Annotated in this window: 60 protein-coding genes and 1 pseudogene (2 of these 61 running past the window's edge); 40 read left to right on the top strand and 21 right to left on the bottom strand. The window is 67.1% G+C overall.

From position 1 onward, the window contains the following. Positions 1-169 carry the 3' end of a PAS domain-containing protein gene (locus HTY51_RS15225; protein WP_174253514.1) on the top strand. The gene continues 2,768 nt to the left of window position 1, outside the view, so only the last 169 of its 2,937 coding nucleotides appear in the window; its start codon lies off the left edge, out of view; its stop codon occupies positions 167-169. Here HTY51_RS15225 and HTY51_RS15220 read toward each other — a convergent pair whose 3' ends face one another. The 3 genes from HTY51_RS15220 to HTY51_RS15210 all read right to left on the bottom strand — a co-directional run bounded on the left by HTY51_RS15220 (position 170) and on the right by HTY51_RS15210 (position 2,840). Then, positions 170-898 carry an LrgB family protein gene (locus HTY51_RS15220; RefSeq protein WP_174253513.1) on the bottom strand — a complete coding sequence of 243 codons (729 nt, stop codon included), beginning with the start codon at positions 896-898 and terminating at the stop codon, positions 170-172. A 4-nt stretch (positions 899-902) separates the two neighbouring features. Then, complete coding sequence (locus HTY51_RS15215; protein WP_174253512.1) at positions 903-1,256, bottom strand: CidA/LrgA family protein; 354 nt, start codon at positions 1,254-1,256, stop codon at positions 903-905. An 81-nt stretch (positions 1,257-1,337) separates the two neighbouring features. Then, a complete protein-coding gene (locus HTY51_RS15210; protein WP_174253511.1) occupies positions 1,338-2,840 on the bottom strand; it encodes an FAD-linked oxidase C-terminal domain-containing protein in 1,503 nt (500 codons plus the stop codon). Positions 2,841-2,932: 92 nt separating this feature from the next. On the opposite strand from HTY51_RS15210, the gene asd reads away from it, so the two are divergent. Together asd and HTY51_RS15200 are read left to right on the top strand one after the other, a co-directional pair. After that, complete coding sequence (gene asd / locus HTY51_RS15205; RefSeq protein ID WP_174253510.1) at positions 2,933-3,781, top strand: archaetidylserine decarboxylase; 849 nt, start codon at positions 2,933-2,935, stop codon at positions 3,779-3,781. Between the two features lie 16 nt (positions 3,782-3,797). Next, a complete protein-coding gene (locus tag HTY51_RS15200; protein ID WP_174253509.1) occupies positions 3,798-4,952 on the top strand; it encodes an aminotransferase class V-fold PLP-dependent enzyme in 1,155 nt (384 codons plus the stop codon). Positions 4,953-5,024: 72 nt separating this feature from the next. Here HTY51_RS15200 and purU read toward each other — a convergent pair whose 3' ends face one another. Next, positions 5,025-5,873, bottom strand: a complete 849-nt coding sequence (purU, locus tag HTY51_RS15195) for a formyltetrahydrofolate deformylase (protein ID WP_174253508.1) — start codon at positions 5,871-5,873, stop codon at positions 5,025-5,027. Between the two features lie 112 nt (positions 5,874-5,985). Beyond that, positions 5,986-6,312, bottom strand: coding sequence for a divalent-cation tolerance protein CutA (gene cutA, locus HTY51_RS15190; protein ID WP_174253507.1), 327 nt, complete (start codon positions 6,310-6,312; stop codon positions 5,986-5,988). A 49-nt stretch (positions 6,313-6,361) separates the two neighbouring features. Between cutA and HTY51_RS15185 the strand changes: the two genes are divergently transcribed. Further along, entirely contained in the window at positions 6,362-7,417 is a 1,056-nt protein-coding gene (locus tag HTY51_RS15185; RefSeq protein ID WP_174253506.1) for an AbrB family transcriptional regulator, read from the top strand. On the opposite strand, the gene HTY51_RS15180 is transcribed toward HTY51_RS15185, so the two are convergent. The 4 genes from HTY51_RS15180 to HTY51_RS15165 form a co-directional block, all read right to left on the bottom strand. Then, a complete protein-coding gene (locus HTY51_RS15180) occupies positions 7,414-8,577 on the bottom strand; it encodes an ABC transporter substrate-binding protein (RefSeq protein WP_174253505.1) in 1,164 nt (387 codons plus the stop codon). The two genes, HTY51_RS15185 and HTY51_RS15180, sit on opposite strands and share 4 nt — an antisense overlap. A gap of 143 nt (positions 8,578-8,720) precedes the next feature. Continuing rightward, positions 8,721-9,002 (bottom strand): DUF3567 domain-containing protein, encoded by a 282-nt coding sequence (locus HTY51_RS15175; RefSeq protein ID WP_174253504.1) that lies wholly within the window; start codon positions 9,000-9,002, stop codon positions 8,721-8,723. A gap of 73 nt (positions 9,003-9,075) precedes the next feature. Beyond that, on the bottom strand, positions 9,076-9,867 hold the full coding sequence (locus HTY51_RS15170) for a DUF3108 domain-containing protein (protein WP_174253503.1): 792 nt from the start codon (positions 9,865-9,867) through the stop codon (positions 9,076-9,078). Between the two features lie 241 nt (positions 9,868-10,108). Continuing rightward, the gene (locus HTY51_RS15165; protein ID WP_174253502.1) at positions 10,109-10,888 is read right to left on the bottom strand and encodes an IclR family transcriptional regulator; all 780 of its coding nucleotides are present in this window, start codon (positions 10,886-10,888) and stop codon (positions 10,109-10,111) included. A gap of 70 nt (positions 10,889-10,958) precedes the next feature. Here HTY51_RS15165 and HTY51_RS15160 point away from each other — a divergent pair, with 70 nt between their 5' ends. After that, entirely contained in the window at positions 10,959-11,969 is a 1,011-nt protein-coding gene (locus tag HTY51_RS15160) for a fumarylacetoacetate hydrolase family protein (RefSeq protein ID WP_174253501.1), read from the top strand. A gap of 11 nt (positions 11,970-11,980) precedes the next feature. Here HTY51_RS15160 and HTY51_RS15155 read toward each other — a convergent pair whose 3' ends face one another. After that, a complete protein-coding gene (locus tag HTY51_RS15155; RefSeq protein ID WP_371733840.1) occupies positions 11,981-12,898 on the bottom strand; it encodes a LysR family transcriptional regulator in 918 nt (305 codons plus the stop codon). A 105-nt stretch (positions 12,899-13,003) separates the two neighbouring features. Between HTY51_RS15155 and HTY51_RS15150 the strand changes: the two genes are divergently transcribed. Further along, positions 13,004-14,170, top strand: a complete 1,167-nt coding sequence (locus HTY51_RS15150; RefSeq protein ID WP_174253500.1) for a mandelate racemase/muconate lactonizing enzyme family protein — start codon at positions 13,004-13,006, stop codon at positions 14,168-14,170. A 36-nt stretch (positions 14,171-14,206) separates the two neighbouring features. Here the strand turns inward: HTY51_RS15150 and HTY51_RS15145 are convergent, their stop codons facing one another. Both HTY51_RS15145 and HTY51_RS15140 read right to left on the bottom strand, forming a co-directional pair. Next, the gene (locus HTY51_RS15145) at positions 14,207-14,644 is read right to left on the bottom strand and encodes a hypothetical protein (RefSeq protein ID WP_174253499.1); all 438 of its coding nucleotides are present in this window, start codon (positions 14,642-14,644) and stop codon (positions 14,207-14,209) included. Between the two features lie 45 nt (positions 14,645-14,689). Continuing rightward, positions 14,690-15,061 carry a TraR/DksA family transcriptional regulator gene (locus HTY51_RS15140; RefSeq protein WP_174253498.1) on the bottom strand — a complete coding sequence of 124 codons (372 nt, stop codon included), beginning with the start codon at positions 15,059-15,061 and terminating at the stop codon, positions 14,690-14,692. 117 nt (positions 15,062-15,178) lie between these two features. On the opposite strand from HTY51_RS15140, the gene HTY51_RS15135 reads away from it, so the two are divergent. The 7 genes from HTY51_RS15135 (at position 15,179) to HTY51_RS15105 (ending at position 21,547) form a co-directional block, all read left to right on the top strand. After that, complete coding sequence (locus HTY51_RS15135) at positions 15,179-15,535, top strand: DUF2946 family protein (RefSeq protein WP_174253497.1); 357 nt, start codon at positions 15,179-15,181, stop codon at positions 15,533-15,535. 134 nt (positions 15,536-15,669) lie between these two features. Then, positions 15,670-16,230, top strand: coding sequence for an SCO family protein (locus tag HTY51_RS15130; RefSeq protein ID WP_174254308.1), 561 nt, complete (start codon positions 15,670-15,672; stop codon positions 16,228-16,230). Positions 16,231-16,276: 46 nt separating this feature from the next. Further along, entirely contained in the window at positions 16,277-16,696 is a 420-nt protein-coding gene (locus tag HTY51_RS15125; RefSeq protein ID WP_174253496.1) for a DsrE family protein, read from the top strand. A 44-nt stretch (positions 16,697-16,740) separates the two neighbouring features. Further along, the gene (locus HTY51_RS15120) at positions 16,741-17,211 is read left to right on the top strand and encodes a copper chaperone PCu(A)C (RefSeq protein WP_174253495.1); all 471 of its coding nucleotides are present in this window, start codon (positions 16,741-16,743) and stop codon (positions 17,209-17,211) included. A 31-nt stretch (positions 17,212-17,242) separates the two neighbouring features. Beyond that, positions 17,243-17,677: a DUF2946 family protein gene (locus tag HTY51_RS18850; RefSeq protein WP_174253494.1), complete on the top strand. Its 435-nt coding sequence runs from the start codon at positions 17,243-17,245 to the stop codon at positions 17,675-17,677. 206 nt (positions 17,678-17,883) lie between these two features. Continuing rightward, entirely contained in the window at positions 17,884-20,013 is a 2,130-nt protein-coding gene (locus HTY51_RS15110; protein WP_174253493.1) for a TonB-dependent siderophore receptor, read from the top strand. A 13-nt stretch (positions 20,014-20,026) separates the two neighbouring features. Next, a complete protein-coding gene (locus HTY51_RS15105; protein WP_174253492.1) occupies positions 20,027-21,547 on the top strand; it encodes a PepSY domain-containing protein in 1,521 nt (506 codons plus the stop codon). 215 nt (positions 21,548-21,762) lie between these two features. On the opposite strand, the gene HTY51_RS15100 is transcribed toward HTY51_RS15105, so the two are convergent. After that, complete coding sequence (locus HTY51_RS15100; protein ID WP_174253491.1) at positions 21,763-22,434, bottom strand: FadR/GntR family transcriptional regulator; 672 nt, start codon at positions 22,432-22,434, stop codon at positions 21,763-21,765. Positions 22,435-22,619: 185 nt separating this feature from the next. Between HTY51_RS15100 and HTY51_RS15095 the strand changes: the two genes are divergently transcribed. The 6 genes from HTY51_RS15095 to HTY51_RS15070 all read left to right on the top strand — a co-directional run bounded on the left by HTY51_RS15095 (position 22,620) and on the right by HTY51_RS15070 (position 29,411). Then, positions 22,620-23,501 carry a fumarylacetoacetate hydrolase family protein gene (locus HTY51_RS15095; protein WP_254606901.1) on the top strand — a complete coding sequence of 294 codons (882 nt, stop codon included), beginning with the start codon at positions 22,620-22,622 and terminating at the stop codon, positions 23,499-23,501. Between the two features lie 42 nt (positions 23,502-23,543). Next, on the top strand, positions 23,544-24,521 hold the full coding sequence (locus HTY51_RS15090; protein ID WP_174253490.1) for a tripartite tricarboxylate transporter substrate binding protein: 978 nt from the start codon (positions 23,544-23,546) through the stop codon (positions 24,519-24,521). Between the two features lie 82 nt (positions 24,522-24,603). After that, the gene (locus HTY51_RS15085) at positions 24,604-27,198 is read left to right on the top strand and encodes an EAL domain-containing protein (protein WP_254606900.1); all 2,595 of its coding nucleotides are present in this window, start codon (positions 24,604-24,606) and stop codon (positions 27,196-27,198) included. Between the two features lie 36 nt (positions 27,199-27,234). Further along, a complete protein-coding gene (locus HTY51_RS15080) occupies positions 27,235-27,798 on the top strand; it encodes a PhaM family polyhydroxyalkanoate granule multifunctional regulatory protein (protein WP_174253489.1) in 564 nt (187 codons plus the stop codon). Between the two features lie 7 nt (positions 27,799-27,805). After that, a complete protein-coding gene (locus HTY51_RS15075) occupies positions 27,806-29,059 on the top strand; it encodes an FIST N-terminal domain-containing protein (RefSeq protein WP_174253488.1) in 1,254 nt (417 codons plus the stop codon). 37 nt (positions 29,060-29,096) lie between these two features. Further along, the gene (locus HTY51_RS15070) at positions 29,097-29,411 is read left to right on the top strand and encodes a hypothetical protein (protein ID WP_174253487.1); all 315 of its coding nucleotides are present in this window, start codon (positions 29,097-29,099) and stop codon (positions 29,409-29,411) included. A 30-nt stretch (positions 29,412-29,441) separates the two neighbouring features. Here HTY51_RS15070 and HTY51_RS18655 read toward each other — a convergent pair. The 4 genes and pseudogenes from HTY51_RS18655 to HTY51_RS15055 form a co-directional block, all read right to left on the bottom strand. After that, positions 29,442-29,579: pseudogene (locus tag HTY51_RS18655) on the bottom strand (XRE family transcriptional regulator); the annotation flags it as partial. Between the two features lie 41 nt (positions 29,580-29,620). Next, positions 29,621-30,055: a hypothetical protein gene (locus HTY51_RS15065; RefSeq protein ID WP_174253486.1), complete on the bottom strand. Its 435-nt coding sequence runs from the start codon at positions 30,053-30,055 to the stop codon at positions 29,621-29,623. 10 nt (positions 30,056-30,065) lie between these two features. Continuing rightward, the gene (locus HTY51_RS15060; protein ID WP_174253485.1) at positions 30,066-31,340 is read right to left on the bottom strand and encodes an NAD(P)/FAD-dependent oxidoreductase; all 1,275 of its coding nucleotides are present in this window, start codon (positions 31,338-31,340) and stop codon (positions 30,066-30,068) included. 114 nt (positions 31,341-31,454) lie between these two features. Further along, positions 31,455-32,186, bottom strand: a complete 732-nt coding sequence (locus tag HTY51_RS15055) for a helix-turn-helix transcriptional regulator (protein WP_174253484.1) — start codon at positions 32,184-32,186, stop codon at positions 31,455-31,457. A gap of 137 nt (positions 32,187-32,323) precedes the next feature. On the opposite strand from HTY51_RS15055, the gene HTY51_RS15050 reads away from it, so the two are divergent. From HTY51_RS15050 to HTY51_RS15035, 4 genes are all read left to right on the top strand, one after another. Next, positions 32,324-33,082 carry a hypothetical protein gene (locus tag HTY51_RS15050; RefSeq protein ID WP_174253483.1) on the top strand — a complete coding sequence of 253 codons (759 nt, stop codon included), beginning with the start codon at positions 32,324-32,326 and terminating at the stop codon, positions 33,080-33,082. Between the two features lie 15 nt (positions 33,083-33,097). Beyond that, positions 33,098-35,062, top strand: coding sequence for an MFS transporter (locus HTY51_RS15045; RefSeq protein WP_174253482.1), 1,965 nt, complete (start codon positions 33,098-33,100; stop codon positions 35,060-35,062). 204 nt (positions 35,063-35,266) lie between these two features. Continuing rightward, positions 35,267-36,586 carry a hypothetical protein gene (locus HTY51_RS15040; protein ID WP_174253481.1) on the top strand — a complete coding sequence of 440 codons (1,320 nt, stop codon included), beginning with the start codon at positions 35,267-35,269 and terminating at the stop codon, positions 36,584-36,586. Between the two features lie 92 nt (positions 36,587-36,678). Further along, positions 36,679-37,221, top strand: coding sequence for a flavin reductase family protein (locus tag HTY51_RS15035; RefSeq protein ID WP_174253480.1), 543 nt, complete (start codon positions 36,679-36,681; stop codon positions 37,219-37,221). On the opposite strand, the gene phnN is transcribed toward HTY51_RS15035, so the two are convergent. The 3 genes from phnN to phnF are packed head-to-tail and all read right to left on the bottom strand — an operon-like array spanning position 37,218 to position 39,248. Further along, positions 37,218-37,793 carry a phosphonate metabolism protein/1,5-bisphosphokinase (PRPP-forming) PhnN gene (phnN, locus tag HTY51_RS15030; protein WP_174253479.1) on the bottom strand — a complete coding sequence of 192 codons (576 nt, stop codon included), beginning with the start codon at positions 37,791-37,793 and terminating at the stop codon, positions 37,218-37,220. The genes HTY51_RS15035 and phnN overlap by 4 nt on opposite strands. Next, on the bottom strand, positions 37,790-38,497 hold the full coding sequence (locus HTY51_RS15025; protein ID WP_174253478.1) for a DUF1045 domain-containing protein: 708 nt from the start codon (positions 38,495-38,497) through the stop codon (positions 37,790-37,792). The genes phnN and HTY51_RS15025 overlap by 4 nt, the downstream gene beginning before the upstream one ends. After that, positions 38,487-39,248, bottom strand: a complete 762-nt coding sequence (phnF, locus tag HTY51_RS15020; RefSeq protein WP_174253477.1) for a phosphonate metabolism transcriptional regulator PhnF — start codon at positions 39,246-39,248, stop codon at positions 38,487-38,489. The genes HTY51_RS15025 and phnF overlap by 11 nt, the downstream gene beginning before the upstream one ends. A 74-nt stretch (positions 39,249-39,322) precedes the next feature. On the opposite strand from phnF, the gene phnG reads away from it, so the two are divergent. The 17 genes from phnG (at position 39,323) to HTY51_RS14935 (ending at position 53,827) form a co-directional block, all read left to right on the top strand. Beyond that, positions 39,323-39,835, top strand: coding sequence for a phosphonate C-P lyase system protein PhnG (gene phnG, locus HTY51_RS15015; protein ID WP_174253476.1), 513 nt, complete (start codon positions 39,323-39,325; stop codon positions 39,833-39,835). Further along, entirely contained in the window at positions 39,832-40,458 is a 627-nt protein-coding gene (gene phnH / locus HTY51_RS15010) for a phosphonate C-P lyase system protein PhnH (RefSeq protein ID WP_174253475.1), read from the top strand. The genes phnG and phnH overlap by 4 nt, the downstream gene beginning before the upstream one ends. Before the next feature lies 1 nt (position 40,459). Next, positions 40,460-41,560 carry a carbon-phosphorus lyase complex subunit PhnI gene (locus HTY51_RS15005; protein WP_174253474.1) on the top strand — a complete coding sequence of 367 codons (1,101 nt, stop codon included), beginning with the start codon at positions 40,460-40,462 and terminating at the stop codon, positions 41,558-41,560. Further along, positions 41,557-42,432, top strand: coding sequence for an alpha-D-ribose 1-methylphosphonate 5-phosphate C-P-lyase PhnJ (locus HTY51_RS15000; RefSeq protein WP_174253473.1), 876 nt, complete (start codon positions 41,557-41,559; stop codon positions 42,430-42,432). Before HTY51_RS15005 ends, HTY51_RS15000 begins: the two co-directional genes overlap by 4 nt. Then, a complete protein-coding gene (locus HTY51_RS14995; RefSeq protein ID WP_174253472.1) occupies positions 42,429-42,878 on the top strand; it encodes a GNAT family N-acetyltransferase in 450 nt (149 codons plus the stop codon). The genes HTY51_RS15000 and HTY51_RS14995 overlap by 4 nt, the downstream gene beginning before the upstream one ends. Positions 42,879-43,094: 216 nt before the next feature. Further along, positions 43,095-43,877 (top strand): phosphonate C-P lyase system protein PhnK, encoded by a 783-nt coding sequence (phnK, locus tag HTY51_RS14990; protein ID WP_174253471.1) that lies wholly within the window; start codon positions 43,095-43,097, stop codon positions 43,875-43,877. After that, positions 43,874-44,590: a phosphonate C-P lyase system protein PhnL gene (phnL, locus tag HTY51_RS14985; protein WP_174253470.1), complete on the top strand. Its 717-nt coding sequence runs from the start codon at positions 43,874-43,876 to the stop codon at positions 44,588-44,590. Before phnK ends, phnL begins: the two co-directional genes overlap by 4 nt. Continuing rightward, the gene (locus tag HTY51_RS14980; protein ID WP_174253469.1) at positions 44,587-45,744 is read left to right on the top strand and encodes an alpha-D-ribose 1-methylphosphonate 5-triphosphate diphosphatase; all 1,158 of its coding nucleotides are present in this window, start codon (positions 44,587-44,589) and stop codon (positions 45,742-45,744) included. Before phnL ends, HTY51_RS14980 begins: the two co-directional genes overlap by 4 nt. A 102-nt stretch (positions 45,745-45,846) precedes the next feature. Beyond that, complete coding sequence (gene phnC, locus HTY51_RS14975) at positions 45,847-46,701, top strand: phosphonate ABC transporter ATP-binding protein (RefSeq protein ID WP_174253468.1); 855 nt, start codon at positions 45,847-45,849, stop codon at positions 46,699-46,701. Between the two features lie 31 nt (positions 46,702-46,732). Further along, positions 46,733-47,689, top strand: coding sequence for a phosphonate ABC transporter substrate-binding protein (gene phnD / locus HTY51_RS14970; protein ID WP_174253467.1), 957 nt, complete (start codon positions 46,733-46,735; stop codon positions 47,687-47,689). Continuing rightward, the gene (phnE, locus tag HTY51_RS14965; protein ID WP_174253466.1) at positions 47,686-48,477 is read left to right on the top strand and encodes a phosphonate ABC transporter, permease protein PhnE; all 792 of its coding nucleotides are present in this window, start codon (positions 47,686-47,688) and stop codon (positions 48,475-48,477) included. The genes phnD and phnE overlap by 4 nt, the downstream gene beginning before the upstream one ends. Positions 48,478-48,484: 7 nt before the next feature. After that, entirely contained in the window at positions 48,485-49,045 is a 561-nt protein-coding gene (locus tag HTY51_RS14960) for a phosphonate degradation HD-domain oxygenase (protein ID WP_174253465.1), read from the top strand. Between the two features lie 166 nt (positions 49,046-49,211). Beyond that, entirely contained in the window at positions 49,212-49,673 is a 462-nt protein-coding gene (locus HTY51_RS14955; RefSeq protein ID WP_174253464.1) for a YiaA/YiaB family inner membrane protein, read from the top strand. Positions 49,674-49,699: 26 nt separating this feature from the next. Beyond that, positions 49,700-50,155, top strand: a complete 456-nt coding sequence (locus tag HTY51_RS14950) for a hypothetical protein (protein WP_174253463.1) — start codon at positions 49,700-49,702, stop codon at positions 50,153-50,155. Positions 50,156-50,166: 11 nt separating this feature from the next. Then, positions 50,167-50,970, top strand: a complete 804-nt coding sequence (locus HTY51_RS14945; RefSeq protein ID WP_174253462.1) for a DUF2145 domain-containing protein — start codon at positions 50,167-50,169, stop codon at positions 50,968-50,970. Between the two features lie 57 nt (positions 50,971-51,027). Beyond that, on the top strand, positions 51,028-52,737 hold the full coding sequence (locus tag HTY51_RS14940; protein WP_174253461.1) for a DUF4153 domain-containing protein: 1,710 nt from the start codon (positions 51,028-51,030) through the stop codon (positions 52,735-52,737). Between the two features lie 49 nt (positions 52,738-52,786). After that, entirely contained in the window at positions 52,787-53,827 is a 1,041-nt protein-coding gene (locus HTY51_RS14935) for an HD-GYP domain-containing protein (protein WP_174253460.1), read from the top strand. 7 nt (positions 53,828-53,834) lie between these two features. Here the strand turns inward: HTY51_RS14935 and HTY51_RS14930 are convergent, their stop codons facing one another. After that, a protein-coding gene (locus HTY51_RS14930) for an ATP-binding protein (RefSeq protein ID WP_174253459.1) crosses the window boundary here: on the bottom strand, positions 53,835-54,013 show its 3' portion. The gene runs 2,239 nt beyond the window's last position; only the last 179 of its 2,418 coding nucleotides appear in the window; its start codon lies off the right edge, out of view; its stop codon occupies positions 53,835-53,837.

The raw sequence follows: 54,013 nt of genomic DNA, 5'->3' as shown, positions 1-54,013 counted from the left end.
CCTGGAGGACCGGAGCGTCGCGGTCACCACCAGCATCGGCGTGGCGGTCCAGGCCGGCGACGTACCGGTGGTGCCGCGTGAACTGATGCGCCGCGCCGACGAGCAGCTGTATGCCGCCAAGGGCCTGGGGCGCAACCGCTACAGCCTGGAGAAAGGCGAGGCTGCCTGATCAGCCCCAGAGCCGGAACACCAGCGGGATCAGCAACGAGGCCAGCACCACCTGCAGGCCCAGGGCCAGGCCCGCGTAGGCGCCGGCATCGGCATTGACCTGCAGTGCGCGCGCCGCGCCCAGGCCGTGCGAGGTGGTGCCCAGGGCAAAACCGCGCGCCATCCAGCCGGCTTGCGTGGTGGAAATGCGCAGCAGGTCGAACAGGTACTTGCCGCTCAGGGCGCCGATGATGCCGGTGAGCACGGCGAATACCGCGGCCAGCGCGGGGATTCCGCCGATCTTTTCGGCCACGCCCATGGCCACCGGCGCCGTGACCGACTTGGTGGTCATGGACAGCACCACGTCGGCGGGCAGGCCGAAGGTCAGGCCCAGCGCCCAGGCTGAGCCGGCCGCGGCTGCGCCGCCGATGAGGGCCGCCAGCAGCAGCGGGGCCCAGCGCGCGCGCAATTCCACGCGGCGCTGCCACAGCGGCCAGGCCAGCGCCACCACGGCAGGCCCGAGCAGGAAGTGGATGAACTGTGCCCCCGAGAAATAGGTGGGGTAGGGGATGCCGGTGAGCAGCAGCACGCCGGCGATGACCACCACGGTCCACAGCACCGGGTTGGCCCAGGGCGCCTGCTGGCGTGCGGTGTAGAAGGCATGCGCCAGCACGTAGACCGCCATGGTGGCCGTCAGGCCGAACAGCGGCGTGCTGGAGAGGTAGACCCAGAGCTGGACGAAGTTCTGCATGAGCTTACTTCTGCCGGGCCTGCTGTTTCATCAGCGCGCGCAGCACCAGGGCGGTGACGGCCAGGCCGATCCAGGTCGAGAGCACGATGACGGCGAGCATGCGTCCGCCGTATTCGCCGATCAGGCCCAGGTGCGTCATCACGCCCACGCCCACCGGCACGAAGAGCAGGGAGAGGTGGGCCAGCAGGAAGTCGGCACAGGCGGCCACCGGTGTGCGCACGGCCTCGAAGTTCAGGGCGGCCAGCAGCAGCACCAGGCCCACGACCGGGCCGGGAAAGGGCAGGCGCAGGCCGTGCGAGAGCAGTTCCCCGGCGGATTGCAGGACCAGCAGCCAGGCAAATCCGCGCAGGGCTTGCATCAGACCTCCGCCGGGCCGTTCCCAAGGAGGTCGATTCCCCCTCGGGGGGACGCGACCACAGGGAGCTTGGGGGCTGACATCCTAGAAGCGCGGCAGGTCGGGGTGGCTGATCTTGCCGCCGCGCACCAGCATCTTGCCGTACTCGGCGCAACGGTTGTGGGTGGGGATGACCTTGCCGGGATTGAGCGTGCCCTGCGGATCGAAGGCGCGCTTGAGGGCCAGCATCTGCGCGTTTTCCTCGGTGCTGAACTGCACGCACATGGAGTTGAGCTTCTCCACGCCCACGCCGTGCTCGCCGGTCACTGTGCCGCCCATGGCCACGCTGGTTTCCAGGATGTCGGCGCCGAAGAGTTCGCAGCGGTGCAGCTGGTCCGCGTCATTCGCATCGAAGAGGATCAGCGGGTGCAGGTTGCCGTCGCCGGCGTGGAAGACGTTGAGGCAGCGCAGCGCGTATTTCTGCTCCATCTCCTGGATGGCCAGCAGGATGTCGGCCAGGCGCTTGCGCGGGATGGTCGAGTCCATGCACATATAGTCTGGCGCCAGGCGGCCGCTGGCCGGGAAGGCATTCTTGCGCCCGCTCCAGTAGCGCAGGCGCTCGGCCTCGTCGCGGCTGACCGCAATGGCCGTGGCGCCAGCCTTGCGCAGCACCTCGCTCATGCGGCCGATTTCCTCTTCCACCTCTTCGGGTGTGCCGTCGCTCTCGCACAGCAGGATGGCGGCGGCGTTCAGGTCGTAACCCGCGTGCACAAAATCTTCCACCGCTGCCGTCATGGGCTGGTCCATCATCTCCAGCCCGGCCGGAATGATGCCCGCGGCAATCACCGCGGCCACCGCGTCGCCAGCCTTGCGCACGTCGTCGAAGCTCGCCATGATGCAGCGTGCCAGCTGCGGCTTGGGCACCAAGCGCACGGTGACTTCCACCGTCACGGCCAGCATGCCTTCGCTGCCGATGAAAACGCTGAGCAGGTCGTAACCTGGCACGTCCAGCGCCTCGGAGCCGAATTCGATGGGCTCGCCCGCCACCGTGTAACCACGCACTTTCAGCACGTTGTGCACGGTCAGGCCGTACTTGAGGCAGTGCACACCGCCCGAGTTCTCGGCCACGTTGCCGCCGATGGTGCAGGCGATCTGGCTGGACGGATCGGGCGCGTAATAGAGCTTGTAGGGCGCGGCGGCCTCGCTGATGGCCAGATTGCGCACGCCGGCCTGGACCACGGCCGTGCGGCTGACCGGGTCGATCTTCAGGATCTGGTTGAACTTGGCCAGCGAGAGCGTCACGCCCATGGCGTGGGGCATGGCGCCACCCGACAGGCCGGTGCCGGCGCCGCGCGCCACCACCGGCACGCCCAGGGCGTGGCAGGCCTTGAGCACGCCCTGCACCTGGGCCTCGGTCTCGGGCAGGGCCACCACCAGCGGGCGCTGGCGGTAGGCCGTGAGGCCGTCGCATTCGTAGGGGGTGGTGTCCTCGGCCTGCCAGAGCAGGGCATGGGCGGGCAACACCGAGCCCAGGGCCTGCACCACCCGCGACTGGGTTTCAGCACGTTGCAGGGCGTCGATCTGCGGGGTGGAGGCGGGAGCATTCATGAAGAACATTCTAGGCCCAGCCAGCGCCCGCGGGCAGACCCGCTTCCCTATAATTCGTCTCTCCCTTACTCTCGCTCCTGCGGCAGCTGCCCATGTCCGACCGTCTTGCGGTGCTGCCCCAGTACCTGCTGCCTAAAAAGGCCATCACCTCCTTTGCCGGCCTGGTCGCCGGTTCCGCCATGGGGGGCGTGACCACGGCCATCATCCGTCGTTTCATCCGCCGCTACGACGTGAACATGGCCGAGGCCGCCAACCCCGAGCCGGCCAGCTACCCCACGTTCAACGAATTCTTCACGCGCGCCCTGAAAGACGGCGCCCGCCCGCTGGCTGACGCCCACTGGGTCTGCCCGGTGGACGGCGCGATCAGCCAGTTCGGCGCGATCGAGCGCGACCAGATCTTCCAGGCCAAGGGCCACCGTTACAGCACGCAGGCCCTGGTGGGCGGCGACGCCGCGCTGGCGGCGCAGTTCGAGAACGGCCACTTCGCCACCTTGTACCTGAGCCCGCGCGACTACCACCGCATCCACATGCCCTGTGACGGGACGCTCACGCGCATGATCTATGTGCCGGGTGAACTGTTCTCGGTCAACCCCACCACGGCGCGTGGTGTGCCCGGCCTGTTTGCCCGCAACGAGCGCGTGGTCTGCATTTTCAACACGGCCCACGGCCCCCTGGCCCTGGTGCTGGTGGGCGCCACCATCGTGGGCAGCATGGCCACGGTCTGGCACGGTCTGGTCAACCCGCCACGCCGGCCCACCGTGACCGAATGGCACTATGAGGGTCAGGGTATTGAGCTCAAAAAAGGTGCGGAAATGGGCCGTTTTCTCCTCGGGTCTACCGTGGTGATGCTCTGGCCCCAAGGCCCTACGCAATTCAACCCGGACTGGGCGCCCGCCCGCCCGATCCGGCTTGGTGAGAAAATGGCCAATTCAGTGTCCTGAAACAACGGAGTTATATATGCCAGGTCTTCTGCCCAACGTGGATCCCGATGGACTGCTCGAGTTCTCGGTGGTCTACACCGACCGCGCCCTCAATCACATGTCCAAGCGCTTCCAGGGCGTGATGAAGGACATCTCCGGCATCCTCAAGGAAGTCTACAAAGCCAAGTCTTCCGTGCTGGTGCCCGGCAGCGGTACCTTCGGCATGGAAGCCGTGGCGCGCCAGTTCGCCACCGGCAAGAAGACCCTGGTCATCCGCAATGGCTGGTTCAGCTACCGCTGGACCCAGATCTTCGACATGGGCGGCATCCCGGCCTCGTCCACGGTGCTCAAGGCCCGTCGCGTGGGCACCGGTTCCCAGGCCGCCTGGATCCCCTGCCCGGTCGAGGAAGTGGTCGCCACCATCAAGGCCCAGAAGCCCGACGTGGTGTTCGCCCCGCACGTGGAAACCGCCGCCGGCATGATGCTGCCCGACGACTACCTGCGCAAGGTCACCGACGCCGTGCATGAAGTCGGCGGCCTGTTCGTGCTGGACTGCATCGCCTCCGGCTGCATGTGGGTCGACATGCAGGCCACCGGCGTGGACATCCTGGTCAGCGCCCCGCAAAAGGGCTGGAGCGGCTCCCCCGCCTGCGCCATGGTCATGCTCAGCGAGCGCGCCCGTGCCGCCATCGACGGCACCACCAGCACCAGCTTCGCGGCCGACCTGAAGAAGTGGCTGCAGATCATGGAGGCCTACGAAAACGGTGGCCACATGTACCACACCACCATGCCTACCGACGCCCTCACGCGCCTGGACGAGGTGATGCGCGAGACCAAGGCCTATGGCTTCGACAAGGTCAAGCAGGAGCAGATCACCCTGGGCGCCAAGGTGCGCGACCTGCTGGAGGCCCGCGGCTTCGTCAGCGTGGCTGCCGACGGCTTCAAGGCGCCGGGCGTCGTGGTGAGCTACACCACCGACCCCGAGATCCAGAACGGCAAGAAATTCCTGGCCCTGGGCTTGCAGACGGCCGGTGGCGTGCCGCTGCAGTGCGACGAGCCGGCCGACTTCAGCACCTTCCGCGTCGGCCTGTTCGGTCTGGACAAGCTGCACAACCCGGACCGCAGCGTGGCGCAACTGGCGGGCGCGCTGGACAAGCTGGGCTTCAAGGAAAAGGTCGCGGCCGCGGCCTGAGTTTTTCTGTCCTGAAAACAAAACGCCCCGTGGCCGCAAGGCCCGGGGCGTTTTGCTTGGGTTGTGCCGCGCTTACTTGAAGATCACCGTCTTGTGCCCATTGAGCAGCACGCGGTGCTCGCTGTGCCACTTCACGGCGCGGGCCAGCACCTGGCTCTCGGTGTCGCGGCCGATGGCCGTCAGGTCTTCCACCGTCTTGCTGTGGTCCACGCGGGCCACGTCCTGCTCGATGATCGGGCCTTCGTCCAGGTCGGCCGTCACGTAGTGGGCGGTGGCGCCGATCAGCTTCACGCCGCGGTCGTGCGCCTGGTAGTAGGGCTTGGCGCCCTTGAAGCTGGGCAGGAAGCTGTGGTGGATGTTGATGGCCTTGCCCGAGAGCTTGCGGCACAGGTCATCACTGAGCACCTGCATGTAACGCGCCAGCACCACCAGCTCGGCGCCTTCGGCCTGCACCACTTCAAATTGCTTGGCCTCGGCCTGCGCCTTGGTGGCGGCCGTCACCGGGATGTGGTGGAAGGGCACGTTGTAGCTGGCGGCCAGCTGGTAGAACTCGCGGTGGTTGGAGACGATGGCGCGGATGTCGATGGGCAGCAGGCCGATCTTCCAGCGGAACAGCAGGTCGTTGAGGCAATGGCCTTCCTTGCTGACAAAGATGACGGTGCGCATGGCCGTGGCCGCTGCGTGCAGGCTCCACTGCATGGCGTAGGGCTCGGCGAAGAGCTTGAGCTGCACCTGCAGGTCCTCGTACGTCACCTGGCCGCAGGAGAACTGCACGCGCATGAAGAACAGGCCGGTGGCGTGATCGTTGTACTGGGCGGCCTCTTCGATATTGCCACCGCGTTCGAGCAGGAAACCGGAGATGGCGTGGACGAGGCCCAGGCGGTCCGGGCAGGAGAAGGTGAGGATGTAGGTCTGGCTCATAAACCGGGGTGGCTGGTGTGTTGAAAAGTGGCCTGCATCCGCTTTTGGCTGGAGCAGGCCTCAATTGTCGCCAATTTCTGCGACCGTCCCTGGACGGGGCTGGTCGCAGGGTTCAGTTCGTATGGCCGTCCACCCAGTCCAGGTAGGCGCTGCTACCGGCCGTGATGGGCAGGCAGATGATCTCCGGCGTGTCGTAGGGGTGGTGCTCCAGCAGCCACGCCTCCAGCTGCGGGTAGAGCGCGCGGCGCGTCTTGATGGCCAGTAGCCACTCGGCTTCGTCGTGCGCACGTTCCTGCCAGACGTAGAAACTGCGGATGGCCTGGAGCTGCACACAGGCGCCCAGACGGGCCGACACAATGGCGCGGGCCAGTTCGGCCGCCTGGGCCTCGCTGGGCAGCGTGGTCTGCACCACGCAGTGGGTGGACGCTTCGGTACTCATGGGTGCTCCTTGGCTTGCGGCGATACTACGCGCAGTTTCTGCCTGCTTCATGACCTCTCCCTTCCTGCTCCGCGTGGTGGCCACGCTGCTGCTGGCGCTGGCCGCAGCCCTGCTGTGTGTCTGGCTGCGCATTCCCCTGCCCTGGATGATCGGCCCGCTGCTGGCCACGGCGGCCGCCAGCATGCTGCGCGCATCGACCACCAGCTGGGCGCCGCTGCGCAACATCGGGCAATGCACCATCGGCCTGGCGCTGGGCCTGTATTTCACGCCGCAGGTCGGCGCGCTGGTGCTGGGCCTGTGGTGGGCGGTGCTGCTAGGCATCGTGTGGGCCCTGCTGCTGGGCTGGCTGTTCGGCCTGTGGCTGCAGCGCACGCAGGCGCGTCACCTGCCGGGCCTGAACCAGGCCACCACCTGGTTTGCCGGCGCCATCGGCGCCGCCTCCGAGATGACGCTGCTGGCCGAGCGTGCCCATGCCCGTACCGATCTGGTGGCGGCGTCGCACAGCCTGCGCCTGCTCATCGTGGCCGTGCTCGTGCCTTTTGGCATGCAGTTCAGCGGCTGGCAGGGCATCGACGGGTCTGCCACGGCGGGACGCGCCTTCAGCCCCGGCGGCATGTTGCTGCTGGTGCTGGCGGCCAGCGCCGGTGCCTGGTTGCTGGACCGCCTGGGCCGTGCCAACCCCTGGTTCATGGGGCCGATGGTGGTGGCCATGGCCTTCACCCTGGCGGGCATCGAGCTCACCGGCATCCCGGGCTGGCTGAGCAACGCCGCGCAGCTATTCATCGGGGTCAGCCTGGGGGTGCGTTTCACGCCGGCCTTTGTGCACACCGCCCCGCGCTGGCTGGCCGCCGTGGCCGTGGGCACGCTGGCCATGATCGGGCTGAGCGCGGGGTTTGCCTGGCTGTTGTCGCTGGGCACGGACCTGCACCCGGCCACGCTGTTGCTGGGCACCGCACCGGGCGGCATTGCGGAGATGTCCATCACCGCCAAGGTGCTGCAGCTCGGCGCGCCGGTGGTGACCGTGTTCCAGATCTGCCGGCTGTTTGCGGTGCTGGTGCTGGTCGATCCCCTGTTCCACTGGCAGCAGCGCCGCCGCAGACCTTAGTGCCGGAAGCGGTTGTCGCGGGTGTAGAGGGCCAGGTCCACCAGCTTCAGGCCGGCATGGTCGCCGGGCTGGTAGCCGGCACGCAGGCCGGTGAGGTCGAGCGAGCCCGCCTTGTAGATGCCCGACACGAAACTCTCGCGCGTCGGGTTGGGCCCGGCCCCGCGCAGCGCGGCTACCAGGGCCTTGGCCGTCATGTAACCCTCCAGGCTGCCGTAGGAAAAATCCACGCCAGGCTTGAGGCGTTTGAAGGCCTCCTGGTACTCGCGCGTCAGCTCGGTCTTGCGTTCCCAGGGGCTGGGCAGCACCTGGGCGAACAGCATGCCGTGCGCCATCTCGCCCAGGTGGCGGGCCAGCTGGGTCGAGCCTGAATTGACGGCCATGAAGGGGGTGGCACTGCCCTTGGCGCGGGTCTGCCGGATCAGTTTTTCATAGACGCCGGCACTGCCGTGGTTGATCACGCCCTGCAGGTTCGCCGCGGCGATGCGGCCGGCCATGGCCGCGAGTTGCTCGTCGCTGACGTCGGACTTGAAGGGCAGGTCCAGTACCAGTTCCAGGCCCAGTTCCTGGCACAGGCGCTTGAAATTCTCCAGGTGCTGCAGGCCGACCTCGGAGTCCGCGCGGAAGAAGGCCACGCGCTTGCCGCCGGTGGAGCGGAGGTACTCCAGCAGCACACGGAATTCGTCGCGGTGTTCGGCGCGCACCGGAAACACCAGCGGCTGGTGCGGCCGGCGCAGGGTGGGCGAGCCGGCCATGGGACCGAAGAAGGGCACCTGCAGCTGGTTGGTGATCTTCATCACCGCGGTGGACGGGCCGCCCTCGATGGAGCCGAACAGGACAAAGACCTTGTCCTGTTCGATCAGGGCGCGTGCATTGGCCTCGGCCTGGCTGCCCTTGTTGTCATCGTCCAGGGTCTTGAGCACGATCTGGCGGCCGTTGACACCGCCGCGGGCGTTGACGTCCTGCAGGTAGGTGTTGACGCCGTCCATCACGGCGCTGCCGTATTCGTTCTTGCCGCCCTGCAGGGTGATGCTCTGCCCGATCAGGATCTGTCTGGGTGTGACGCCGTTCTGGGCCAGCACCGTGCCGGCCAGCAGGAGCAGCCCGGCGAGCAGGAGGCCACGACGGGTGCGGGAGCGGAAGGTCAGGGTTGGGGGGCGCATGGGGACTCCGGGACAAGGCTGGTGACAGGACCCGAAGGTAAGGGAAAGCCCTCGGTGTGTCAGTGATCCAAGTCACGCTTGTGCCAAGTCCCTGCAGACGGGCTACCGGGATGTGCACTAAATCACGCCCAGGTGGCGAAGACTCAATGCACGTGGAGCGAGATGGTGGCCAGTTCGGCGTATTGCGCCAGGGTGTCTTCCACTTCTTCCTGCGTCGGTGTCGAGCGCTGCCATTCGCTCAGGCGCTGCTGGAACAGTTCGGCCCAGGAGCCGTCCAGGTAGATGCCCTTGCCGACGCGCTTGTCCACGATCTCGAAGCCGTGGCGCAGGAGCGCAGGTTGCGCGGCTTCGTCGACGGCCTCACCTTCCGCTGTGGCCAGCAGGTGGTTCACGATGAAGTCGTCCGAGTTGTAGAGGGTGTTCATGGCGTACAGGAGAAGAGGTTCCTGCGTCCCAGTTGGCGCTGGCCAGGCCGAATTCAAGGGCCGGGACGGCCTTTCAGGGCTTTTGGCTGCCACGCCACTGCTGGTCGATGTAGTCGCCATTGGGCTGCGTCAGGCGGATGCGGGCCGGCAGCCAGCCCAGGCCGGGCGCGAGCCAGAGTTCGACATTCAGGTCATCGGGGTGGCGCAGCAGGCGCGTGAGCCTGAGCGTGGCCTGCTCGCCGCCGGGCAGGTTCAGCGTTTCCTCGCCGTTGACCACGAAGTGCCAGGTGTCCGCCCCCTTGGTGCCCACGGTCTGCAGCGCCAGCTCGGTGCCGCGCGGGTAGTTCGCGGGGTTCGCTGCCAGCTGGCTGGCCAGCTGCACGAAGACGCTGAGCTGGTCCTGCGCCCCCTTGAGCAGCGGGGTGGAGGGAGAGCCATCGCTGAAGCGGGCCTGGGCCTGCTCATGGTCAAACTCGACCACGCGTTCCTGGCGTGACTTGTCTTCAAAGCGTTGTGCCTGCAGTCCGTCCGGCGTGATGCGTCCACGGCTGCTCTGTACCCTCGACCCCAGCAGAAAGGCGCCGACTTCCATGCGGGCTTCATAGTCGTCGCCATCATGGGCCCAGAGCAGTTCACCGCTGGCGTGGTAGCGCATGTTGCGTACTTCGCCCGAGATGGTGTAGCTGAGCCTTTGCGAGCCGGGGATGGCGACCAGCGCTGCGGGCGGCAGGGGCAGGGCGCTCGCCTCTGCCGGGCTTGCGCTTTCCAGCTCGGACGCAGGCTCGGGCAGTGGCGGCTCCGGGGGGGTGATTTCGGCGACCGGCTCAGGCGTGGTGTCCGGCGGCGGGCTCTCCGGGACCGGCATGGGCGGTGGCGGTGTGGGGCGCGACGCACGGGGGCCTGCGCGGCGCTGGGGGGCGGCGTGGCGGCAGGCGGCTGGGCCGGTGCCATGGTGTAGAGGATGGGGCGCACGATGGTCGAGACATGAGCCCCGGGCCGTGGCCCGAAGAGCCAGAGCAGGAGCAGGTGCAGGGCGGCCGCCAGCAGGGCGCTCAGCAGCAGCCGGCGCCAGGGATGGGGCGGTGGCCAGTTTCTGTCCTGCAGGGTCATCCCGTATGGCCCAGTTCGTGCGAGAGCTGGCGGGCCGCCTGGCCCAGGGCCGTGGCCACCGCGCCGTTCCAGGCGGTGTCGACCGTGGCCACCGAGCCCATGGCCACGATGCCCAGCACCATGTGGCCGTCGAAGTCGAACACCGGCGCGCAGAAACCGGCGATGCCCGGCAGCAGGGTGTCGACCACCCGCGCCATGCCATGCGCACGCACGTCCTTGAGCAGCTGGCTCAGTTCGGCCTGCTTGCGTGGCAGGTCGGTGCGGCCCAGCTGCCGTGCGCGCGCGAGTTCGGTGCGCAGCAGCGGGGCGATGGCCTCGCGCGAGACGTGGGCCGCAAAACAGCGCCCCGTGGCCGAAGACAGCAGGGGCATGACGTCACCCAGGCGCAGGTTCACGGTGACCGACTGCGGTGACTCTTCCCAGTGCACGATGGTCGGGCCGTGGTTGCCCCAGACGGCGATGGCCAGGGTGTGGCCGATGTGCTGCATCAGCGCCGGCAGGCGTTCGCGCGCCAGCTTCACGGCGTCCAGCCGCGTGATGGCGGCCAGGCCCATGCGCAGCGCGGCCGGGCCCAGGTCGTAGCGCGCGCTGGCCGTGTCCTGGCTCACCAGGCCCAGGCGCTGGAAGCTCACCAGGTAACGGTGCGCCTTGGCCGCGCTCATGCCGGCGGCGGCGGCCAGGTCGCGCAGCATCAGCGGGCCACTGGCGCGGGCCAGCGCGTCGACCAGGGCAAAGCCCACCTCGACCGACTGGATGCCTGCGCGTGTCTTGTCCATGATGTAATTGGAAGCTCGCCCGTTCCGATGGGCCGAACCAGTTTAACGATACGTCATCCGAGAACCATCGATGAAGCTTGCTACCTACAAAGACGGTTCGCGCGACGGCCAGCTGGTCGTCGTTTCGCGCGACCTGAGCACGGCGCATTATGCGACCGGCATCGCCCATCACCTGCAGCAGGTGCTGGACGACTGGAACTTCCTCTCGCCGCAGCTGCAGGATCTTTACGTCACGCTCAACCAGGGCAAGGCGCGCCATGCCTTCCCCTTCGATCCGGCCCTGTGCATGGCGCCGCTGCCACGTGCCTACCAGTGGGCCGACGGCTCGGCCTACATCAACCACGTGGAACTGGTGCGCCTGGCGCGCGGCTCGGAAGTGCCGGCCAACTACTACACCGAGCCGCTGATGTACCAGGGCGGCAGCGACGACTTCCTGGGTCCGCGCGACGACGTGGTCTGTGTCAGCGAAGACCACGGCATCGACTTCGAGGCCGAGGTGGCCGTGGTCACCGCCGACGTGCCCATGGGCGCCACGCCCGAGCAGGCGCTGGACGGCATCCGTCTGGTCATGATCGCCAACGACGTCAGCCTGCGCCACCTGATTCCCGACGAGCTGGCCAAGAACTTCGGTTTCCTGCAGAGCAAGCCCGCCACCGCCTTCGGCCCCGTGGCCGTCACACTGGATGAGCTGGGGGATGCGTGGCAGGGTGGCAAGCTGCACCTCACCCTGCAGAGCGCCTGGAACGGCCGCACGGTCGGCATGTGCGAAGCCGGCGAGGAGATGACCTTCCACTTCGGGCAGTTGATCGCCCACCTGTGCAAGACGCGCAATGTGCGCGCCGGCAGCATCATCGGCTCGGGCACGGTGAGCAACCGCGCCACCGAAGTGAACGGCAAGAAGGAATGGAGCAAGGGCTACAGCTGCATCGCCGAGAAACGCGCCATCGAGACCATCCAGGACGGCCAGCCCGCCACCGACTACATGAAGTTCGGCGACACCATCCGCATCGAGATGAAGGGGCGCGACGGCCAGTCGGTCTTCGGCGCCATCGAACAGAAGATCGTGCCTTTGGCCAGGTAAGCGCCAAGGCGCTACTGATCTGAAGCGAGAACGGCCTGCCAGAAGTCTTCCGCCGCCGTACCCAGCGGACCGCGGTCGCGATAGAGGCGTACCTCCAACTCGATGAACCCTTCGGGAGGTGCTGCCTCAAGCAGGCGCCCTTGCTGAAGGTCTTCTGCGACCAAGGTTCTGGGCAGCCATGCCAGTCCGCGGCCGTCCAGCGCCATGGTTCGCAGCACGGAGGCCAGGTGGGCCGTGAAGACGCTTTGGGCCAAGTGACGGTCGAGGGCCGCACCGTGAACCTCACGAAGGATACGGCCCAGCCCGGACTCTGCGCTGTAGCTTAGAACGTGGGCAGGGGTTTCGCCAGCTTCGCCAAAAAGAGAATGTCGCGGTTTTCCTTCTGCATCTGGTGCCGATACGGGAACGAGCACGTCGGTCCCAACGCGTGCGCAGGGATAACTGTGCGTCTGAAGCTCACTGGTGGATAGCGGGTGCGCATGACAAAGCACGAACTGCACATCCCCCTGGAGCAGCTGTGACTCGCAGCGCGCCAGTACATCGGAGACCAGGCTGATGGGGCCCACCGAGTGGCGTGTTTCCAGTCCGCGCAGCCAACCGGGCATGAAGGTGAAAGAGAGGGCGTGCGTGGCCGCGAAACGCAGGGTGGTCGCGTGAGCATCAGCGACCGCACGCGCTTCGCCGGGGATGCGCAAGGCGCGTGAGGTCAGATCTTGCGCCACACCCTGGAACCATACGCCCGCGGGGGTCAGCCTGGCCGGCTGGCTGCTGCGGTCAAACAGATCCGTCCCGAGCCACTCCTCCAGCGCACGAATCCTGCGGCTGAAAGCCGGTTGCGTCATGTGCCGCTCTTCGGCTGCCCGCGAAAAATTCCCGCTGTCCGCCAGCGCGCGAAAGTCATCCAGCCATGAAAAATTCATTGAAATCATGGGGCGGTGCTTTCAAAGCATGGAAGTCAAAAAAAACAGCATTGGTCTAGCGATCCCCTTCTGATGACAATTTGCTTGTCCACCAACACCTCAGAAGTGAGCGCCATGAAAATCGTAGACATCCGTGAAATCACCCTGCCGATCAGCTCCCCCATCCGCAACGCCTACATCGACTTCAGCAAGATGACGCTGAGCCTGGTGGCGGTCATCACCGATGTCATTCGTGATGGTAAACCAGTGATCGGCTACGGCTTCAACTCCAACGGCCGCTACGGGCAGGGCAAGTTGATGCGTGAGCGCTTCATCCCGCGTGTGCTTGAAGCCAGGCCGGATGCCCTGATGGATGACAGTGGCAAGAATCTGGATCCGCACAAGGTATGGAACACCATGTTCACCAACGAAAAGCCCGGCGGCCATGGTGAGCGCTCGGTCGCCATTGGCACCATCGACATGGCGGTGTGGGACGCCGTGGCCAAGATCGAAGGCAAGCCGCTCTTCCAGCTTCTTGCCGACCGCTACGGCAACGGCAAGCCGAACCGGAAAATCTTCGTGTATGCCGCCGGTGGTTATTACTACCCCGGGCAGGACCACGGCAAGCTGAAAGATGAGATGCGCAGCTACATCGACCGCGGCTACACCGTGGTGAAGAAGAAGATCGGCGGCGCCTCGCTGGACGAGGATCTGCGTCGTATCGACTCGATCCTGAGCGTGCTGCAGGACGGACAGAAGCTTTGCGTGGATGCCAACGGCCGCTTCGACCTGGACACCGCCATCCAGTACGCCAAGGCCCTGTCCCGGTACGACCTCTTCTGGTACGAAGAGGCGGGCGACCCGCTGGACTTCGAATTGCAGGCCACGCTGCGCAACTATTACAAGAACCCGATGGCGACCGGCGAAAACCTGTTCTCCATGCAGGATGCGCGCAACCTGATCCGTTATGGCGGCATGCGCCCCGACCGTGACTGGCTGCAATTCGATTGCGCACTGAGCTACGGCCTCGTCGAATACCTGCGCACCCTCGACATGCTCAAGGAGCACGGCTGGTCGCCCAGCCGCTGCATCCCGCACGGGGGACACCAGATGTCACTGAACATCGCCGCCGGCCTGGGCTTGGGCGGCAATGAGTCCTACCCGGACCTGTTCCAGCCCTTCGGCGGTTTCCCCGATGGCGTGAAGGTGGTCGACGGCCATGTGACCCTGCCCGATCTGCCGGGCATCGGCTTCGAGGGCAAGGCCGATCTGTACAGCCATATGCAGGCACTCTCTGCCTGATCCCGCCCGGGCGCAGGCGGGGTGCCGGCGCAGGACTCAGGCCTGGCCGTTCATCTTGTCGTGTTTCAGGAAATACTGCTTGGCCATGGCCACCAGCTGGCCGTCGCTCGGGTGGTCGCTGGTCACGACGCCGACGATGGCCTGGTCGATGGCCTTGTCGTGGCGTGCGCAATGCGCCTTGAACTCGTCCTTGGCCTGGGCCGGACCGGTCACCAGGATCTCGTGCACGCCCTTGAGGGCCTCGGCGATCGAGTGGTAGTAGGTCTCGTCGTGCGAGGCGTGGCCGCCCGCAGGGCTGTGGTGACCGCTGGCGCTGTCGCCGCGCCCTGAACCCTGGTGCGAGCCGGTGTGGCCGCCGGTGGCCTTGTGGTGGCTGCGCGATTTGATCTTCTGCGCGGCAATGTGCTCGCGATCGAACAGGATGACGTGGGCTTCGGAGCGGTCGAGCCAGACGATGGCGTGAAAGGTAGGCATGGTGGGTTCTTTCTCGGGGTCGTGAAAAGGTGAAGGGCGCGCGTTTCAGGCGCGCCGGCTGTGTTCCAGTTTGTCCTGGCAGGCGATGCAGCGCGGCGTCTCGGGCGCCGCGTGCAGGCGCGCGGCCGGGATGTCGGTGCCGCAATCGGTGCACACGCCATAGGTTCCGGCCTCGATGCGCTTGAGGGCGGCGTCCACGGCGTCGAGTTCGGCGCTCTCGCGGGCATCGAGCGTGAACTCCAGCTCGCGTTCGGTTTCCAGCTGGGCGCGTGAATCTTCCTTCTGCCCGCCGAAGTGCTCGGCCGAGGCCTGCGCGCGGCCGACGTTGCCGCCGCGCAGGCTGGCCAGCTGGGCCAGCAGGGTGCTGCGCTGTTGCAGCAATTGCTGCTTGAAGGGGGCGGTGATCTGGGTGCTCATGTCGGTCTCTCCATCAGGTATGGGTCCATCATGCGCTTGCACTCTGCGCCCGTCTTTGACACAGGTCAAGGCCGGTGCCGGCTGCGGTCCGGGCCGCGTGGGGGATAATGCGGAACCATGCAGACCCTGCGCCACGCCCGTTTCCTCGCCCGCCTCGTGCTGGTGTGGTTTGCGCTCGCGCTGGGTGTGGCCATCGCCTCGCCCCTGGTGAACCCGCAGTCCATCGAACTGGTCTGCGCCAGCGGCGGCGCCATGAAGCTGATCGTCAAGAGCGATGACGGCAGCCAGTCCACGTCCAGCCACACGCTGGATTGCCCCCTGTGTGCCACGACCGGTGCGCCACCACCCCTGGCCCAGTTGCCGCTGTCCCTGCCCTCGGCCCTGGCGCAGGCCTTGCGCCCTCTCACCGCGGCCCACATCGCCAGCCGCACCGCCGCGCCGCTGCCACCGCGCGGCCCGCCCGCACTCTCCTGAAATAGCAAGCTTGTGGTGCCTGATGCCCGCCTTTGCGCGGCAGCAGGCCGTCTCTGGTTTTTCAGGAGCAGGAATTGGCTTACTCCCTATGGGCCCGGGCCTCTTGGCCGGTGGCCGCGCTGTCACTGGTGCTCATGTTGCTGGTTTCCGGCTGTCAGCGCGCGGATGACGCCGCGCCATCGGCCAGTTTTCGCGGCATGGACATCACGGGTGCCAGCTACGGCCGTGATCTCCGTCTGCGCGATCCCGATGGGCGGGAACGCACGCTGGCCGATTTCCGGGGCAAGGCGGTGCTGCTGTACTTCGGTTTCACCCAGTGCCCCGACGTCTGCCCCACGGCCCTGAGCCGGGCGGTCGAGGCCAGGCGGCTGCTGGGTCCGGAAGGCGAGCGCCTGCAGGTGATTTTCGTCACCCTCGATCCCGAGCGCGACGCGGCTACTGTGCTGCGGGACTACACCGCCGCCTTCGACCCGACCTTTCTCGGCCTGTCTGGCGACCCGCAAGCCACACGCGGGACGGCCGACGACTTCAAGGTCTATTACAGGAAGGTGCCAACCGGCGGCTCCTACACCATGGACCACTCGACCCTGTCCTATGCCTTCGATCCGCAGGGGCGACTGCGCCTGGCCTTGCGCCACGAGCAGAACGCCCTGGACTACGCCCACGACCTGCGCCTGCTGCTGCAGGGCCGGTAATCCAGTGACCCATTTCGCGCCTTATCAATTTTTCAACGACATCACCATGAAATACCTCTCCACTCTCTTTTTCGTGCTGGCCCTGTCCATCGGCAGTGCACTTGCCCCAGCCTGGGCCGGCGACACCGACCCGCTCTTCATCAACCTCACCACCGATGAGCCGCACAGCGCCAGCATGGCCATGACCTTCGGCCTGCACCAGCATGAAAACGGCCATCCCCTGACGATCTTCCTCAATGACAAATCGGTGCTGATCGGCGCCAGCAGCCAGGCCGGCAAATTCGCCGCCCAGCAGAGGATGCTGGCCGAACTCATGAACAAAGGGGCCGTGGTGCTGGTCTGCCCCATGTGCATGAAGCACTACGGCGTGGCCGAGGCCGATCTGCTGCCGGGCCTGCAGGTCAGCAACCGAAAACTCTCGGGCGACGCCCTGTTCCGCGACAACACCCGGTCGATCAGCTGGTAAGCCGCGACCGATCAATTTCTCTCCCACCCTGAAAGGAACTCACCATGAAACGTTATGCCCTCACCCTCGCCGGCCTCGCGCTGGCCCTCGCCGCCCAGGCCCAGGTCTCCGTCAAGGAGCCCTGGGTGCGCGCCACCGTCTCGCAGCAGAAGGCCACCGGCGCCTTCATGCAGATCGTCTCGGCCAAGGACGCCAAACTCGTCCAGGCCAGCTCACCGGTGGCGGGCATCGTCGAGATCCATGAAATGACCATGGCCCAGGACGTCATGAAGATGCGCGCCATTCCCGGGCTCGACCTGCCGGCCGGCAAGGCCGTGGAGCTCAAGCCGGGCGGTTACCACGTCATGCTCCTGGACCTCAAGGCCCAGGTCAAGGAGGGCGACGTGGTGCCGCTGAACCTGGTGATCGAAGGCCGCGACGGCAAGCGCCAGACGCTCGAACTCAAGGTTCCGGCCCGCGCGCTGGCCACGCCCGCCGCGGGCGCCCAGGGGCACGGCAACGGCATGAAACACTGAGCCGCCCCCGAGACACCGCGCCCGTTTTCCGATGGGGTCCGCACGCATCCGCCGCCATGTCGCCAGGCTCGCCCTGGCCGTCATGCTGCTGGGCGCGCTGGCGCCTGCCGTCTCGCACGCCCTGGCCTGGTCCCGGGCCGGGGCGGCCGCGCCCTCGCTGCTCGACATCTGCATGGGCGGCAAACCACGTGTTGCGGCCCTTGGCCTTGCGTCCATTGCCAGTCCGGTTGAATCGTCCGCAGCACAGCCCGTCAGCGGGCAGGCGCCCGTTGCGTTTCCGGATCACTGCCCTTTTTGCCTGCTTGTCGCTGAACGGCTGGGGCCGCCGCCCGCTGCTCTTGTGCACTTCTTCCATGCGGATCCCGCTTTGCCCCGGCCGGACACGCAGGCACTTTTCATCGTAACCCTGGTCACGTCCTCGCCACTGCCGCGAGGCCCGCCGCACTCTCTCCCGTCTGCCCCCTGAAGTCGCTGCGCACCACGCGCCCCTGCGGGCCGGTCGCGTTGCGCGCATGACAGACCGGCGCCCACAAGCACCGGCCAGGCGTGCTGCGATCCGCAGCAGCAGACCCATCACCCCAAGCGCCACCTGGTGTGTCGCTCCCCTGTATTGCCATGCGCAAACATCCAGCACCACCAGGTGCGGATGAATCGCGAACCTTTCATAAAACCATGAGCCCACAAAAATTCCGCACCCGCCGCGCGCTGGTGCAACTCACCTGGCTGACCCCTCTGGTCCTGGCGCACCAGGCGGCACAGAGCCAGGCCACGGCCACGCTGCCCGCCGTCACCGTCACGGCCAGCGAAACCCCCCAACTCGAACGTCCGACCTCCACCGGCTCCAATCTCGACCTCACGCTCCTGCAAACTCCCGCCAGCCTGGAGGTCATCAGCCGGGAACAGCTGGAAGCACGTGGTGATGCCACGCTGATCGACGCCATCACCCGCGCCACCGGCATCAGCAGCATGGGCCACCCGGGCAACAGCGGCAGCGCCCTGTCGGTGCGCGGTTTCACCGACTCCACCTCGGTCATGCGTCTGTACGACGGCACCCGCCAGTACGGCAACGTCTCCGTGAGCTTCCCCTTCGACACCTGGGCCATCGACCGCATCGAGGTGCTGCGCGGGCCGGCATCGGTCATTTATGGCGACGGCGCCATCGGCGCTGTCATCAACGTGATCCCCAAGAAGCCCGTTCGTGGCGCCATCCAGAGCGAAGTGCAGGCCACGGTCGGCACGGATGGCAAGCGGGCCCTGGCCTACGGCAGCGGCGGCAGCATCAACGAGATGCTTTCCTACCGCTTCGACGTCAGCGGCGACCGCTACGATGGCTGGGTGGACCGTGGCGATTCGCGCAACCGCACCCTCTCCGGCGCGGTACAGCTCGACGTCTCGCCCGATCTGCAGTTCAAGCTCAGCCACGCGCAAGGCAAGCAGAACCCCATGCGCTACGCCGGCATGCCCGCGATCAACGGCGAGCACCCGGAGGCGCTGCGCGAGAAAAACTACAACGTGCTGGACAGCGCCATCGAGTACCGCGACAAATGGACCGAACTCGGCGCCCAGTGGACACCCGACAGCAACACCCTGGTGCGCAGCAGGCTGTACCACATCCAGAGCGACCGCTACTGGCGTAACGTTGAAACCTTCACCTACAACACCGTCACCGGCCTGATCGACCGCACGGACAACACCGAGATCGCGCACGACCAGACCCAGGTGGGCAACGTCACCGATGCGGCCTTCACCGGCAAGCTCTTCGGCCTGCCCAACCGGGTCTCGGTCGGCTTCGATGTCAACACCAGCAAGTTCCAGCACAGCAACAACACCTACACCGGGACCACGACCTCGGTCGATCCCTACAACCCGGATCCGGGCTACTACAACAGTGCCATCCCCTTCATCCCGCGCTATCGCACCTACGCCGACCAGCACGCCGTCTTTGCCGAGGACCGGCTGGAGCTGAGCGACAAGCTGTCGGTGATCGGCGGCCTGCGCCATGACCAGGTCGCGCTCAAGCGCGACAACCTCGTCACCGGCACCCAGGACTTCAGCAAGACCTACACCAGCGTTGGCGGCCGCCTGGGCGCGGTCTACCTGGTGCAGCCCGACACCTCGCTTTACGCGCAGTACTCCCGGGCTGCGGATCCAGCGCGTGCCCTGCTGTTCATGAGCACTGCCAACAGCGTCTTCGACCTGACCATGGGCCGGCAGATCGAGGTGGGCATCAAGCAATCCATCCTGGACAAGAAGGGCGACTGGTCGCTGGCGCTCTACGACATCACGAAAAACAACCTGATGACCCGCGACAGCGCCAACCCCGCGCTGTGGATCCAGGTGGGCCAGCAGTCCACACAAGGCATCGAGGGCACGGTGTCGCTGCCGGTGACCCGCACGGTCCAGCTCGACGCCAACGTGGCGCTGCTGCGTGCGCAATACGATGACTTCACGGAATCGGTCAGCGGCGTCGCCGTGTCCCGCAACGGCAATACGCCCGCCAACGTGCCCGAGCGGCAGGCCAACCTCTGGCTGGGCTGGAAGGCCTTGCCGGAGTGGACGCTCTCGGGTGGCATGCGTTACGTCGGCACGCGTTACGCCAACAGCGCCAACACGATCGAACTGCCGTCCTACACCACCACCGACCTCGCCGTGCGCTGGCAGGTGAAACCTGCCACCACGCTGACCCTGCGCGGCTTCAACGTCTTCGACAAGTACTACTTCACCACCGCCTACTACAGCGGCACCCAGTGGCTGGTGGGCGAAGGACGACGTGCCGAGCTGACCCTGCACCACAGGTTCTGAGGGGGCACGGCTGATGTGGAGCACCGCACACGCCAGGCGCTTCGTCTACCTGTTCCACCGTTGGAGCGGCATCGGCTTTTGCCTGCTGATGCTGCTCTGGCTGGTGAGCGGGGTGGTGATGCTCTTTATCGGCTATCCCAAGCTGTTGCCGCAGGAGCGGCTGCAGGCGCTGCCCGTGCTGGAGGTTCCCGGCTGCTGTGTGCCTGCGGAGGTGGCACTGGCGCACAGCCGCGCCCCCGCGCAGCTGCAGGAACTCACGCTGACCCGCATTGGCGGCCAGCCGCGCTACCGCTTGCGCGAGGGGGATGGCACGCTGCGCCTGGTCGACGCCGGCACGGGCCGGCTGCTGCCGCCCGCCGACGAAGCCGTTGCCCTGGCCGGCGCCCGCGCCTTCCTGCCCGGCGCACCGGCGCGGCTGCTGGGCCAGGTGGAGGACGACCGCTGGACCCATGGGCGTGCCCTGGACGCGCACCGCCCGCTCTACCAGGTGCAGATGGACGATGCGCAGGCCACCCTGCTTTATGTCTCCTCGGCCACCGGCGAGGTGGTCCTGGATGCACCGCAGGCCCAGCGTTATTGGAACTTCGTCGGCGCCTGGCTGCACTGGCTCTACCTGTTGCGCGACGGTTCGCACGACCCCGTCTGGACCTGGCTGCTTATCATCCTGTCGGCGGCAGGCACGCTCAGCGTCGTCGCGGGTGCCTGCACGGGCCTGTGGCGCTGGCGTTTCCAGGGCCGCTACAAATCGGGCCGCCGCACGCCCTACCGCAGCCTGCCCATGCGCTGGCATCACGTGGCGGGCCTGTCCTTCGGGCTTATCCTGATCCTCTGGATGTTCAGCGGGCTCATGTCCATGAACCCGCTGGGCATCTTCAGTGCCGCGCACGGCCGGCCCGACCTGGCCGCCTACCGCCAGGGCACAGCCGGCTCGATGCAAGCCACATTGACCACGAACGAAGCGCTCGCCCTGCTGCGCGATGCCGGCTTCGCGACCAGCGAACTGGAATGGAAAGTCCTGGCAGCTTCACCCTATCTGCTGGCGCGCAGCGCCAGCGGGGACAGCCGGCTCATCGTGCGTTCGGACCAGATCTGGACGGTGCAGGAACGCTGGCCGGATGCGCAGCTCATCACCGCAGCTGCCAGCTTGAGACCGGCAGCCATCGTGTCGGTCGAAATCCTGCACGACTACGATGCCTACTATTACGAGCGCCAGGAGGCCTCCATGTACGCTGGCAATGCGCGCAGACTTCCAGTGATCAAGCTGGTGTTTGCGGATCCTGGCAAGACCTGCGTCTACCTCGATCCACGCAGCGGGGATCTGGTCCAGAGTGTGGACGGCGCTCAGCGTGCCGGACGCTGGCTCTTCAATTTTCTGCACAGCTGGGACCTGCCCTCGTGGTTGCGAGCCGGCGTGGCACGGGAAACGACGCTGATCCTGCTCAGTCTTGGTGGCCTCCTGATTGCTGCAAGCGGCATCTTCCTTGCCGTCAAACGGCTACTGCTCGCGACGCAACAGGCGAGGCAAAGACGATAGCTCTCGTGCTACAGGTCCTGCCCCCGGACATGGCCGGGCGCGGCATGCAGCACCGAGGCCCGGGAGAAGCACAGAACTTGCGAAGAAATCGTAGCGAGCGGGCCGAGCGCAAGGCGGACGGAGCACAGCCACCGGAACGTACTTCCTGTACGTGAGGATGGCGAGCACCGCCCAACGCGGCGATCGGGCCGCGCAGTAGATTTATTCGTAAGTTCTCAGCGCCCCAGCAGATTGCGCTGCACGTGCTGCAGGTGGCCGCGTGTGCATTCCAGCGCGCGCTCCAGGTCGCGCTCGCGCAGGGCGGCGACCAGCTGGCGGTGTTCCTGCTGGTAGGCCGCGCGCCGCTCGGGCGTGACGCTGCGGCGTTTGAGCATGCCCCATTCGCCCTGGGCGCGGGCCTGGTTCATGAGCTTGAAGACCTGGCCCACGAAGCTGTTGTGCGCGGCCTCGGCGATCACCTCGTGCAGCAGGCCGTCCCAGTGCTCGAAGTCTTCCAGCGTGTGTGCCGCTTCGGCGCGCTCGCAGCACTGGGCCATGCGCGCGAAATCGGCCGGCGTGGCATTGCGGATCACCATCTCCACGATGGCCGGCTCCAGCGCCATGCGCACCTCCATCAGCTCGGAGGGGCTGACCGCCGCCGCGACGGCGCTCGACTCCAGCGCCGGCAGCAGGGCGGCGATGCGCTCGCTCACATAGGTGCCGCTGCCCACCGTCTGCGTGATCAGGCCCGCCTCTTTCAGCTGTCCCAGCACCCGGCGCACGGCCGAGCGGCCCAGGCCGTACTCGGTGCACAGCGCGCGCTCGGTCGGGATGCGGTGGCCGGCACGCCAGATGCCGGACTTGAGTTTTTCCAGCAGGGTTTCACGCAGCAGGGCAGACGGGTCCATGGTCGGGATGGGGCAGGGTGGAGAGGATGGCCGCGATCATAGCAAACGCTAGACCAAATCGAACCAATAAAAAAGGTGCCTACGTATTTTCCACTGGACACAGAGGATAATCCGCCTTTTATAATTTTCACCAAGATCAACCAATAGCAACCAAAGAAGGTTGCTCTTAGCCCGCAGGAGTTCGCATGAAGATCGCACGTGTACAAAAAGACGGCCAGATCCACCTGGCCCTGGTCGATGAAGCCAAACAGGAAGTCGCCCTGGTCGGCGGCCCGCTGGCCCAGCACCCCAACCCGGTGCTTTACGTCATCCAGCTCGGCGTGAGCGCAGCGCAGCTGCAGGCCGCCGTGACGGCGCGCGTGCCCATGGCCCAGGTGAAATTCATGGCGCCGCTGTCGGCCTTCCTGCGCAACCCCTTCGCCGTCGGCAAGAACTACCACGAGCACGCCATGGAGTTCGACAAGAGCGGCTTCAACGCCACCACCGGCGGCGCCTCGGCCATCCCCGCCTATCCGCAGATCTTCACCAAGGCCACGCTCACGCTCAACGGCCCTACCGACCCCATCCAGTTCAACCCCAAGCACACCCAGTCGGTGGACTACGAGGGCGAGATCGGTGTCGTCATCGGCACCACCTGCCGCAACGTCAGCAAGGCTGACGCCATGAAGCAGGTCTGGGGTTTTGTGGCCACCAACGACGTCACCGCGCGCGACCTGCAGAAGAACCACGCCCAGTGGTTCCTGGGCAAGTCGCTCGACGGCTTCTGCCCCGTCGGCCCCTGGATCACCACCACCGACGAAGCCCCCACCGACATGACCATGCAGACCTGGGTCAACGGCGAGCAGCGCCAGAATGCCCACATCTCGCAGCTGATCTTCGACGTGCCCACCCTGATCGAGCAGATGAGCGCGGCCATGACCCTGCTGCCCGGTGACATCATCCTCACCGGCACCTCGGTGGGTGTGGGCATCGGCTTCACGCCGCCGAAGTTCCTCAAGCACGGTGATGTCGTGCGCGTGGCCATCAGCGGCCTGGGCGAACTCAACAATCCCGTGCAGGAAATCTGATTTCCTTCGGCCGAGACAACCATCCACAACGAGGAGACCACCATGACCCAACGCCGTGAATTCCTGCAACTGGGCGCTGCCACACTGGCTGCTGCCGGCCTGCCCGCCTTCGCGCAGGACGCCTATCCCAGCAAACCCGTCACCCTGCTCGTGCCCTTCCCGCCGGGCGGCGTGGCCGACACCGTGGGCCGCCCCGTGGCCGAGGCCATGGGCCGCGCCCTGGGCCAGACCATGGTGGTCGAGAACAAGGGTGGCGCCGGCGGCGGCATCGGCATGGCGCAGGTCGCCAAGTCCCGCGCCGACGGCTACAGCCTGCTCATGGCCCTGTCCTCCATCGTGGTGCTGCCCGAGGCCGACAAGGTGCTCAAGCGCAACCCCATGTTCACGCTGGACCAGCTCAAGCCCGTGGCCCGTTTCACCGCCGACCCCACGGCGCTGGTGGTGCGTGCCGACAGCCCCTGGAAAACCTACCAGGACTTCATCAACCATGTGAAGGCCAAACCCGGCCAGGTCACCTTCGGTTCTTCGGGCAACTACGGCACCATGCACGTGCCCATGGAGCAGCTCAAGGTCGCCACCGGCACCTTCATGCTGCACGTGCCCTACACCGGCGCCGGTCCGGCCGTGCTGGCCCTGCTGTCCGGCCAGGTCGATGCCCTGTCCACCGGGCCGTCCAGCGTGATGCAGCACGTGCGTGCCGGCAAGCTGCGCGTGCTGGCGCACTGGGGCGAAGGCCGTCTGGCCGCGCTGCCCGACGTGCCCAGCTTCAAGGAACTGGGCGTGCCCATCAGCTACTCGCAGTGGGCCGGTCTGTTTGCCCCGGCCGGCACCCCCGAGCCCGTGCTGGCCAGGCTGCGCCAGGCCGCCAAGGCCGCCAGCGAAGATGCGCGCGCGCGCCAGGCCCTGGCCGCGGCCGGCACCTCCTTCCAGTACCAGGACACGCCCGAGTTCGAGCGCTTCGTGCAGGCGGATGCCCGCGCCATGACGGCGCTGGTGCAGCGCATCGGCCGCGTCGAGTAAGGGCGCTTTCGGCCGCACTTCAGCGACCCCGTGTGAATGGCCCTAAGATGGGCCCGAAACACGGAGTTGAGGGGAGGCGGCTTTGTCGTACACACTGCATCGTTGGGGCGTCGCACTGCTGGCGCTGTGGCTCGGGCTGCTCTCGGCGGCCTGGGCCCAGCCGCGCACCGTGCGCGTCGGCGTCTATGCCAACGAACCCAAGGTCTATGTCAATGCCGCGGGCCGCGCCACCGGCATCTTCGTGGACCTGCTGGGCGAGGTGGCCCGCGGCGAGGGCTGGGTCCTGCAGTTCGTGCCCTGCGAGTGGCAGGCCTGCCTGGAGGCGCTGGAGGCCGGCAACATCGACCTGATGCCCGACGTGGCCTACAGCGTGCAGCGCGAACAGCGCTTCGATTTCCACCAGGTCCCGGTCATGCACAGCTGGTCGCAGATCTACCGCAGCCCGTCCGTGCCCATCTATTCCATCCTGGACCTGGACGGCAAGCGCGTGGCCCTGCTGGGGGGCTCGATCCAGGCCAACCTCTTCAATGAACTGGTGGCGGGTTTCGGCGTCAGGCCGCAGCCCTTGCCGGTGGGCTCGCTGGACGAGGCCTTCCGCCTGGTGGCAGCCGGCAAGGCCGATGCGGCCATTGCCAACCATTTCTTCGGCAACCGGCTCGGGCCGCGTTACCGCCTGGTCGAGACGCCCATCGTCTTCAATCCCTCGCGCCTGTTTTTCGCCACCGGCCAGGACCGCAACCCGGAACTGCTGGCCACCATCGACCGCTACCTGCGCGACTGGCAGAACGACCCGCGGTCGATGTATTTCTCCATCATCAAGCAATGGGGCGGCCAGGTCGTGGAGCCCGCCGTGCCGCGCGCCTTCTGGTGGGGGCTGGCGGCGGTGGCCGGCCTGCTGCTGCTGGCCCTGCTGCTGGCGTGGCTGCTGCGCGGCCAGGTCGTTGCGCGCACCCGCACCTTGCAGGCCGCGCACGAGGAGGTGGGCCGTTTCAAGGCCATCTTCGACCAGTCCACCTTTGCCGCCTGGATTGCCCGGCTCGACGGCCGGCTGGTCTACATCAATGCGCGCTGCGCGGCCCTGCAGGGCAAGGCGCCGCAAGACCTGATCGGCCAGCGTTATCTCACCCTGTACGCCCCCTCGGGGCAGGACACGGCCGAAGCCTACTGGCGCGGCGTGAGCGAAGGCCAGGACGGCGCGCCGCGCGAACTGCTGCAGCTGGCCGATGCCGGGCGCGAACTGCCCATGCTCAGCAGCGGCCTGCTGCTGCGCGACGCCCGCGGCCGCGGCGAACTGCTGGCCTGCACCGCGGTGGACATCAGCGACCGCAAGCAGGCCGAGGAAAAGATCCACCAGCTCGCCTTCTACGACGTGCTCACCGGCCTGCCCAACCGGCGCCTGCTGATGGACCACCTGCAGCACGCCCTGGCCGCCAGCGCGCGCCACGGCAGCGGCGGGGCCCTGCTCTTCATCGACCTCGACCACTTCAAGACCATCAACGACACCCTGGGCCACGACGTCGGCGACCAGCTCCTGCGTGAAGTGGCCGCGCGCCTGCGCTACTGCGTGCGGGTGGGGGACACCGTGGCACGCCTGGGCGGCGACGAGTTCATCGTGCTGATCGAGGACCTGGGCGAGGTCGCCGAGATCGCCGCCGGCCAGGCCGAGGCCGTGGGTCGCAAGATCGTGGCCGCGCTGAGCCAGCCCTACCAGCTGGGCCCCAGCCTGCAGCACAGCACCCCCAGCATCGGCGTGGCCCTGTTCACCAACGGCCAGGTCCAGGCCGACGAACTGCTCAAGCAGGCCGACCTGGCCATGTACCAGGCCAAGGCCGCCGGGCGCAACAGCCTGCGCTTCTTCGATCCGCACATGCAGACGGTGGTGTCGGTGCGTGCCGCGCTGCAGAGCGACCTGCGCGTGGCCCTGCACACCGGGCAGCTGGCGCTGCACATCCAGCCGCAGGTCGACACGGCCGGCCGCCTGATCGGGGCCGAAGCCCTGCTGCGCTGGACGCACCCGGTGCGCGGCAGCGTCTCGCCGGCCGAATTCATCCCCGTGGCCGAAGAGAGCGGCCTGATGCACGAGCTGGGGCTGTGGGTGCTGCAGCGGGCCTGCAGCCTGCTGGTGGCCTGGGCTGCCCAACCCGCCTTGCAAAAACTCAGCCTGGCCGTCAACGTCAGCGTGCAGCAGTTCCGCCACCCGGACTTCGTCTCGCATGTGCTGGAAACCCTGCTGGGCACCGGGGCCAGCGCCGCGCGGCTCAAGCTGGAGATCACCGAAAGCCTGCTGATGGACGACGTGGAAGGCGTGATCGCCAAGATGGAGGCCCTGCGTGCGCATGGCGTGAGTTTCTCGCTCGACGACTTCGGCACCGGCTACTCCTCGCTGACCTACCTCAAGCGCCTGCCGCTGGACCAGCTCAAGATCGACGCCTCTTTCGTGCGTGACCTGCTGAACGACCCCAACGATGCGGCCATCGTGCGCACCATCATCGCCCTGGCGCGCAGCCTGGGCCTGCAGGCGGTGGCCGAGGGGGTGGAAACCGAGGCGCAGCGCCAGGCCCTGGCCACCGAGGGCTGCCTGGCCTACCAGGGCTACTACTTCAGCCGGCCGGTGCCCGCCAGCGTTTTCGAGGGGCTGGCCGCGCAGGCCCTGCCCTTGCCGGCGGCCATGGAGTAAGCTGGCAACAGTGCACACCAGAAGCAGGAGCAGCCCATGAGCAACAAGGCAGACCCCAGCGGCTTCGGCCAGTTCGTACCGGGTTTCGATTTCCTGCAGAAGCTGGCCCAGGGCGGCCAGGCCCCCATGGCCGGCTGGGTGGCGCCCACCCTGGACGCCGAGGCGCTGGACAAACGCATCACCGAGCTCAAGGCCGTGCAGTTCTGGCTGGACCAGAACGCCGCCGCGCTCAAGGCCACCATCCAGGCGCTGGAAGTGCAGAAGATGACCCTGGCCACGCTCAAGAGCATGAACGTGCCCATGCCCGGCGCGGGCATGGCCTGGCCCATGCCGGGCGCGCCAGCGGCGGCCAAACCCGCAGCAGCACAGGCACCCAAGGCGGCGCCCGCCGCCCCGGCCGACAAGCCGGCCGCTGCCGCCGCACCCCTGGCCGACCCCATGCAGTACTGGGGTGCGCTGACCCAGCAGTTCCAGCAGATCGCCGGCCAGGCCATGAAAGACGCGGCTGCGCGCAGCGCTGCTGCAGCCGCCCCGGCCAAGCCTGCGCCCGCCGCCAAGGCCGCGAAGAAAGCCGCCCCGCGCAAGCCCAAGCCTGTTTGAGATGTCGATGAAAAACTTTCCCCTGGCCCACGCCACCCACCCGCAATGGCGCATGGCCGCCGCGCTGGTGCTGGCGCAGCTGCGCGCGCAGCTGGCCCTGCCCGGCGCCAACCATCCCACGCTGGCCCTGCTCTACATCACCGATCACTACGTCGCCGAAGCCGAGGCCATCCTCGCCCACCTGAGTGCCGAGCTGCCCGAAGTCACCGACTGGGCCGGCACCGTGGGCGTGGGCATAGCCGCCACCAACGTCGAGTACTTCGACGAGCCGGCCATGGCCGTGATGCTCTGCGACCTGCCCAGCGACCAGTACCGCGTGTTTTCCGGCGTGGCACCGCTGGGCCTGGGTTTCGAGCCGCACACCGCGCTGGTGCACGCCGACGGCCATACCCCCGAACTGTCCGAGCTCATCAACGAGATGGCCGCGCGCACCGACAGCGGCTACCTCTTCGGCGGCCTGGCCGCCAGCCGCGGCGAGAGCGTGCAGTTCGCGCTGGGCGGTGACGGCTTCATCCGCGGCCAGGGCCGCTCCACCGGCGTGTTCCACGGGGGCTTGAGCGGCGTGGCCTTCGGCGCCGGCGTGTCCGTGGTCTCGCGTGTGACCCAGGGCTGCTGCCCGGTGGCCGGCAGCCACGCCATCACCGAGGCCGAGCGCAACGTGGTCTACCAGCTCGACGGCGAGCCCGCGCTGCAGGTGCTGCTGCGCGAACTGGAGGTGACGCTGGACGAGCCCGAGCAGGCCCTGGGCGCCGTGCGCGCCACCCTGGCCGGCCTGGTGAGCCCGCAGGACGTGGCCGCTGACGGCCGCGCCATCAACCGCACCGGCAACTTCGGCAGCGACGTGCGGGTGCGCCACATCATCGGCCTGGACCCGCAGCGCGGCGGCGTGGCCCTGGCCGAACTGGTGGAAGAGGGCATGCAGCTGGCTTTCTGCCAGCGCAATGTGCAGGCCGCGCGCGCCGACCTCATGCGCATCTGCGCCGAGATCCGCGAGGAACTGGAACCGGAAGAACTGCCGCTGACCGCAGGCGGGCTGGAGGCCGAGCCTCCGGTGCAGACGCCCAAGCGCATGGTGGGTGCTGTCTACGTCAGCTGCTCCGGCCGCGGCGGCCCGCACTTCGGCGGGCCCAGCGCCGAGCTGCAGATCGTGCGCCACGCGCTGGGCGACGTGCCGCTGATCGGTTTCTTCGCCGGCGGCGAGATCGCGCGCCACCACATCTATGGCTACACCGGCGTGCTGACGGTCTTCCTCTCCGATTAACCCTCGACCCTGGCATTGGCGTCTGAGCAGGTATGAAGTGAACAATCAACACCCTTTTCTGGGCATTCTTTTAATGCTCGCATACGTTGCGGATGCTTTGTTGCTAGCTGGCGCAGGCGTGGTGGGCCTTGGGTTTATCTTCTTGGCCGGGGCTCATCCACTTCTGATGTCTGCTCCTGTCGGGATTGCAGTGTTCACCGGTTGGGCTTTTGGCCTGAGTTTGAAGCGACGAGCGGACCACTTGGTCCAGGCGCTGGCAATCGGCGCATCTCCGTTATTGTTCGCCCCAGTCTGGTATGGATTGATAGTGAAAATAACTGAGTCCAATTGCCGGGGATGGACTTGTTTCTGACCGCTGCGATCGTAGTTCCGCTTTCCAGCCTCATCGACGCAGTGCCGAGAACGCCTCGAACTCCCAACTCCGCATCGCCAGCACCAGGGCGTAACCCTCGCGGTCTTTCATAGGTAGTTTCTGGTCGGCCTGGTGTTGTTGGACAAAGTCCTGTGTCATGCACTGGATGCTGTGTCCCTGATGGCTGCTTTGCCGAATAGACGCGCGACTCAGTCCTGCGGTCGGGTCTTCAGCAAGTCCTTGCGGCACAGCGGCCCGTCCACCGGGTTCTCCAGGCTGTGGGCAATCGCCGTCACCAGCGCGTGCGCCTCCTCGGCACTGAAATGTTCCATCAGGGGCCGCGCCACCGCCGGCGGCAGCCGCACCACGGCGGGGCTGCCATCGCTGCGCGTGATGCTCAGGCTGGCCACCTGGTGGCTGCCCCAGTCGGGCCGCGCCTCGGCGCGCTGCATCTGCTCCTGCATCAGCGCCTCGTAGTCGGCCTCCAGGGTCTCCAGCGTGTCGTCGTCGGGCTCGGCGGCCAGCTCGACCACCCAGCCTTCCATGGCGTCTTCGCGCGTGCTGCTCTGCAGCGCCCGCGCCGCCAAGCCCTGCACGAAGCGATCGCGCAGCTCGGCGTCGAAGAACACATAGCCGGTGGCCATGGTGTGGTGCTTATTTGTCCTTGAGCTTCATGATGCCCAGGGCGTTCATCACCATCTTCTCGAACAGCGGCTCCGAAGTGCCGGCCTTCATCTTGCGCATGAAGTATTTCTCGAAGGCGATCTTGGCCAGGTGCACCCACTTGCCCTGCGAGAACCAGTTCACGTTGCGCGGCGGAATCTGCGGCAGCGCCACGAAGCAGGCGCCCGTATCGCCGAAGTCGGCCAGGCACACGGCGTTCCAGGTGGCCTTGGTGGCGGGCTGCTTGCCGTCGAGCTCGTCGCGGATGTTGTGCGCCGTGGCCGTCACCATGGACTCGATCATGTAACCCGTCTTGGGCGCGCCCGTGGGCACCGGTGTGGCTTCCACCGGGGGAATCGCCACGCACACGCCCACCGCGTAGATGTTCTTGTACTTGGGGTTGCGCTGCTGCGGATCGATCAGGATGAACCCGCGCGGGTTGGTCAGCCCCTCGATGCCGAACACCGCGTCGATGCCCTTGAAGGCCGGCAGCATCATGGAGAACTTGAAGTCCAGCACGTGTTCCTTCTTCGGTGTGCCGTCCTCGTTGTGCTCGGTCACGTACATCTTGCCGGCCTCCACCTTGGTGGTCTTGGCATTGCAGATCCACTTGATGTGGCGGTCGCGCATGACCGATTCCAGCAGGCCCTTGGAGTCGCCCACCCCGCCCAGGCCCAGGTGGCCGATATAGGGCTCGGCCGTCACGAAGGTCATGGGCACCTTGTCGCGGATCTTGCGCTTGCGCAGGTCGGTGTCCATGATCATGGCGTACTCGTAGGCCGGGCCGTAGCAGGAGGCCCCCTGCACCGCGCCCACCACCACGTGGCCCGGGCTCTTGATGAATTCCTGCCAGTCGCGCTCGGCCTCCACCGCGTGGTCCACGTGGCAGATCGAGTGGGTATAGCCCTTGGGGCCCAGGCCCTCGATCTCGTCGAAGGCCAGCTTCGGACCGGTGGCAATCACCAGGTAGTCGTAATCCACCGTGCGGCCGTCGTCCAGCTCGACCTGGTTCTTCTCAGGGTGCAGGCGCTTGGCCCCTACGCCGATGAAGTCGATCTTCTTCTTCGCCAGCACCGGCGCGATGTCGAGCTCGATGTCCTCGCGCTTGCGCCAGTCCACCGCCACCCAGGGGTTGGACGGCACGAAGTGGAACTTCGGGTTGTTCGAAATGACGGTGACTTTGTCTTCCGCGCGCGCCAGCGCACGCATCTCATACGCCATCGGCATGCCGCCGATGCCAGCGCCGAGGATCACGATATGGGCCATGGTTCTGTCTCCTGGTGTATGCCGCGCCTCTGACCGGGTGCGGCTGGTGCACCATTTATAGGCACCGGGGTATGTTTTCGACTTGATCCACATCAATCCATGTCGGCAAAAGCCTCAACGTCGCAGTGCGGCGAAAGCCTCAAACTCCCAACTCCGCATCGCCAGCAGCAGGGTGTAGCCTTCGCGGTCCTTCTCGGGCAGCTTCTGGTCGGCCTGGTGCTGCTGGGCAAAGTCCTGGGCCACGCGCTGCAGGCGTTCCATGAAAGACGGTGCGAGGCTGCGGCTGATGCTGCCGTGCACCAGCAGCAGGCCTTCGCCGTGGCCGTCGAAACCGCCGCTGTAATAGTCCAGCAGCGCGTGCTCGCGGAAGTAGTCCATCACCGGGCCGTGCGGTCGCCAGCGGAAGGTTTTGGCCAGTTTCAGGCGGTAGCGGTTCAGTGGCCGCAGCTCGATGATGCCGATGCGGTCCAGTTGCGCCAGGTACTTCACGCCCTCGGCCTCGCTCAGGCGGTAGCTCGCCACGATCTGCTCCAGCGTCCACTGGCTCAGCACGCAGATGGCCACCAGCAGCAGCTTCTTGTCGGCCACCACGGCCTTTTCCTGCTGCTGTGTCAGCTCGGCCAGCAGGGGCTGGGCGTCGGCCACACGGCGCGCCAGCTCGCCGAAGTCCAGCTTGAGCGCGCGGCAGATCGCGTCGATGCGCGACAGCGGCATGTCGCCCCGGGCCAGCATGCGCTTGACGCTGCTTTCCGCCATGCCCAGCTTCTTCGCCAGGTCGGCATAGGTCAGGTGGGCGGCCTTCAGTTCCTTCTTCAGGGCCAGGACGAGGTCGGCGGTGGTGCTCATGGCTTGCTCTCGGGAGTGTCGCGGTGGTATCGATTATCGATACTCCCGGTAGACAGAAGTGTGGAAGTCGCATGAAATGGCCCCATTGGCGATGCGCGCGCCCCACAGTGCGGCCATCGTCATCCCCGGAGCCTTTCATGTTTCCATCGATCTCACGTGCCGAAGCTGTTCTGCTGGGCGCCGTGCTGCTGCTCGGCCTGCTGGCCATCTTCGCCCCGCCCCTGGCGCAAGCACCGCACTTCCATGATTTCGCCGACCAGCGCAGCTGGCTCGGCATGCCCTGTGCGCTGGATGTGCTGAGCAACCTGCCTTTTGCGCTCTTCGGCCTGCTGGGCCTGCGTGTGCTGGGCCGTGTGCCGCAGCTGGACGCCACCCAGCAGCGGCTGGCCGCGCTGTTCTTCGGCGGTCTCCTGGTCACCGCCCTGGGGTCCGCCGTTTACCACTGGGCGCCGGACGACGCGGGCCTGGTGGTGGACCGGCTGGGCATGACGGTGGCCTTCGCCGGCCTGCTGGGCCTGGGCGTGGCCGTGCACCTCAGCGCGCGGGCGGGGCTGGCCCTGGCGGCGGTCGTGTTGTTGCTGGGCCCGGTGAGTGTGGCCGTCTGGGCCGCCCAGGGCAACCTGCTGCCCTGGGCCCTGCTGCAGGGCGGTGGTTTGGTGCTGCTGCTGGTGCTGGCTTTCATGAAACCCTTGCCTGGCGCGCTGGCCGTGCGCTGGGGTGCCGTCATCGCCATCTACGTCGTGGCCAAGCTCTGCGAGCAGGCCGACCACGCCATCTACCAGGCCACGGGCGAGATCATCTCGGGCCACAGCCTCAAGCACCTGGTGGCTGCATTCGCAGCATGGCCTGTCATCAGCGCGCTGCGCGCGCTCGGGCAGAATGCCACTCAACAATAAACGGAGGAGACCATCTTGAGTGACAAGAACAACATCGCCCCGGCCCCCGCGGCCCCGGGCCACGGTGAGCATCCCAACCAGTTCGCCCTGCTGCGCCAGCGCCGTTTCGCCCCCTTTTTCTGGACGCAGTTCACCGGCGCCGCCAACGACAACCTCTTCAAGTTCGCCTTCACGGTCATGGTCACCTACCAGCTCAGCGTGGGCTGGCTGCCGCCCGCGCTGGCCGGCCTGGTGATCGGGGCACTGTTCATTCTGCCCTTCGTGCTTTTCTCCGCCACCAGCGGCCAGCTGGCCGACAAGTACAACAAGACGCGGCTCATGCGCTTCACCAAGGACCTGGAGATCGCCATCATGCTGATCGCGGCCTGGGGTTTCATCATGGGGCAGGTCGGTGTACTGCTGGGCTGCATCTTCCTCATGGGCCTGCAGTCCACGCTCTTCGGCCCGGTGAAATACGCCTACCTGCCCGAGGTGCTGGGCGAGCGTGAACTCACCGGCGGCAACGGCATGATCGAGATGGGCACCTTCGTGGCCATCCTGCTGGGCAATGTGGTGGGCGGCCTGGTGGTGGCCATGCCCGAAGTGGGCCACCAGAACGTGGCCTTTGCCTGCGTGGCCCTGGCCATCGTGGGCCGTGCGACGTCCGCGCGCATCCCCATGGTGCCGGCGACCGACCCCACGCTCAAGATCAACTGGAACCCCTTCACCGAGACCTGGCGCAACCTCAAGCTCGCGCGCGGCAACATCGTGGTGTTCCGCTCCCTGCTGGGCATCAGCTGGATGTGGTTCTTCGGCGCCGTCTTCCTGAGCCAGTTCCCCAGCTTCGCCAAGGAGGTGCTGCACGGCGACGAGCAGGTGGCCTCGGCCCTGCTGGTGGTGTTCTCCATCGGCATCGGCACCGGTTCGCTACTGTGTGAATTGCTGAGCCGTCGCCATGTGGAAATCGGCCTGGTGCCCCTGGGCGCCATCGGCATGAGTGTGTTTGCGGTGGACCTGTACTTTGCGTCGCGCGGCCTCCCTGCCTCCGACATCATGGGCCTGGCCGCCTTCCTGGCCCAGCCCGCCCACTGGCGCGTCATGGCCGATCTGCTGCTGCTCAGCCTCTTCGCCGGCTTGTACAGCGTGCCCATGTACGCACTGATCCAGCTGCGCAGCCCGGCCACGCACCGCGCGCGCATCATCGCCGCCAACAACATCCTCAACGCCATCTTCATGGTGGTCAGCTCGGTGCTGGCCGGCGCCATGCTGGCGCTGGGCTTCAGCGTGCCCCAGGTCTTCCTGGCCGTGGGCCTGGCCAATGCGGTGGTCGGCGCCTACATCTTCCTGCTGGTGCCGGAATATTTGCTGCGCTTCGTGGCCTGGGTGCTCACGCACTTCGTCTACCGCTTCAAGGTGCGGGGCGAAGAGCACATTCCTTCAGAAGGCCCCGCCATCCTGGCCTGCAACCACGTGAGCTTCATCGACGCCGTGCTGCTCATGGCGGCCAGCCCGCGCCCCATCCGTTTCATCATGGATCACCGCATCTTCAAGATCCCGGTGCTGGGCTGGCTTTTCAAACTCGCCAAGGCCATCCCCATCGCCCCGCGCAGCGAAGACCCCGCGGCCTACGAAGCCGCCTTCGCTGCCGCAGCCCAGGTGCTGAAAGAAGGCGACCTCCTGGCCATCTTCCCCGAAGGCGGCATCACCAAGGACGGCACACTGCAGGAGTTCAAGGGCGGCCTCATGAAGATCCTGGAACAGCAGCCCGTGCCCGTGGTGCCCATGGCGCTGACCAATCTCTGGGGCTCGTTTTTCAGCCGCGCCGAACTGGTGGGTGGCAAGCCGACGGCGATGGCCAAGCCGTTTCGGCGGGGGATTTTCAACAAGGTGGGATTGAATGTGGGGGAGCCGGTGGCAGGAGGTGAGATGCCGCTAGATCAGCTGCGGGTGAGGGTCGCGACGTTGTTGGAGGCGGGATCGGGTGGGAAGGGTAGTGCGTGACCGATTTCGGCGCCAGGAGCAGACATTCCCAGACTTGACCAGAAGCGGGCATCGATTCCCAATTTGGGGGATGGACCCCAGCGTATTTGGTCCCTAGAATTTTCGGAATCCGTCACTCTCTCTGAGGCCGAAGGATCAACACCGCTTTGATGAAGAACATAGGAAAGGTGCCTAGCGTTGTACTCTCTATTTGAAGTCCGGGGCATGTTTGACAATCGGAACGTCTTGGCAGCAATCCGCTGCATCGCGATCCTGACCGTTGCATGTTTGATGGCCGCATGCGACCCGGTGGGAACTCTCCTGCGGAACGCTGGTGGTATGGGGAATTTCAAGTCTGACCCTAACTATGGGAAAGCCTATAACCAACGGCAGATGGAGATGCGTGACCTACCTGAACGCTTTTATACCGACTCGCTAGTGACGGAGGGTGCGGTCATCCCGAATCGTCAGATATTCAGCATGCTGACAGAAAGAGGGTTGCGATTCGTTGAGGTAAAGGCGCGCCGCTTCAAGGGGAAAGAGACCATTGGCTACTTTGGCATGACCGACGTGGACGGTGACGTTGCCTTGTATGTTCCCTTCCTTGCGCCTGGCACTGACTACGTGCGACTCGCGCTCGCCGATGGAGCCAGCCCAGAGTCGCGCTGCATCCAGGTCGAGCGCCTTCCACAAGTGATGAAATGGAGGATGGATGACAGTCCCCTATTGCCAGGCACCTGCATATCGGCAACGCCGATAGAGAAGCCGACAGCGCGCATGGCACTTGTTTACGAGGGCAAACATCCATGGGGAACACCTTTCGGCTACTGGTCACTTGTTGACAGGACTACCGGACAAAAACTGGCCGCTCTAACGTCGGCTGATAGTGACGCCATGCCGTCAAACGGCAATTCGGGCCACAGAGACCTGGTTCACCGCATCTGGAATGCACCGGGCTTTTCCAAGCAAGGGTACCGAGCGCTTTTTCAGAACAGGGTAAAGATCGAGTCGCCCTCGCCAACTGCCTTTGACGCAACAACCGTTAAACCGTACAGAGTCCGATATATCTTCGTAACCGAGAAGGAATACGCTCATCTATTCAATAGAGGCGTCGGAAAGGAGGGCTGGCAAACGGCCGTCCAAAGCGCGATGACTTCGCGATGGGGCTACGATGGGCCGCACCTGCTCGACTGGCAATCCAAGACATACACGGAGCTGACGTTCCCGTACCCGAGAACTTCGACAGCCGTGGATAAGGGGTTTTTCGCGATAAACGGGTGGTGGGACCATCGGACCGCGCCTGGAACGCTTGAGCGTTACGACAGTCATGGCAAGCAATTGTGGTCCGTACTTGTTAGCCCGCCCAATGTGTCATTAGATGAGAAATGCGGTGGGGGGGTGGCGGGGATAGGCGCTACCAAGGACTACGTTGTGTTTTATGGTCGATGCGGCTCCAGTTTGCCGCCATCGGAGCGCCCAGATCGGGGCCATGAGTACAAGGTCATGCTGACGGAGATCAGAAGGTCAGATTTGCCGAATTTCTAGCATGGGGCGTTGAGCGACCGTTCTCCCCGCAGATAAATAGTCGGGATGGGCCGAAAGTCGACACCGAGACTTGCGCGATGACGGAGGCTCCCATGAAAAAACTCCCCCTCAACAAAGCCTTCACCCTGCTGGAGCCCGGCCCGGTGGTGCTGATCACCACGCATGACGGCCAGCAGAGCAACATCATGACCATATCGTGGACCATGGTGGTGGACTTCACGCCAGTGTTCGCCCTCACCACCGGGCCCTGGAACCATTCCTTTGCCGCGCTGCGCAAGACCAAGGAGTGCGTGATCGCCATCCCCACGGTGGATCTGCTCGATAAGGTGGTGGGCATCGGCACCTGTTCAGGCAGCGACACGGACAAGTTCGCCAAATTCAAGCTCACCCCGCTCAAAGCCAGCAAGGTGAAGGCGCCGCTGATCCAGGAGTGTCTGGCCAATATCGAGTGCAAGGTGATCGACTACAACAAGAAGCACGGCGTCGTGTTCCTGCAGGGCGTGGCCGCCTGGGTGGACGCCACGCGCAAGGAACGGCGTTTGCTGCACGCCGTGGGCGACGGCACCTTCATCGCCGATGGCCGCAAGCTGGACCGCCGTAAGGCGATGGCCTCCAGGCTCCCGGCCGGCGTCTAAGCCCGGCCCGGTGCGGGCCAGCCCTCCAGTTGCTGCAAGGCCTGTAGCAACTGCTCACCTGCAGCATCTAGCGTGCCGTCGTTGTGCACCTCGATCAGCCGCTGCACCCCGCCCGGGCGGTAAGCGCCGGCGCGCTGCACGCGCTGCGCCACCGTGTCGGCACTCTCGCGGCCGCGCGCCAGCAGGCGCTGCTGCAGCACCTCGGCGCTGGCCGTGATGTGCAGCACCGTGAGCTCGGGGTAGTGCTGCTGCGCCTCGGGCAGGTAGGCGCGCGAGCCGTTGAGCAGCACCCAGCGGCCCGCCCGCAGCGGCGCCAGTTCCTGGTGCCGCACACCGTAGAGCAGATCGTGGGCCGCCCAATGCAGGCCGAAGGCTTGTGCATCGCGCAGGCGTTCGAAACTCGCGCTGTCCACGCTTTCGTGTGCCTCGCCGCCGGCCTCAGCCGCGCGGCTGATGGTGCGGCGGGCCCAGTGCAGGGGTAGCGCGGGGGGCAGCCGCGTGCGCAGCCAGGCCAGCAGGCTGTCCTTGCCGGCGCCCGAGGGGCCCATGACGTAGAGCAGGCGCTGGCTCATGCGCCGAGTGCCATGTGTTCCAGCAGCACGAAGTCGGCGCCGGGGCTGGGTTCGGCCAGCAGGGCCACCGCGTCGAAGCGGCTGGCCGGCAGGTGGGCGAACCACGATTGCGCGGCGGCCTGCAGCGCGTCGATCACGGCCGGTGCAACGCCGCGCAGCGGGCCGGTGAGCGAGCAGTGGAAGCGGTAGCGCTCCAGCACGTAGGGGTAGCCCCAGCGCAGCAGCAGCGCGTCTTCTTCCGGCGTCAGGCCGGCGGCGCGGCGGCGCTGCAGCTCCGCGGGCGGCAGCGGTGCGGCCAGCGGCTGCAGCTGCGTCACGCAGGCCCGCTGCACGGCGTTGATGGCCGGCTCGGCCCCCGTGGGCACCATGGCCAGGAAATCGTCCAGCCGTGCCACCTGCAGGGCGGGCAGATCAAAGGGCTGCAGCTGGCGGCACAGGCTGTACACGGCATCGCGCAGCTGTGCGGGTGTCACGCCCGGGGCCAATGCAAACGGGGCCTTGAGCGTGCCGTGCCAGCCATAACGGCGCGGCGCGGCTGTCAGGTGCAGGAACTCCGCGGCCGGCAGGCCCGGGATCTCGGGCGGCGTCAGCGTCTGCTGGCTGGCCGCGCAGCGTCCCAGCCAGCGGCTGCCGGCCTGCCACTCGGGGCTGTCCGGGCGCGGGGCGTAGTAGATGGCGTAGCGGTAGGCCGGCTCAGTGCTCATCGTGGCTCACCGTCAGCTTGACGCGGTCGCCGGCGAACCAGGCGGTGGCGTATTCGATCGGCACGCCCTGCGGGTCCACGTTCACGCTCTCCACCTGCAGCACCGGGCGGCTCTGGGCCTGCTTGAGGATGGCGGCGACTTCGGCGTCGGGCATCAGGGCGGTGATGCGGCTGTCGCGGCGCGTGTAGTCGGCCACGCCGTGCGCTGCAAAGGCGGCGGTGATGGAGCCGGTCTCGCGCACCACGGCTTCCAGATTGGCAAAACGCGGCAGGGGGAAAAGGCGCTCGCTGACCTGCAGCGGCTGCTGCTCGGCCTCGCCCAGCACGCGCAGCCACAGCAGCGTGCTGCGCGCCGGCAGCTGCAGCGCGCGTGCCTGGGCCGCCGTGGCGCGCACGGTGCGCGCGGCCAGCACCTGCAGGCCGCCGCGCAGGCCGGCCTGCGCCAGGTTCTGGTGGTGGCGGGTGCGCTTGCCTAGCGCCAGGTCCACCGCGAAGTCTTCCACATAGGTGCCGCTGCCCTGGCTGATGCGCACCAGGCCCTGGCTGCACAGGCTGGCCAGCGAGCGGCGGATGGTGTGGCGGTTCACGCCGTACTGCTCGGCCAGCGCGTGTTCGGAGGGCAGGCGCTGGCCCGGGGCGTAGACCCCGCGGCCGATGGCTTCGGCCAGTTCGGTGGCGATGCGGGTCCAGAAACTCTCACGCCCGGCCGGCGCGGTCTGGAGGGAGTTGGGAAAAGTCGTGGTGGCTGTCATGAAACCTACATCAAGGGTCTTTAAGCTGGCGGCAGGAAATCAAATTGTCTATACAACTTCAGGATAGCAGAGTGATGTTTCACGCATTTGACAACCCGGGCCCGGCCCGGCCCCTGGTCCGCGCGGACTGGATGGCGCTGCTGGCGCGCGCGCCGCAGGAGCTGCTGGAGTCCGTGCTGGGCCCGCAGGCCGGCGCGGCGTCGCGCTGGCTGCGCGCGCCCGAGACCGGGCTGATGATGGTGCAGGGCCGCGCCGGCGGCACCGGTGAGCGCTTCAACCTGGGCGAGGTCACCGTCACGCGCTGCGCCCTGCGCCTGGACGAGGCCGGCACCAAGACGCCCGTGGGCGTGGCCTATGTGCTGGGCCGCTCGCACCGCCAGGCCCAACTGGCCGCGCTGGCCGATGCCCTGCTGCAGGACCCGGCGCAGCAGGCCGCGCTTGATGCCCGCCTGCTGGTCCCGGTGCGTCAGCACCTAGCCCGGCGGCGCGCCGAGCGCATGGAGCGCACACGGAGCACCAAGGTGGATTTCTTCACCGTGGCGCGCGAAAGCGGCGCCGGTGCCGACGACGAGGAGGAGGGCGCATGAACCCGCAAGACCTGTCCGCCCTCGGTGCGGGTTTCACGCAGGAGGCCTACGGCAGCCAGCAGGTGTTCCGTGCGGCCCTGCAGGCGCTGTCGCACCCCGGCCGCCTGGTGGATGTCACACACGACGCGCAGGTGCCGCAGGTCGGCCATGCCGCCTCGGCCGCGCTGCTGCTGGCCCTGCTGGACGCCGACTGTTGCCTGTGGCTGTCGCCGGCGCTGCGCGACAGCGATGCCGCGGCCTGGCTGCGTTTTCACACCGGCTGCCAGCTGGCCGCCACGCCGGCCCAGGCGCAGTTTGCCTGGGTTGCCGCGGGCGACGCGCTGCCGCCGCTGGAGGCTTTTGCCGGTGGCAGCGAGAACTACCCCGACCAGTCGACCACCTGCGTGATCGACGTGGCGGGCCTGGGCCACGCAGCGGATGAAGGGCAGGACTGGCGCCTGTCCGGTCCCGGCATCCAGGGCGGAGCCTGTCTGCGCGTGACCGGGCTGCCGCCCGACTTCGTGGCGCAGTGGGCAGCCAACCACGCGGCCTTTCCGCGCGGTGTGGACCTGTTCCTGGCCACGCCGCAGCAGATCGTCGGCCTGCCGCGCAGCACGCGCATCGAAACAACCGTGGAGGCCTGACATGTACGTGGCCGTCAAGGGCGGGGAAACCGCCATCCTCAACAGCTACCGCCTGCTGGCCGAGCAGCGGCGCGGTGACCGTGCGTTGCCCGAGCTGTCGGTGGCGCAGATCCGCCAGCAGCTCAAGCTCTCGGTGGACCGTGTCATGACCGAGGGCTCGGTCTACGACCCCGAGCTGGCCGCGCTGGCCATCAAGCAGGCGGCGGGTGACCTGGTGGAAGCCATCTTCCTGCTGCGCGCCTACCGCGCCACGCTGCCGCGCCTGGGCAGCACCCTGCCGCTGGACACCGCGCGCATGGCGCTGGAGCGCCGCATCTCCGCCACCTTCAAGGACCTACCCGGCGGCCAGGTGCTGGGGCCGACCTACGACTACACCCAGCGCCTGCTGGACTTCACCCTGCTGGCCAACAGCCCGGACGCCCCGCGCAGCGACAGCGCCGCGCTCAAGGCCGAAGAAGGCGCCGTGCCGCGTGTGGTGGACCTGCTGAACCAGGAGGGCCTGATCGAGACCCGCCCCGTGCCGCCGGGCGACCCGGCGCCCATGGACCTGACGCGCGCGCCCCTGCGTTTCCCGGCCGACCGGGCCACCCGCCTGCAGAACCTGGCGCGCGGCGACGAAGGTTTCCTGCTGGCCATGGCCTATTCGACCCAGCGCGGTTATTCGCACAGCCACCCCTTCGTGGGCGAGATCCGGCTGGGGCAGGTGGCGCTGGAGATCGAACCGGAGGAGCTGGGTTTTGCCATCTCCATCGGCGACCTGGAGATCACCGAGTGCGAGATGGTCAACCAGTTCGCCGGCAGCAAGACCGAGCCGCCGCAGTTCACGCGCGGCTACGGCCTGGCCTTCGGCCACAGCGAGCGCAAGGCCATGGCCATGAGCCTGGTGGACCGCGCGCTGCGCGCCGAGGAGCTGGGCGAGCCGGTCGAGTCGCCGGCGCAGATGCAGGAGTTCGTGCTCTCGCACAGCGACAGCCTGGAGGCCTCGGGTTTCGTGCAGCACCTCAAGCTGCCGCATTACGTGGACTTCCAGTCCGAACTCGAACTGGTGCGCCGCCTGCGCGCCGCCGCGCCGCAGCCGGGCGCCGAAGGAGACCCCACATGAGCGCGCCGCAAGTCAATTTCGCTTACCTCGACGAGCGCACCAAGCGCATGATCCGCCGCGCCATCCTCAAGGCGGTGGCCATCCCCGGTTACCAGGTGCCTTTCGGCTCGCGCGAAATGCCGCTGCCCTACGGCTGGGGCACCGGCGGCATCCAGGTCACGGCGGCCGTCATCGGCCCGCAGGACGTGCTCAAGGTGATCGACCAGGGCTCGGACGACACGGTCAACGCGGTCAACATCCGGCGTTTCTTCGAGCGCACCACCGGCGTGGCCACCACCACGCGCACCACCGAGGCCACGCTGATCCAGACCCGCCACCGCATTCCCGAGACGCCGCTGCGCGAAGGCCAGCTCATGGTCTACCAGGTGCCGGTGCCCGAACCCATGCAGCGGCTGGAGCCGCGCGAGACCGAGACGCGCACCCTGCACGGCCTGGCCGAGTACGGCCTGATGCACGTGAAGCTGTACGAGGACATCGCGCGTTACGGCCACATCGCCACCACCTACGACTACCCGGTGCTGGTCAACGGGCGCTACATCATGGCGCCCTCGCCGATCCCGAAGTTCGACAACCCCAAGATGCACATGAGCCCGGCGCTGCAGCTGTTCGGTGCCGGGCGCGAGAAGCGCATCTACGCCGTGCCACCCTACACCGCGGTGGAAAGCCTGGGTTTCGAGGACCACCCCTTCGAGGTGCAGCGCTGGGACGCGGCCTGTGCGCTGTGCGGCGCCACCGACAGCTTTCTGGACGAGGTCATCACCGACGACGCCGGCAGCCGCATGCACGTGTGCTCGGACTCGGACTACTGCCAGTCGCGCCAGCCAGCCGTTGCTGACGTGACGCATGAAGCCACCGACAAGGAGCTGGCATGAGCATCGTCATGCGCCAGGCGCAGGCCGACGATCTGCCGGCCGTGCTGGCCTTGTATGCCCAGCCGGGCCTGGACAACGGCCGCGTGCTGGGCGAGGAGGAGGCGCGTGCGCTGTTGGCTGAATTCGCGCGTTACCCCAGCTACCGCCTCTTCGTCGCTTGCGACGAACGCGACGACGCCGTGGTCGGCAGTTATGCCCTGCTGGTCATGCACAACCTGGCCCACCGCGGCACGCCCTCGGCCATCGCCGAGGACGTGGTGGTGGCGCCGGACCGGCATGGCCAGGGCATAGGCCGGCAGATGATGGCCCACGCCGTGGCGCAGGCGCGTGCGGCTGGTTGCTACAAGCTGGCCCTGTCGTCCAACCGCAAGCGCCAGGCGGCGCATGCCTTCTATGAATCGCTCGGCTTTGCGCAGCATGGCCTGAGCTTCGTGATCGAAATATGAAACACCCCCGTTGCTTGCCCACTTCGTGTGGTCGCCTACGTGCCCCAGCCGGAGGCTGTGGCTCTTCGGTGCCGTCCAAACCTGCGCAGGCAGGTCTGGAGCCGCGGCACTCAGCCCCTCAAGGGGGCAACGCCAGTGGCCCGGCAAAGCCGGTTCCACGGCGTTCCCCGCTTAGACCGTCTCATGCGGTGCAACGTGCGCGCTGGAGTCACTGAAATGACAACGACAAATCTTCCCCTATTGCAGGTGCGCGGCATCGGCAAACGCTACGGCGAGCGCGTGGCGTTGCAGGACGCTTCCTTCGACCTCTGGCCCGGCGAGGTGCTGGCCGTGGTCGGCGAATCCGGCTCGGGCAAGTCGACCCTGCTCAACGCCGTGGCCGCGCGCAGCCAGCCCGATGCGGGCAGCGTGCTGTTCCAGTCCCGTGACGGCGCCGTGCAGGACGTGTTCGCCATGAGCGAGGCGCAGCGCCGCCTGCTGGCGCGCACCGACTGGGGCTTCGTGCACCAGAACGCGGCCGACGGCCTGCGCATGGACGTCTCGGCCGGTGCCAACGTGGGCGAGCGCCTGATGGGCCTGGGCGAGCGCCACTACGGCCGCCTGCGCGCCACCGCGCAGGAATGGCTGCAGCGCGTGGAGATCGACCCGGCGCGCATCGACGAGGCGCCGCGCGCCTACTCCGGCGGCATGCGCCAGCGCCTGCAGATCGCCCGCAACCTGGTCACGCAGCCGCGCCTGGTGTTCATGGACGAGCCGACCTCGGGGCTGGACGTCTCGGTGCAGGCGCGCCTGCTGGACATGCTGCGCCAGCTCACGCGCCAGATGCAGCTGGCCGTGATCATCGTCACGCACGACCTGGCCGTGGCGCGCCTGCTGGCGCACCGCATGATGGTCATGCAGCGCGGCCGCGTGGTCGAGGCCGGCCTGACCGACCAGTTGCTGGACGACCCGCAGCACCCCTACACCCAGCTTCTCGTCTCTTCGGTACTGCCGCCATGAACGCACCCCTGCTCCAGATGAAAGGGGTGGCCAAGCGCTTCACCCTGCACCACCAGAACGGCGTCGAGCTGCCCGTGCTCGACCAGGTCGATCTCAGCGTCGCCCCGGGCGAATGCATCGTGCTCGACGGCCCCTCGGGCATGGGCAAGAGCACCCTGCTCAAGCTGATCTATGCCAACTACCGTGCCAGCGCCGGCCGCATCACGGTGTCGCCGCCCGGTGCTGCCCCGGTGGAGATCACCGAGGCCACGCCGCGCGCGCTGGTGGATTTGCGCCGCCACACCATCGGCTACGTCAGCCAGTTCCTGCGCGTGATCCCGCGTGTGGGGGCGCTGGACGTGGTGGCCGAGCCGCTGGCCGAGGACGCCGGCGACGACGCGGTGGCCCTGGAGGCCGCGCGCGAGCAGGCAAGGCTGTGGCTGACGCGCCTGCGTATCCCCGAGCGCCTGTGGCACCTGCCGCCGGCCACCTTCTCGGGCGGTGAGCAGCAGCGCATCAACATCGCCCGCAACATGATCAAGCCGCGGCCGCTGCTGCTGCTGGACGAACCCACGGCCTCGCTCGATGCCGCCAACACCGCCACCGTGATCGAGCTGATCCACGAGGCGGTGGCCCGTGGCGCGGCGCTGGTGGGCATCTTTCACGACGCCGGTGTCGGCGCGCAGGTCGCCACCCGCCGCGTCAACGTCGCCGAATTCCGGAGAAACGCATGAACAGCCAGATCGTTTTCAAGAATGCCCGCCTGGTGCTGCCCGGTGAGGTGGTGCACGGCACGCTGGCCGTGGCCGACGGCCGCCTGGCCGGCTTCGACAGCGGCGGCAGCGCGGACCCGGCCGCCATCGACCTGGAGGGCGACTACCTGCTGCCCGGCCTGGTGGAGATGCACACCGACAACTTCGAGCGCCACCTGATGCCGAGGCCCAAGGTGCACTGGGCCGAGCTGCCCGCGCTGCTGGCGCACGACGCCGAAGTGGCCGCCGCCGGCATCACCACCGTGTTCGATGCGCTGGGCGTGGGCGAGGCCGATACCGACAGCCTGCGCGGCAGTGCCTGGGACCGGGTGCTGGCGACGATCGACACCGCCACCGCGCAGGACCTGCTGCGCGCCGACCACCACCTGCACGTGCGCTGCGAGCTGCCGGCGCCCAACACCATCGACCTCTTCAAGCCCTTCCAGGAGCACCCGCGCCTGTCGCTGATCTCGCTGATGGACCACACGCCGGGCCAGCGCCAGTGGGAGGACATCGAGCAGGCGCGCATCTACTACACCGGCAAGAAGGGCTGGAGCGGCGAGAAGTTCGAACGCCAGGTGGCGCACGCGGCCGAGTTGCAGGCGCAGTACGCCGAGCCGCACCGCGCCTACTTCGTCGACTACTGCCGCGCACACGGCATCGCCCTGGCCAGCCACGACGACACCACCGAGGCGCATGTGCGCCAGGCCCATGGCGAAGGCGCCAGCATGTCGGAGTTCCCGACCACGGTGGCGGCGGCGCGCACCGCGCACGAGCTCGGCCTGCTCACCGTGATGGGCGGGCCCAACGTGGTGCGCGGCGGCTCGCACTCGGGCAATGTGGCGGCGGCCGAGCTGGCGCGCCACGGCCTGCTCGACATCCTGTCCTCCGACTACGTGCCGGGCAGCATGCTGAGCGGCGTCATGCGCCTGGTGGACGAGGAGCTGATGACCCTGCCGCAGGCGGTGGCCACCGTCACGCGCAACCCGGCGCGGGCCACGGGCCTGCACGACCGGGGCGAGATCGCGCCCGGCCAGCGCGCCGATCTGGTGCAGATGCGCCTGGTGGACCTGCCCGGCGGCGCGCGCCAGGCCGTGGTGCGGGCGGTCTGGCGCGAGGGACGGCGCGTGATCTGAGCTGCCGCGAGGCCATGACGCACGCGTGCCCCGCGACTGTCAAAACCCTGTCACACACCGCTTCCACACTGCGCTGTCTAGACGACTTAACCAGGAGCCAATATGACTGCGGCACTCCACATCCGACAACTCAACAAGCACTTTGCCAATGGCCGGCATGCCCTGCGCGACATCAACCTGAGCGTGCAGCGCGGCGAGATGGTGGCACTGATCGGCGCGTCCGGCTCCGGCAAGTCCACCCTGCTGCGCCATGTGGCCGGCCTGGTGGCCGCCGATGGCGGCAGCGAATCCCTGATCGAGATCGACGGGCATTGCGTGCAGCAGGGCGGGCGCATCCACCGCGACATCCGCAAGGTCCGCGCCCAGGTGGGCTTCGTGTTCCAGCAGTTCAACCTGGTGGACCGCCTGCCGGTGCTGGTGAACGTGCTGGTCGGCCTGCTGCATCGCATCCCCTGCTGGCGCAGCTGGCTGCGCCTGTTCAGCCAGCAGGAGCGCAGCCAGGCGATCGAGGCGCTGGCGCGTGTCGGCATCGCCGACTGCCACGCGCAGCGCGCCTCCACGCTCTCCGGTGGCCAGCAGCAGCGTGCCGCCATCGCACGCACCCTGGTGCAGGGTGCCCGGGTGGTGCTGGCCGACGAGCCGATTGCCTCGCTCGATCCCGAATCGTCGCGCAAGGTCATGGAGATCCTGGCGCGCATCAACCGCGAGGACCGCTGCACCGTGATCGTCTCGTTGCACCAGGTCGACATGGCGCGCAAGTACTGCCCCCGCGTGGTGGCGCTGCACCAGGGCCAGGTGGTGTTCGACGGCCCCTCCTCGGCCCTGACGCCGGCCCTGCTGCGCGATCTGTACGGCGTGCAGGCCGACGAAATCCTCACTGGCACACCGCCCACCCAAGACGCAGCCCCCGCGGCGCCGGCCATGCCCTGGGTACCCCCCCTGGCGCAGGCCGCATGAATTTCCCCAACCCCACCCTGGAGTCACAACCATGATCAAAAAGATTTTTGCCCGCACTGCGGCCGCCCTCGCCCTGGGCCTGGCCGGCACGGGTGTGCTGGCGCAAGACATCAACTTCGGCATCATCTCGACCGAATCGACGCAGAACCTCAAGGCCGACTGGCAGCCGCTGATCGACGACATGAGCCGCCAGACCGGCCTGAAGGTCACGGCCTTTTACGCGCCCGACTATGCCGGCATCATCGAAGGCATGCGCTTCAACAAGGTGCACCTGGGCTGGTTCGGCAACAAGTCGGCCATGGAGGCGGTGGACCGCGCCAGCGGCGAAGTGTTCGCGCAGATGGTCAATGCCGACGGTACGCAAGGCTACTACTCGCACCTGATCGTGCACCGCGACAGCCCGATCAACAGCCTGGACGACGTGCTCAAGGGCGGCAAATCCCTGAGCTTCAGCAACGGCGATCCCAACTCCACCTCGGGTTTCCTGGTGCCGGGCTTCTACGTCTTCGCGCAGAACAAGATCGACCCCAAGACCCACTTCCGGATCACGCGCAACGCCAACCACGAGACCAATGCCCTGGCCGTGGCCAACAAGCAGGTCGATGTGGCGACCAACAACAGCGAGAACATGGAGAAGATCCAGAACCGCTATCCCGAGAAGTTCAAGGACATCAAGATCGTCTGGACGTCGCCGCTGATCCCGCTGGACCCCCTGGTCATGCGCAAGGACCTGCCCGAGGCGACCAAGGCCAAGCTGAAGAACTTCTTCTACAACTACGGCAAGACCGACGCGCGCGAAAAGCAGATCATCATGAAGATCTCCAAGCTGTCGGGTTTCAAGGAATCGAGCAACGCCCAGCTGATCCCGATCCGCCAGCTGGATCTGTTCGGCCAGCGTAACAAGGTCGAAGTGGATGCCAACCTCGGCGATGCCGACAAGAAGAGCCGTCTGGCCGACATCGACAAGAAGCTGGCTGCCCTGAAATGAACCTCAGCACGTCCTTGCCGGTGCCGCCGCAACTCAAGCGCAGCCTGAGCTGGCATCTGTCCTGGGTCGTGCTGCTGGCCGTGCTGGCGGCTTCCTGGAGCGGCGCCGACATGCGCCCGCTTGACCTGCTGCGCGACTCCGGCAACATGGCCACCTACGCGGCCGAGTTCTTTCCGCCGAACTTCTCGCAATGGCAGCTGTACGTGCAGGAGATGGTCGTCACCCTGCAGATCGCCCTCTGGGGTACGGCGCTGGCCGTGGTGACGGCGGTGCCCATGGCGCTGCTGGCCTCGGCCAACATCGTGCCGTGGTGGGTCTACCAGCCCATGCGCCGGCTCATGGACGGCTGCCGCGCCATCAACGAGATGGTGTTCGCCATGCTGTTCGTGGTGGCCGTCGGCCTGGGGCCTTTTGCCGGTGTGCTGGCACTGTGGATCCATACCACGGGTGTGCTGGCCAAGCTGTTCTCGGAGGCGGTGGAGGCCATCGACCCGCAACCGGTCGAGGGCATCCGCTCCACCGGTGCCAGCGCCCTGCACGAAATCGTCTACGGCGTCATCCCGCAGGTCATGCCCCTGTGGATCTCGTACACGCTCTACCGCTTCGAATCGAACGTGCGCTCGGCCTCCGTGGTCGGCATGGTCGGCGCCGGTGGCATCGGTGTGGTGCTGTGGGAGATCATCCGCGGCTTCCAGTACGCCGAAACCTGCGCCGTGATGCTGATCATCATCGTCACCGTCAGTGCGATCGACCTGGTGTCGGCGCGTATCCGCAAACTCCTCGTCTGATATCACCATGGCCCTCGACCACTCCGACCTCCAGCACCTGCTCACCACCCGCGGCCAGTCGCAATACGGCCGCGAGGCCGTCAACCAGCTCGAACACGCCCTGCAGTGCGCCCAGCTGGCCGAGCAGGCCGGGGAAACGCCCGAGACCATCGTGGCGGCTTTGCTGCACGACCTCGGCCACCTGCTGGCGGCGCAGCGCGAGGGCCTGGCCGACCACGGGCAGGACAAGGACGATCTGCACCAGTACATCGCCCTGCCTTTCCTGCGCGATCTGCTGCCCGACGCCGTGCTGGAGCCGATCCGCCTGCACGTCGACGCCAAGCGCTACCTGTGCGCGACCGAGTCGGGTTACTGGGAAGCGCTGTCGCTGGCCTCCAAGCACAGCCTCGAACTGCAGGGCGGTACCTATTCCGAACCCGAGGCGCAGGTCTTCATGGCGCAGCCCTATGCGGCCGAGGCCGTGCGCCTGCGCCGTTACGACGACCTGGCCAAGGTGCCGCAGAAGGCCACACCGCCGCTGGATCACTATCTGGGCATCCTGGCCGCCGTCTCCAGCGTCAGGCACTGACCGGTGCCGGGTGGCTCCACCCGGTTGGTCAGCCCGGATGCCGCCTTCAGGTATCAGATAAAGATACTTCGAAGGCAATATTAAAAGACTTGTACTGGAAACAGCCCCCATTCGAGGGGCTGCCTCGCACACTGACTGCATGTTCAACCACCCGAAGGGGTCATACATGCAAGTGCTCATCCACCGCGATTCCAAAGCCTGGTCCCTCCAGGTCTGGGTTTCCTTCCTGCTGGCCGTTTTCCTCTGCGGCGTGGGCCTGGCCTGGCTGCCGGGCAAGGACCTGGACCGCGCCTTCATGGTCATGGGTTATTTCTTCTGCCTCTCGGCCGCCTTCGTGCTGGCCAAGTTCGTGCGTGACAACGAGAAGGCCGAAGCCGAAGGCAAGGCGGCCGATTCGCCCATGTTCAAGTTCGTGGTCTGGATCGGCTTCTTCCTGGCCATGGCGCTCACGGGCTGGGGCCTGCTGCGCATGGAGATCAGCGAGACCTACAAGGCCTTCCTGGGCGTGAGCTGGCTCTACCTGATCACCACCACCTTCACGCTGGCCAAGACCCTGCGCGACAAGCACGAAGCCGACCTGGCCGAAGCCCGCCTGGATGGCCGCCGTAGCGCCATGCGCGGCGAATGAATGACACCACGACACCAGGAGTCATCATGAAACAACGTTTTGTATCTCTGGCTTTGACCATCGCTGTCGCACTGTGCAGCGTGGCCAGCCTGCCGGCCCGTGCTCACACCGAAGCTTCGGCGCTCAGCACGCTCTCGGCCCTGCCCGTCGCCTCGGTCGTGGTGGTGGGCAGCGCAGCGGCCGCTGCGGTGGTGATGGTGCCGGTGGCGCTGTCGGTCACCGGCGCGGTGCTGGTGGTGAAGACGGTGGAGTCCACCGCGCGCGGCACCCTCTATGTGCTGGAGCGCGCCTCGGACGGCGCGGTGGCCAGCATCGAGATCGTGGGCAAGGGCTTGGGCGCCTCCGTGGTCGGCGTGGGCACGGTGCTGGCCGTGAGCGTGATCGGCGCCGGTGTGGTGCTGTCGGTAGCGGGTGAGGCCATCGCCTTCATTCCCAATGCGCTGGGCCGGGCCCTGCTGCACAACGAGCGGGTGGCCTTATGAGCGGGGCAGGGATGAAATGCCTGCGCGGCGTGCTGGCGGCCGTGTTGCTCGGTGCTGCGCTGGCCGCCACACCCGCCCACGCTGGCCGCAGCTGCGAAAACCGCCCCCTGCGGGCCATCACCGTGGAGCGTGGCCTGACCCTGGCCGAGCGCACGCTGCAGGCACTCGATGCCAGCGGCGCGCAGGTGGTGCTGCTGGCGCGGGCCGGTCAGGATTTGAGCAAATACGGCCTGCGCTGGTCGCACCTGGGTTTTGCCTACAAGCAGCCGGACGGGCAGGGCGGCCACGTCTGGCGTGTGCTGCACAAGCTCAACCACTGCGGCACGCAGGAGGCGGCGATCTACCGCCAGGGCCTGGGCGAGTTTTTCCTGGACGACCTCTGGCGCCTGGAAGCGGCCTGGGTCGTGCCCGTGCCGGAAGTGCAGGCGAAACTCCACGCCCTGCTGCAACACGAGCAACGCGCCATTGCGCTGCACCACCGGCCCTACAACATCGTGAGCTACCCCTGGAGCCAGAAGTACCAGCAGAGCAACCAGTGGGCCATCGAGACGCTGGCCGCAGCCATGGAGCCCACGGTCTATTCGCGCGAACGCGCGCAGGCCTGGCTGCAGTTCAAGGGCTACCAGCCCAGCGTGCTGACCATCCGGCCGCTCACCCGCCTGGGGGCCCGGGTGGGCGCGGCCAACGTGGCCTTCGACGACCACCCCAGCGAGAAACGCTACAGCGACCGCATCGAGACCGTGACGGTGGACTCGGTCTTCAGCTGGCTGCAGCGCGCCCAACTGGGCGGGGCGCCCGTGGTGCTGCGTTACTGAGGCGCGGCCATGCTGCAGAATGCACGCACATCACAAGACAGACCAGGGAGTGAGACCATGCAATTTCCGCTGATGTTCGCCCTCACGGGCACGGTGCAGGGCTGGGTGCTCTGGTGGTTGTGGCGGTCCTTCGAGGACAAGGCCTGGCCGGCCACCGAGCCCATGCTGCTCACCGGCCTGCTCTACGCCGCGCTGGCCGTGCCGCTGGTGATCTACTTCACGCAGAACGTGGAGCACCTGCCGCGCACGGCGCGGCGCGCGGCGGTGGCGCTGTATGCGCTGCTCTACGCAGCCCTGGGAGCCGGCGCGGCCTGGGCCGCCGGCGTGACGGGAGTGGCCACGGGCGTGCGTTTCACCGACGGGCTGGCCGCGCTGGTGCTGGGTTTCGTCAGCCTGGGCCTGCTCTGCGGTTTCGACTTCGAGGCGCGGCGCTGGCGCTACGAGCGCCTGTTCCACTACGCCTGGCGCAACGGCATCCTGCTGGCCACGGCCTGGGCCATGGTGGGCATCGTCTGGCTGGTGCTGTTTGCCGGCGCGGGGCTGATGTCGCTGATCGGCGTGACGTGGGTGATGGAGATGATCCGCAAGCCGGTTTTCATCTTCCCGGTCACGGGCCTGGTGGCGGCGGGCGCTTTTGCGCTGGGGCTGGCGCGCGCGAGCATGACCGAGACCATCCGCCGCTTCACCCTGTCGATCTCCGCCTGGCTGCTGCCGCTGGTGCTGTTCTTCGCCGTGCTGTGGGTGCTGGCCCTGCCTTACACGGGGCTCGATCCGCTGTTCAGGACGCGCAGCGCCGCGCTCATGATGCTGGCCTTCACGGCCCTGGCGGTGGCGTTTGCCAACTGCGCCTACCAGGACGGTGAGCAGCCCTGGCCCTATCCCGCTTGGCTGAGCCGCGCCACGCAGCTCGCCTGGCTGGCGCTGGTGGTGGTGGCGGGTGTGGCCTGGTGGGCGCTGGGCCTGCGCGTGGCGCAGCATGGCTGGTCCGAAGACCGCCTGTGGGCCGCGCTGGTGGCCACGCAGGCCAGCGTCTATGCGGTGGGCTACGCGCTCTCGTGGTTCAGGCCCGAGCGCTGGATGCGCGCCATGGCACCCACCAACATCGCTGCTGCACTGCTGCTGTGTGTGAGCCTGCTGGTCTACCTGGCGCCGCCCACGCATGTGCGGCGCGTGGCCGTGGCCGCGCACCTGGCCCATGTGCAGCAGAAGCAGGGCCAGCAGGAGCCCGACTGGGTCTACCTGCGCTGGGACTCGGGGCGTTTCGGCCGCGAGGCGCTGCAGGCCATGGCGGCCGGGCAGGGCGTGCCGGCCGGCCAGGCCTGGGCCCAGCAGGCGGCGCGTCTGCAGGCGCAGACCAGCCGCTACGACCAGCGGCCCCAGGTGCTGATGAGCGAGCAGCAGCTGCAGGAGAAGTTCAGGGTCTACCCGCCGGGACGCAGCCTGCCGCAGAGTTTCCTGCGGTATGCGCAGGGCCAGCACCAGCCCTGGGAGCTGCAGCGCTGCTACAAGTCGAAGGACAACTGCCCGGTCTGGCTGGGCGATCTCAACGGCGATGGGCAGGACGAGCTGCTGCTCTTCGTCAACGGCTGGAACGGCACGGTGTTCATGCCCGCGGGGGACGGCTGGCGCCAGGCGGGTAACTTCAGGGCCCCCGGTGCCACGGGCAAGTTCGACCCGGCGCAGTTGGAGGGCGCGCAGAGGGTCGCGCCCTTGTGGCAGGACCTGCAGGTGCAGGGCCAGCGCCTGCGCATCCAGCTCAACAACTGAGGCGGGTCTAAGATAGCTGACCGGAATAGCCAGGCGGAGCAGGCCCCTCATGCAGATTGTGATCATCGACGACGTGGAAGCGAACCTGCTCCTGCTGCGGCATTTCATCACCCAGCTGGGCGAGGCGCACGAGGTGCGCGCCTACACCGACCCGCTGCAGGCGCTGGCCCATTGCCAGGCGTTGGCACCCGACCTGGTGATCGTGGACTACATGATGCCGCAGCTCGATGGTGTCGAATTCATCCAGCGCTTTCGGGCCACCCCGGGGCGGGCCGACATTCCCCTGCTGATGGTGACGGCCAACGACGAGATGGACGTGCGCTACCGGGCGCTGGAGGGCGGCGCCAACGACTTCCTGACCAAGCCGCTGGACCGCATCGAGTTCAAGGCGCGCATGCGCAACATGCTGGCGCTGCGCGCGAACCAGAAACGCCTGGAAGACCGCGCCAGCTGGCTGGCCGAGGAAGTGCTCAAGGCGACCGACGAGATCGTGCGGCGCGAACGCGAGACCATCCTGCGCCTGTCGCGCGCGGCCGAATTCCGCGACCCGGAGACGGGCGACCACATCCAGCGCATGGCGCACTACTCCTGGATGATCGCCGTGCGTATGGGCCTGCCGCTGGAACAGCAGCAGCTGATCCTGGAGGCCGCGCCCATGCACGACGTCGGCAAGGTCGGCATCCCGGACCACATCCTGCTCAAGCCCGGCAAGCTGGACGAGGCGGAGTTCGCCATCATGAAGCAGCACCCGGTGATCGGGCACAGCATCCTCTCGGGCAGCAGCTCGCCGCTCTTGCAGATGGCGTCGGACATCGCGCTGAGCCACCACGAGAAATACGACGGCAGCGGCTACCCGCTGGGCCTGAAGGCGGACGCCATTCCGGTGGTGGGCCGCATCGTGGCCGTGGCCGATGTGTTCGACGCGCTGACCTCGGCCCGGCCTTACAAGCCGGCCTGGGAGATGGAGCGCGCCGTGCAGCTGCTGCGCGATCAGCGCGGCCTGCATTTCGACCCGGCCTGCGTCGATGCCTTCCTGGGCCAGCTGGACGACGTGCAATCGGTGCGCCAGCGCTTCGCCGCCGAGCACTGAGAGGACTTCAGGCTGGCTTGGCCATGAATTCGACCAGGGCCTGGTCGAGCTGCTGCAGGTGGTTTTCCAGCGGGGGCAGCAGGGGCGCGGCCTCGGCGGCCGTGCCCTTGGCGCCCAGCAGTTCCAGCTGGCGTGCCAGGGCCTCGGCCGGTGCCGCGCCGAAATTGCCCAGCAGGCCGCGCAGGG

The sequence above is a fragment of the Rhodoferax sp. BAB1 genome, assembly GCF_013334205.1.
Lineage (GTDB): Bacteria > Pseudomonadota > Gammaproteobacteria > Burkholderiales > Burkholderiaceae_C > Hylemonella.
This window is presented reverse-complemented; position numbering and strand designations above follow the sequence as displayed.

Excerpts from the sequence above, each read along its gene's own strand:
- HTY51_RS15220 (WP_174253513.1), bottom strand. The coding sequence starts at position 898 with ATGCAGAACTTCGTCCAGCTCTGGGTCTACCTCTCCAGCACGCCGCTG.
- HTY51_RS15215 (WP_174253512.1), bottom strand. The coding sequence starts at position 1,256 with ATGCAAGCCCTGCGCGGATTTGCCTGGCTGCTGGTCCTGCAATCCGCC.
- HTY51_RS15210 (WP_174253511.1), bottom strand. The coding sequence starts at position 2,840 with ATGAATGCTCCCGCCTCCACCCCGCAGATCGACGCCCTGCAACGTGCT.
- asd (WP_174253510.1), top strand. The coding sequence starts at position 2,933 with ATGTCCGACCGTCTTGCGGTGCTGCCCCAGTACCTGCTGCCTAAAAAG.
- HTY51_RS15200 (WP_174253509.1), top strand. The coding sequence starts at position 3,798 with ATGCCAGGTCTTCTGCCCAACGTGGATCCCGATGGACTGCTCGAGTTC.
- purU (WP_174253508.1), bottom strand. The coding sequence starts at position 5,873 with ATGAGCCAGACCTACATCCTCACCTTCTCCTGCCCGGACCGCCTGGGC.
- cutA (WP_174253507.1), bottom strand. The coding sequence starts at position 6,312 with ATGAGTACCGAAGCGTCCACCCACTGCGTGGTGCAGACCACGCTGCCC.
- HTY51_RS15185 (WP_174253506.1), top strand. The coding sequence starts at position 6,362 with ATGACCTCTCCCTTCCTGCTCCGCGTGGTGGCCACGCTGCTGCTGGCG.
- HTY51_RS15180 (WP_174253505.1), bottom strand. The coding sequence starts at position 8,577 with ATGCGCCCCCCAACCCTGACCTTCCGCTCCCGCACCCGTCGTGGCCTC.
- HTY51_RS15175 (WP_174253504.1), bottom strand. The coding sequence starts at position 9,002 with ATGAACACCCTCTACAACTCGGACGACTTCATCGTGAACCACCTGCTG.
- HTY51_RS15170 (WP_174253503.1), bottom strand. The coding sequence starts at position 9,867 with ATGCCGGTCCCGGAGAGCCCGCCGCCGGACACCACGCCTGAGCCGGTC.
- HTY51_RS15165 (WP_174253502.1), bottom strand. The coding sequence starts at position 10,888 with ATGGACAAGACACGCGCAGGCATCCAGTCGGTCGAGGTGGGCTTTGCC.
- HTY51_RS15160 (WP_174253501.1), top strand. The coding sequence starts at position 10,959 with ATGAAGCTTGCTACCTACAAAGACGGTTCGCGCGACGGCCAGCTGGTC.
- HTY51_RS15155 (WP_371733840.1), bottom strand. The coding sequence starts at position 12,898 with ATGATTTCAATGAATTTTTCATGGCTGGATGACTTTCGCGCGCTGGCG.
- HTY51_RS15150 (WP_174253500.1), top strand. The coding sequence starts at position 13,004 with ATGAAAATCGTAGACATCCGTGAAATCACCCTGCCGATCAGCTCCCCC.
- HTY51_RS15145 (WP_174253499.1), bottom strand. The coding sequence starts at position 14,644 with ATGCCTACCTTTCACGCCATCGTCTGGCTCGACCGCTCCGAAGCCCAC.
- HTY51_RS15140 (WP_174253498.1), bottom strand. The coding sequence starts at position 15,061 with ATGAGCACCCAGATCACCGCCCCCTTCAAGCAGCAATTGCTGCAACAG.
- HTY51_RS15135 (WP_174253497.1), top strand. The coding sequence starts at position 15,179 with ATGCAGACCCTGCGCCACGCCCGTTTCCTCGCCCGCCTCGTGCTGGTG.
- HTY51_RS15130 (WP_174254308.1), top strand. The coding sequence starts at position 15,670 with ATGTTGCTGGTTTCCGGCTGTCAGCGCGCGGATGACGCCGCGCCATCG.
- HTY51_RS15125 (WP_174253496.1), top strand. The coding sequence starts at position 16,277 with ATGAAATACCTCTCCACTCTCTTTTTCGTGCTGGCCCTGTCCATCGGC.
- HTY51_RS15120 (WP_174253495.1), top strand. The coding sequence starts at position 16,741 with ATGAAACGTTATGCCCTCACCCTCGCCGGCCTCGCGCTGGCCCTCGCC.
- HTY51_RS18850 (WP_174253494.1), top strand. The coding sequence starts at position 17,243 with ATGGGGTCCGCACGCATCCGCCGCCATGTCGCCAGGCTCGCCCTGGCC.
- HTY51_RS15110 (WP_174253493.1), top strand. The coding sequence starts at position 17,884 with ATGAGCCCACAAAAATTCCGCACCCGCCGCGCGCTGGTGCAACTCACC.
- HTY51_RS15105 (WP_174253492.1), top strand. The coding sequence starts at position 20,027 with ATGTGGAGCACCGCACACGCCAGGCGCTTCGTCTACCTGTTCCACCGT.
- HTY51_RS15100 (WP_174253491.1), bottom strand. The coding sequence starts at position 22,434 with ATGGACCCGTCTGCCCTGCTGCGTGAAACCCTGCTGGAAAAACTCAAG.
- HTY51_RS15095 (WP_254606901.1), top strand. The coding sequence starts at position 22,620 with ATGAAGATCGCACGTGTACAAAAAGACGGCCAGATCCACCTGGCCCTG.
- HTY51_RS15090 (WP_174253490.1), top strand. The coding sequence starts at position 23,544 with ATGACCCAACGCCGTGAATTCCTGCAACTGGGCGCTGCCACACTGGCT.
- HTY51_RS15080 (WP_174253489.1), top strand. The coding sequence starts at position 27,235 with ATGAGCAACAAGGCAGACCCCAGCGGCTTCGGCCAGTTCGTACCGGGT.
- HTY51_RS15075 (WP_174253488.1), top strand. The coding sequence starts at position 27,806 with ATGAAAAACTTTCCCCTGGCCCACGCCACCCACCCGCAATGGCGCATG.
- HTY51_RS15065 (WP_174253486.1), bottom strand. The coding sequence starts at position 30,055 with ATGGCCACCGGCTATGTGTTCTTCGACGCCGAGCTGCGCGATCGCTTC.
- HTY51_RS15060 (WP_174253485.1), bottom strand. The coding sequence starts at position 31,340 with ATGGCCCATATCGTGATCCTCGGCGCTGGCATCGGCGGCATGCCGATG.
- HTY51_RS15055 (WP_174253484.1), bottom strand. The coding sequence starts at position 32,186 with ATGAGCACCACCGCCGACCTCGTCCTGGCCCTGAAGAAGGAACTGAAG.
- HTY51_RS15050 (WP_174253483.1), top strand. The coding sequence starts at position 32,324 with ATGTTTCCATCGATCTCACGTGCCGAAGCTGTTCTGCTGGGCGCCGTG.
- HTY51_RS15040 (WP_174253481.1), top strand. The coding sequence starts at position 35,267 with ATGTTTGACAATCGGAACGTCTTGGCAGCAATCCGCTGCATCGCGATC.
- HTY51_RS15035 (WP_174253480.1), top strand. The coding sequence starts at position 36,679 with ATGAAAAAACTCCCCCTCAACAAAGCCTTCACCCTGCTGGAGCCCGGC.
- phnN (WP_174253479.1), bottom strand. The coding sequence starts at position 37,793 with ATGAGCCAGCGCCTGCTCTACGTCATGGGCCCCTCGGGCGCCGGCAAG.
- HTY51_RS15025 (WP_174253478.1), bottom strand. The coding sequence starts at position 38,497 with ATGAGCACTGAGCCGGCCTACCGCTACGCCATCTACTACGCCCCGCGC.
- phnF (WP_174253477.1), bottom strand. The coding sequence starts at position 39,248 with ATGACAGCCACCACGACTTTTCCCAACTCCCTCCAGACCGCGCCGGCC.
- phnG (WP_174253476.1), top strand. The coding sequence starts at position 39,323 with ATGTTTCACGCATTTGACAACCCGGGCCCGGCCCGGCCCCTGGTCCGC.
- phnH (WP_174253475.1), top strand. The coding sequence starts at position 39,832 with ATGAACCCGCAAGACCTGTCCGCCCTCGGTGCGGGTTTCACGCAGGAG.
- HTY51_RS15005 (WP_174253474.1), top strand. The coding sequence starts at position 40,460 with ATGTACGTGGCCGTCAAGGGCGGGGAAACCGCCATCCTCAACAGCTAC.
- HTY51_RS15000 (WP_174253473.1), top strand. The coding sequence starts at position 41,557 with ATGAGCGCGCCGCAAGTCAATTTCGCTTACCTCGACGAGCGCACCAAG.
- HTY51_RS14995 (WP_174253472.1), top strand. The coding sequence starts at position 42,429 with ATGAGCATCGTCATGCGCCAGGCGCAGGCCGACGATCTGCCGGCCGTG.
- phnK (WP_174253471.1), top strand. The coding sequence starts at position 43,095 with ATGACAACGACAAATCTTCCCCTATTGCAGGTGCGCGGCATCGGCAAA.
- phnL (WP_174253470.1), top strand. The coding sequence starts at position 43,874 with ATGAACGCACCCCTGCTCCAGATGAAAGGGGTGGCCAAGCGCTTCACC.
- HTY51_RS14980 (WP_174253469.1), top strand. The coding sequence starts at position 44,587 with ATGAACAGCCAGATCGTTTTCAAGAATGCCCGCCTGGTGCTGCCCGGT.
- phnC (WP_174253468.1), top strand. The coding sequence starts at position 45,847 with ATGACTGCGGCACTCCACATCCGACAACTCAACAAGCACTTTGCCAAT.
- phnD (WP_174253467.1), top strand. The coding sequence starts at position 46,733 with ATGATCAAAAAGATTTTTGCCCGCACTGCGGCCGCCCTCGCCCTGGGC.
- phnE (WP_174253466.1), top strand. The coding sequence starts at position 47,686 with ATGAACCTCAGCACGTCCTTGCCGGTGCCGCCGCAACTCAAGCGCAGC.
- HTY51_RS14960 (WP_174253465.1), top strand. The coding sequence starts at position 48,485 with ATGGCCCTCGACCACTCCGACCTCCAGCACCTGCTCACCACCCGCGGC.
- HTY51_RS14955 (WP_174253464.1), top strand. The coding sequence starts at position 49,212 with ATGCAAGTGCTCATCCACCGCGATTCCAAAGCCTGGTCCCTCCAGGTC.
- HTY51_RS14950 (WP_174253463.1), top strand. The coding sequence starts at position 49,700 with ATGAAACAACGTTTTGTATCTCTGGCTTTGACCATCGCTGTCGCACTG.
- HTY51_RS14945 (WP_174253462.1), top strand. The coding sequence starts at position 50,167 with ATGAAATGCCTGCGCGGCGTGCTGGCGGCCGTGTTGCTCGGTGCTGCG.
- HTY51_RS14940 (WP_174253461.1), top strand. The coding sequence starts at position 51,028 with ATGCAATTTCCGCTGATGTTCGCCCTCACGGGCACGGTGCAGGGCTGG.
- HTY51_RS14935 (WP_174253460.1), top strand. The coding sequence starts at position 52,787 with ATGCAGATTGTGATCATCGACGACGTGGAAGCGAACCTGCTCCTGCTG.